Genomic DNA, 57,671 nt, shown 5'->3' with positions numbered 1-57,671 from the left:
AACTGCGGTTGCTTCTCACCCGCACCAGTAAATTCAATATTTTGCTCATTAATTCGTACAGGTTCATTCGGCGTAACATTTACGCGAACCCGACTCGAACTTAATTTTTCAAATCGGAACTCAGCATTATAATAACCAACCGCTTGTGCTGCTTGATTACTTAATGTTCTAAGTTGAGGTAAAGCAGCATTGAAATCTTCAAATGACTCTTGAGTAAATGTTGATAACTTACCTTTAATGTTTTTAGCCAGCACATCTGAAGCACCACTTACTTCTGCACTAATACGCGGTACTTGTTCCATTGGAATTGCACGTGGCGGGCGCACTTTATTTAAAATACGCTTAAAGAAACCAGCTTGCTCAGGTGGTTCTTCGGCCTCTGGAGTTAATTCCTGTAAGGTTTTTCCAGTTTCATTGGCTTCGACTACAATCTTGCTATCAGATTGAATCTCTTGCATAAGCTGGTCAATATTTACAGGTGCCTGTTTAATTTCCTGTATTTCAGACTGCGTTGCATCACTTACCATTACTTCAGGTAGCTTCTGAGTCCCATTTTGAAAACTCTGCGCTTCATTTTTAGCTTCTTCAGCTACTCTATAAATTTCATTTGCCATGTTTTGGTCAACAGGCATATCTGGTAAATCTTCGAGATTATCCAGTGTAATTGGCTTAAATTCGTTAATTTGATTTGGAAATTGTTCTTGTTGTTGCAATATAGCCAAGCTATCTTGTTGTTGCTGAGCTTGAGTCACAAGTGTAGCAATATCTGTAATTGGAGCAGTATTTTGCTGATCCACTGACGCTAATTGTTCTGCTGAAGTATCAGACACAGTTGGGCTTGCAGTTGATGAACTAGCTGCAACAGAAGTTTGAGCAAAACTTGGCGTTACACAAACACTTAACAACAAGCTGCTACAAATAAGTTTAGGAATTCCCTGCATTTTTAAAATTAAATGCATAGAATGAGTGAGAGTTGACTGTTTAAACTTAATTTTAGAAGGCATAGAAAACTCTAGACTTATTTTTAATAAAACGCACCAAGGTGAGTGTAAAACTCACTCAAAACCATTGATTTTTCATTTAATCAAGCGTTAAAAATATCATACATGGTTTTCGATGCAAATTAACAATCGGTCACATTTTTTTATAAAACACAATGAAGTTTGCACATGATGAAACAAGATGAGCACCTGATGACATCACGTCGGTTTGTACCGATGTTTTTTACCCAGTTTTTTGGCGCATTAAATGATAATGTTTTTAAGCAATCTTTATTATTAGTGATTACTTATGGTTTGATTCAGCAACAATCTGCCCCAGTAAGTACCCTTAATAACTTAGCGGCTCTCTTGTTTATTTTGCCCTATTTCTTTTTTTCGGCCACTGCTGGACAAATTGCAGATAAATATGAGCGTTCACAACTCGTCCGTGGCATTAAAATTTTAGAAATCATCATTATGCTCATCGGTACTGCGGGTTTCATGCTGGGTCACTTATGGCTACTTCTCGTTGCTCTATTCTTGATGGGCACACATTCAACATTCTTTGGCCCCATCAAGTACGCAATTTTGCCTGAAATTTTAAAACCACATGAATTAATGTCTGGTAATGCTCTGTTTCAGTCAGGCACTTCAATGGCAATTTTATTTGGGATGATTTTAGGTGGTGCTGTAATTGCATCATCACATGGAAACTTATTGTGGATTAGTCTTACTGTTGTAATTATTGCTTGCATTGGCTATTTATGTAGTCGCTTCATTTTACCTCAAAAGGTTGCTGCTCCCAATTTAAAGATTGACTGGAATTTTCTTCGTACGAGTTTTCAAACGATTAAATATGCCAAAAGCTTACCTTTAGTGTTCACTATTTTGCTAGGTAACTCATGGTACTGGTTTTATGGAGCTACTTATTTAACGCAAATTCCACAGCTCACCCAACAAAACCTCCATGCTTCAGAAAATGTCGTCAGCCTTTTGCTTACTTTCTTTTCAGTCGGTATTGGTGTCGGGTCTCTTCTTTGCCGTAAAATTGGTGGTTCAGAAATTAATATTAAAATGGTACCAATTGGTGCGATTGGCCTTACCGTTTTTGCACTCTACCTTGCCGCGAGTTTAGCTTTTGTACCCGAAAGAACTGGCGCATTACTCACGTTAAAAGATATTTTTACCCAAGGTTGGGTTTACTATCATGTCATGTTAGCGGTGACTTTACTTGGGATTAGCGGTGGTTTTTATATTGTTCCTTTATATGCCATGATGCAGGCTTATTCACCACGTTCACATCGTGCTCGTGTTGTAGCAGCAAACAATATTTTAAATGCCGTTTTTATGGTTTCATCTGCAATTTTTTCAATCTTAATCTTAAGTGTTTTAAAAATTGATATTAAAATACTATTTATTATTACAGCTGTACTTAGTGCAATCTTTAGTATTTGGCTTCTAGCGCGTCTAAAACCAATGCTTGCCACAGCACATCTTTCTTTGGAGGACTAATTTATGCGCCACTATACTGGAATTGATCAGCTCATTAACTCTTTTGATCAAGCATTACGTAGTCTTGTTCCGGGTGCAACCGCAGCACAGCGCCAAAATCCGGCCGAATCGGTTGAAGCAAAACTAGGTGTAGAAGATGCTCGTCATGTTGCAGGCCTAATGCGTGTTAACCATAGTGGTGAAGTGTGCGCCCAAGCCCTTTATCATGGACAAGCATTAACGGCGAAATTGCCAAATGTACGCAAAGAAATGCAACAAGCAGCAATTGAAGAACAAGATCATTTAGCGTGGTGTGAAGTTCGTTTAAAAGAGCTAAATAGTCATACCAGTTTATTAAACCCAATTTGGTATGGGCTTTCGTATGGCATGGGCGCACTTGCTGGTATTGCGGGTGACAAATATAGCTTAGGTTTTGTGGCCGAAACCGAACGTCAAGTCAGCCTTCATTTACAAGATCATTTAAACCAGTTACCTGCTCAAGATGATCGTTCTCGTAAAATTTTAGAGCAAATGAATGAAGATGAATTACATCATCGTCATACTGCACTTGAAGCAGGTGGTGTTGAATTACCGTATGCGGTAAAAATCACCATGACAGCCATTTCAAAGCTCATGACAAAAACCAGTTATTACCTTTAAAAAAACAAAGGATTGATCTAATTCGGATCAATCCTTTTTAAAATATTATTTTAATCCATGATCATATTTGAAACGTTCAATATCTCGAATTGAGTTCCAATAGTTTCGATTAATACGGTCACGATCAATTTGTAACTCTTTTAAAAGCTTACGATAACGTTCACGCTCTTCTGGCTTTAATTTTTCGTTGTAAGCATTGTCAGAATATTGCTTAAACTTTTCGTCATAACGGTCATATTCATTTTTTGCATTGTAGTAATCGGAAGCTGCCTGATAATAAGGTCTTAAACGATTACGCTGCTCAACTGGGCATACATTGATATTGCCACTACCCTCTAAAGCGTTATAAAAAATATTTGTTGGCTGGCAATAATACCCTAGACCTTCTTTATACCCACGTTCATATGACTTTTGATCTGGAACAATATTGGCTTTTCCACATGCTTTGTAATATTGATCTAAACGTGGCGACGAACCTTTTGAACCATCTTTCTCACCCACTAATGACCAATTTGCAGTCTTACATTCTTCTACGCTCATTGCAGCACAACCTGAAAGGCTGATTGCTAGAATGGCTAAACCGATATTTTTCATATTAAGAGAACTCAAAAAATAAATTTAAAAAAACGCAAAAATAAAATTCCAGTAAATACCCTAAAAGGTCTTGCTCTATTCAAGACTTCAAAAATAAGTGACTCACTGGATAAGCCTTTAAGTTTAAATCAGTTTGACCATCTCACCAAATTGAAAGGTCATAATTACTAATATTGTTTAATTTAAAAATAAAATTCTAAGAAATTTGCTAACTCTTAGACTACCCTTATACGCTAATTTTACTTAAATTTTTAATTATAAAAAATAGACTCAAACAATTGATTATTCATACAAAAAATCCAAATATTCCAAAAATGATTCTTTAATCATTTTACTCTTTTTTTATGCTATTAACCTCACAGCTTGCTGTAGGATTTTAGCTAAATAACCACCAAGGTTTTTATAATGAGTACGCATATTTATCCAAACTTAAACTTACAAGACTCTCACCTTAAGGCTTTTAAAATATCAAACGATATTACTCCACCAACACAAGCCGGTACTTTCCAACCCGATTTATTTTTGAAAGAAGTCGATGAATATTTAAACTCATATCCTCATACTCAGCATATTGATATTTGCCTACATGATTTAAACGGACATATTCGTGGCAAACGAATTGATGTTAAAAGTTTGAGAAATCTCTCCAACGGATGTTATTTTCCACTTTCTGTTTATGCAATGAGTCTTGATGGAAAAGTTATTGAAGAGACAGGCCTAGGAAAATATATTGGTGAACCAGACAGACTTTGCCTACCCATTTTAGGCAGCTTGCAACCAAGTGCCTTATTCCCTGAATTGAATGCTCAGCTTTTCCTCACAATGCAAGAAGAAGGTGGCTCAGATTGTCGATATGAACCACGCAATATATTAAAAAAATTATTAGATCAGTTACACGCTAACAATTATTTTCCTGTCATGGCTGCTGAACTGGAGTTTTATCTTTTCTCCCCAAACCATCACACTGAAACATGTTTGGAAAACCAATGTTTTGACATAGATGCACCAAATAACTATCAACAAGTCTTAGAAGAAGTTGAAAAAGCAGCCCTACTACAATCTATTGAAATTACCGCTATTGTTGCAGAGTCATCACCTGGACAATACGAACTAAACCTTCAACACACTCATGATATTTTAAAGCTGTGCGATCAAATTAATGCTTTAAAAAGAATTGTAAAACAAGTCGCAAGAAAGCATGACTTAACTGCCTGTTTCATGGCAAAGCCGAACTTGGCAAAGGCTGGTAGTGGCATGCATTTTCATATGAGCTTGCTCAATCAGTACCATGAAAATGTATTTAGTTCAGCAGTAGAAAAAGATGAACCTTCGGCCAAATTACTCAGCGCGATTAGTGGCCTAATTGAATTAATGCCTGCATCTATGGCTATTTTAGCGCCCAATATTAATTCTTATAGACGCTTTAAAATTGGGCACCATGTACCGTTAGAAGCAAATTGGGGTACCAATAATCGCAATGTCGCAATTCGAATTCCATGCTCAGATTTGAGAAATCAACGTCTAGAATATCGTGTTGCAGGAGCGGACTGTAATCCTTATCTGGTTACAGCTACGATTTTAGCCGGTGTGTCTTATGGCTTATCTCATAAATTACCACTACCAAAACCTGCACATCTTTTAAAATTTCCTGATGAGCACATTCTATTAGCCAACAATCAGCCAGAAGCCTTAAAAATATTTAAAGGGAGTCTTATTTTAAAAGGATATTTAGGGGCAGACTTTGTAGAGCATTGGTACACAGTTAAACAGGCTGAATATCAAAATATTTACAGTCAAATGACTGAAGCAGAACAACATTGGGATATATAAATAAAAAAAGCAAAAAAACTATAAACCACTTTGCAAACCCTTAGGGAGAAATTCCCTAAGGTTTTTTTATCTTTAATTAATATAAACCTAATGATTATTTTGTTTAGCTAAAAAACGCAATCCAACACCAGGTTCAGTTGCAATATAACGTGGCTGAATTGCATTATCTCCAAGTTTACTGCGCAACTTGCCCACTAAAATACGTAAATAATGAGTATCTTCCTGATGGGTTGGCCCCCAAAGTTCTTTTAAAAGTTGTGGCTGTGTTAAAAGCTGACCTTGATAGCGCATTAATAGCGTCAGCAATTGAAATTCTTTTCGAGTTAAAGTAATTGGCTGTTGCTCGATCCACACTAAACGCTGCATGACATCAACTTTAAGGTAGCCATCATCATAAACATGAGCTTCTTGCTGAATGGGTTGGTTTCTTAAAATGACTCGTATACGCGCTAATAACTCTTGTACGCTAAAAGGCTTGGTCATGTAGTCATTTGCACCAGCATCTAGTAATGCAACTTTTTCATATTCATCTGCGCGTACAGATAAAACAATCACAGGAACATTCGACCAACTACGTAACTCTTGAAGCACCTCTTTACCGTCTAAATCTGGCAAACCCAAATCTAAAATAACTAAATCGGCACCTTGTGTGGCCAAAACCTCCAAACCCTTGTAACCAGTCTCACAAAGAGTAGTTTTGTATTTTTGTGTTCTTAAAGCAATGTCTAAAAATTTACGAATTTGAGGCTCATCATCAATAATCACAATACGTGTTTCTACAGGTGATGTTTCTGAACTTATCATGACTTTACAACTTATTCTTTTACTGGATGAATGGGTAGTTTGATTTGAATTAAAGTACCTTTATTTTGGCGTCCTGAAAATGCTTCTATTGTACCCATATGGGCACCAATAATTGCTTTCACAATTGTCAGCCCTAAACCTGTACCGAATTTTCCGCGGTCTCCACGTTCCATAGTATAAAACATATCGAAAATGCGGTTTCTTTCATCTTCAGGAATTCCCGCTCCTCTATCTTCAATTTCTATTTTCACTTCATCCTCAAACAAAAGAGAAGCCCGAATCATGACTGGTTCATCTGGAGGTGAAAAGTTTGCAGCATTTTCTAAAACATTAAAAATAGCTTGTTCTACGAGTGCTGGATGAACATATAAACTAATGGTTTGTTCAGGTAATTCGACCAACACTTGAGTATCTGGTTTATAACGCTTCAAACGGCGGGTTGCCGAACCAATTAACTCATCTACACCAATCCAGTCTCTTTTTAGAGATAGACCTTCATGGCCCAAACGTGTCATATCAAGCAAATTTTGAATATAACGATCTAAGCGCTCACCCTCTAAATGAATGGTTTCGAGTAAATCTTGCTGATCTTGCTCTGACATATCTGCTTTAAAATGAGCAAGCGTATCAGCAGCTCCAATAATAGAAGCAAGTGGTGAGCGTAAATCATGTGATACCGACGATAATAAAGCAGAACGTAAGCGTTCTGTTTCACTGGTTACTTTTGCTTGTTCAAGCTCATTAACCAGTTGGGTCCGGAGTGCTGCCTGCGCAATATATTCAATTACACTTTCAGTCAGCTTCTTTTGCTCAAAATTTAAAGAAATAACTTCGTCTTTAAAGTAAATTCCCACAATACCTAGGCTATTTTTTTGTTCTAAAAGAGGTAAAAACCACCAGTTTGACTGACTAAGCGTATCGGTAAAACGCCCACATGGTTGTTGATGCTTCAAACACCAATCTGCTGCCACTTTTTCTTTGTCGTTTAGCTCTATGTCAGATGAAATTACTCTATCTTGAATAGAAATCCATACTTTAGTTTGAAGTTGTGTTTCTAAGGTCATACGTCCTGTTTGCATGACTTCTTCAAGGTTTACTGCACTAGAGAGCTTACGTGCCAAATCTTGCATCACCGTAGTGTAGGCATTCGCAGCTTTTAAAGACAAAACTTGCTGACGTAATTGAGAAGCCAAACGCCCAGCGATTAAAGCGGCCGCAAAAAAAGCAACAACGGTAACCACACCTTGATGTGCTGAAATCTGAAAAGTAAAACGCGGTGCAATAAAGAAAAAATTATAAGCCAAGAAACAAATAAGAGCTGCCACTACCGCAGCGAGCATTCTGGTTTTAGTGGCGACAATTAAAACTGAAATAATGAAAATGACAGAAAAGTCTTCAATCCCTAATAAAACTTCAGCAAAGTGAGCTATAAAAATACTGGCGCAGGTAACAGCTAAAACAAAAATACTTTCTTTTAGTGATAAAAATGATGGCTTTTCAAACTGAGTTGTCTTTTTGGTGCCCTGTTCTGGATGCAAAATGGTTAAAGCAATTGAGTTTTCTTGATTCAATAATTGTTGAGCTAAATTTTTCTTAAATAACTTTAACCACCACGGCGAAATACTTTTGCCAATGACCAGATTTGAGATTCCTCTATCCACAGCAGCATCCATTAAAACAGATGCAACCTGATGGCCATATATTACTTCTGTGCGACCACCGAGTTGCCGAGCCAGTTCAAATGCACGATCAATCTCAATATATTCTTTTTTATATGAATTTCCTGAACTCTGCCCCAAGTCCAAGCTTTTAGCAACATTCACTACAGTCCACACAGCCCCATAACGTTCTGCTAAACGACAACCTGCCCGTACTAAATATTCAGAAGAACCTTGCCCATCTATCGCAATCATTAATTCGTTTTGCAACGATATAGATTTCAAACCTTTAGAGGCATAACTCTCTTTTAAATCTGAATCGACATGTTCTGCAACGCATTGCATTGCTAGTTCACGTAGTGCAGTTAAATTTGAAATGCTAAAAAAGCCTTGTAATGCCAGATTTGCTTGATCGGGTACATAGACTTTTCCTTGATGGAGTCTTTCAATGAGCTCACTGACTGGCAAATCAATTAAGCGAATGTCTCGAATACGATCAAACACTCTATCTGGTACAGTTTCACTTACCCTAATGCCAGTGATCTGGTACACCACATCATTTAGGCTTTCTAAATGCTGAATATTCATGGTAGTGAATACGTCAATACCTGCATCTAGTAGTTCATTGATATCTTGCCAACGCCGTTCATGACGACTATTTGGTATATTTCGATGAGCCAACTCATCAACTAAAACGATTTCGGGATGCCTAAGTAAAATAGCATCCAAGTCCATTTCTTCTAAACTATGCCCCTGATACTGCATTTCCTTTCTAGCAATCTGAGGCAACCCTTCCAAAATTTTTAGAGTTTCTGTTCTCCCATGGGTTTCGACAATACCTACAACAACGTCTGTACCTTGTCGAAACAACTCTTTGGCACGAGCAAGCATGGCATAGGTTTTTCCAACACCAGGCGCCGCCCCTAAAAAGACCGTTAGTCGACCGGCTTGATATCTGTTGACATGATTTAATAAGGCCTCAGCCTGATTTTCGCGATTGCTTTGCACTTGATATCATCCGGTAAACTAACAACTTTATTTTTAAGTTAATGTGTAGATTGTAATTGATCTAAAGCAATATTGAGCTCTAATACATTAACACGAGCTTGTCCTAATACACCAAACTGCATCGGTTCAATATGCTTTTGCAATAGCTCTTCTACAACTTTAAGATCTAAATGGCGCGCTTGAGCCACTCGAGCCACCTGTAACTGAGCGGCTTCGGGACTGATATGTGGATCGATACCGCTGCCAGATTTAGTCACCAAATCACTTGGAATAGGTGTATTGTCTGTGTGATTTTGCTTTTTCACTGTGAGTATCTGAGCATCGATTTGCTTTTGTAACTCAGGATTAGTACGAGCCAAGTTTGTACCCGCCATTGCCATAGGCTCATAATTTGCTGCCGAAGGGCGTGGATGAAAATATTCATTCCCGACAAATGGCTGAGCCACTAAAGTTGACCCAACAACTTTCTGATCTATTTCAATCAAACTACCATTGGCCTGATTGTTGAATAAAATCTGTCCGACACCAGTAGCGATAGCACTGTAAACAGCACCGCACCCTACTAGAGTAAAAATTAATAATCCTAAAGATGCTCTTAAGGTCTGACCCAAATTTGCTTCTGAATTTTGTACATAAGTTTTCATTTCAAACTCCAGATTACAAACCAAATAATTGAACAATCACCACATCGATCGCTTTAATGGCAATAAATGGTAGAACCACACCACCCACACCATAAATCAACATATTTCGACGTAATAATTGAGTTGCCGTTGAAGGTTTAAATTTCACGCCTCGAAGAGCAATTGGAATTAATAACGGGATAATAATCGCGTTAAAGATTAATGCCGATAAAATCGCACTGCTTGGACTCGCCAGATGCATCACATTTAAAACCTGCATTTGCGGAATTGCTGCAGCGAATAATGCAGGCAAAATTGCAAAGTATTTAGACACATCATTTGCTAAAGAAAACGTTGTTAAAGCACCACGAGTAATCAACTGCTGTTTACCAATTTCAACCACAGCCAGTAGTTTGGTCGGGTCTGAGTCTAAATCAACCATGTTGCCGGCTTCTTTCGCAGCTTGCGTACCAGAATTCATGGCTAAGCCAATATCTGCCTGAGCTAATGCAGGTGCATCGTTGGTTCCATCACCAACCATCGCAACTAAACGACCTTGTTGTTGTTCAGCACGAATACAAGCCAGTTTGTCTTCAGGTTTTGCTTCGGCAATATAGTCATCTACGCCTGCTTCAGCAGCAATCGCAGCAGCAGTTAACGGGTTATCACCCGTCACCATTACGGTTTTGATACCCATTTCTCTTAAACGAGCAAAACGTTCTTTAATGCCGTGTTTAATCACATCTGAGAGTTCAATCACGCCCAATACATGATGTTGATTTGCCACAACCAATGGGGTTGCACCTTTTTTGGCAACTTGTTCAACACGCGCTTTTAACTCTAAATCTTGAGAATAATCTTCATCGACAAATTTCAAAATGGCATCTAACGCACCTTTACGAATTTGATCACCATTAGAGAAATTCACACCAGAAATTCGGGTTGATGCACTAAAAGAGATAAATTCAGCCTGCTCAGGTTCTTGCTGTTTTAGCCCTTGTTCTTTTGCTAATTTAACAATCGATTTTCCTTCTGGTGTTGGGTCTGCAAGCGAACTTACCCAAGCAGCCACTCGTAACTCAGACTCAGTTACCGAAGTTAAAGGATAAAAAGAGGTCGCTTGACGGTCACCATAAGTAATGGTTCCGGTTTTATCGAGCAGAAGCACATCAATGTCACCCGCAACTTCTACAGCTTTACCCGATTTTGCCAAGACATTGGCTTTGAGTGCACGATTCATACCCGCAATCCCAATTGCAGGCAATAAGCCCCCAATAGTTGTTGGAATTAAGCAGACCAATAGCGCCACAAGAACCACTGGATCAAGTTCAACATGCAAATAATTGGCAATAAACGGCAAGCTAATCACAACTATTAAAAACGTGAGTGTCATCACCATTAACAAGAAGCCAAGTGCAATCTCATTCGGTGTTTTTTGACGATTTGAACCTTCAACCAAAGCAATCATACGGTCCAAGAAACTTTGGCCAGACTCAGCAGTAACCTGAACAATAATACGATCTGTAAGTACTTTGGTCCCGCCAATAACACCTGAACGGTCAGTTCCAGCTTCACGTAAAACAGGCGCAGACTCACCTGTAACAGCTGATTCATTAATAGTGGCAAAACCTTCTACAATTTCACCATCGGCTGGAACAAGTTCACCTGCATGAACTTCAATAAAATCATTTAAGTGAAGCTCAGTTGCTGCAACTTGAGTCGCTTGACGGTCGGTCAAAGAATTGAGTCTTCGAGCGGTTAAGTTTTCTCTTGCTGCACGTAATGAAGATGCCTGACCACGACCTCTAGCCTCTGCAACAGCTTCAGCATAATTAGCAAATAAAATGGTAATGAACAGGATAGCTGTAACCGCTAAACCAAATAAAAGTGTGGTGTAACCCAAAATGGTACTGATTCCAGTAACCACTGTCCCAAGCCATACAATTGCCATCACAGGGTTTTTAATTGCATGTTGTGGTAGCAATTTCACAAATGCATTTTTCCAAACTTCAAAATTTGGTACTGCCATGGTTTTTTTATGGCTATTTACATGAGTTTGTGTATTCATTTTCACTCGCCTCCTTAGCCTTTAACCAACAAAAGTTGATCGGCAATTGGCCCAAGGACAAGAACTGGCATAAATTGTAATAAGGTAAGCAACACCACAATCGTGATCAGCGTTAAGGCAAAAGTTGGAGTTTCAACTTGGAGGCTTCCTGCTGTTTCAGGTGCTTTCCTTTTTGCAGCTAATCGCGTAGCAATCATTAATGGTAAAATTAATGTCGGGAAACGTCCTAAAAGAAGAGCGATACTACAAGTGACGTTCCACCATACAGTGTTATCTCCAAGGCCTTCAAAACCTGAACCATTGTTGGCAAATGCAGAGACATATTCATAAAACACTTGGCTAATACCATGAGGTCCTGAATTGCTGATGCCTGATAGACCAGGAATGCTGAGGGTTAAGGCAGTAAAGGCAAGAATAACGAGAGGTTGAATCAAGATAATAATCGCGAGTAACTTAATTTCTGCGGCTTCAATCTTGCGCCCAAACAACTCAGGGGTACGGCCCGTCATTAAGCCTGCAATAAATACTGCGAGTAACAGATAAATCATGAACTGCTGCAGACCACAGCCTACACCGCCCCAAATGGCATTAATCAACATGTTGATGAGTTCAACCAGACCGGTAAGCGGCGCAGAAGAATCATGCATCATATTGACAGAACCATTATTTACTTGAGTTGTGACAGCTGCCCAAACCGCTGATGCTGCTGGCCCAAATCGTTGCTCTTTACCTTCCATTACGGCGAGTTGAGATGCTGTAGATGACATACTCTCAGACCAGACAGCAGCTGCGCCAGAAATAACTGACATAAAAAGCATGCTACCAAAGACAAAGTAAGCAAACTTTTTACGCTGAGTAAAATGCCCGACCATAAAAATTACTGTGATTGGAATGAGTAAAATCGCAATCATTTCTAGCAAATTAGAAAGTGGTGTTGGATTTTCTAAAGGCACAGAACTATTTGGACCGTACCATCCACCACCGTTACTACCCAATTGCTTAATAGCCACCATCGGTGCAACTGGTCCCAAAGGAATTTTTTGAGTTTCTACAGTGTTGGCTTTATCAATAAGTTGTACTTCTGGCCCGCCTTGGAAAGTCGCTGGTACACCTTGGCTATTGAGCAATAATGACCAGACAAAACAGAGTGGAAGCAAAAAGCGTACTGTAGGACGAATTACATCTGCCCAGTAGTTACCAATTAAAATTTGATCTGGTTGCTCGGCAAGATCGGCTGCAATATGGCTTGGGCGCTGATAAAAGAACGCTCTTAAAGTTGCGACAACCAAAGCCAGCCCCATCATTGGAGTAATGACTTGCAGGCCCACAATACCTGTCATTTGCGACAAATAAGATAACTGAGCCTGACCAGAATAATGCTGTTGGTTGGTGTTTGTTAAAAATGAAATAACAGTGTGTAACGCTAAATCCCAACTCATATTTGGTGCATGGTTAGGATTTAATGGTAGCCATGCTTGCGTCATAAAAATAGCAAGAATAGCAATTGCAAGAAAAATACAACTAACAACAAATGCTAGAGAATATTGTTTCCAGTTCATTTGTTGTTGTGGAGATACACCTAACAAGCGATAAACAGGATTTTCAATCCAACGAAATAATCCATCACCAACCATCGGCTGATTTGCCATCACTTTGGATAAATATTTACTGAGACACCATGCTAGAAAAATAGCAATAAATAAAACAAGTATAAGTTCTAGCATGGCTATTCTCCTCTAAATCCAATGGCCTGACTTGCCAAACTGGAAATAAGGAGAAATAAAGAAATATCATTTTTTTTAAGTCCGCATAAGACAATGCCAGACTGATGCAAGATGCGCATTTGAGAATTTATAAGCATCTTTATTGTCCTGAAATAACACTAATTTAGTGAATTTCAGTATGGATAAAATGCTCGTAAATTCTCTATTGAGGAACTCAAAGCCCGCGTAAAATTTGCGTAAAATATAGAGTAAAAGACGTTAAAGTTTAAAATTGACGACTGGATAAAGCGTTCTATCAGTCTTCAAATTTTCACAATTCCATAATTCATATAAAGGAATTTTTACGTCTAGTGCCAAAGGTAATTTTTTAGAATTAAATTGCATATGGTCGAGATCAGTTCCCCATGCAATCAAATCTACATCCAAAGAAATATGATGTGATGGACGAATACGGCCTGTGTCTGATTCAAGTTTTTTTAAGAAAACTTCTATTTGTGAAGGATTTAAAGAACTTTTTAATAGACATGCTGAATTCCAGTAATCATCTCCAATGCCATCACGGCATGGAATTTGATAAACCGATGAAAACTGCACTTTCCCCAATGTTGCCAATTGCGTATAAGCAAAAGTAAAGTGTTGTTCTGCGTCTAAATTACTCGCTAGAGCGAGCGCAAAAATTATTTCTGGTGCGTTCAAGACGAATTCCTACAGCATTAGCTTCTGCAATGATGGCGGGCTTACGGATGGTAATGGTAATTTTTTCAATCGTTGGGAAAGTTTCGAACAAACATTCCAAAACGAGATGTGCTGCATGTTCGATTAATTCAGGCTTGGCTTGTTGAATAGTTTGAGCCGATAACTCACAAATCTGGGCGTAGTTGAGTGTATCCTCAAGTTTGTCAGACTGTGCAGCTCGGCTCAAATCATTATGGATGGTTAAATCCAACATTAAAGGTTGAATGATTTGTCTTTCCCAGTTGAAACAACCAATGACTGTTTCAACCTTTAACCCTTCAATAATAATGGCATCCATAAATTTAAACTGACCTTAGTGCTTTAACAACGAAGCAGGTTCCATATTTTGAACCATTTTCAAACGCTGGTCTGCATAAATATCGGTATATGGTGCGAGTACGCGCATAAAACGATCGAAATAAAGCATTTGCTTAAATAATAAAGCAAAATCTCGAGGGAATTTAATACCGTGGCGCTCACCAACACCCACCATATCCATCATAATGTCGTTTAAATCGGCAGGATTGGTAGACAGAATTTGCTGTGGATCAGCCATTAATACGCCATTAAATAAACGTTCCAAATCTTGTGCCAATACATCCACATCAACTTTGTTATGTGTCATGCCCATTTTCAGCATGTTTTCGGCCATCGCTTTATAATCAGTCTTTTGCAATGCATCCATAAAGGCCATACACGCTGTCCAGACTTCTGGCTTTAACTGTCCCACAATACCAAAATCAATAAAACCAATTCGGCCATCTTCGAGCAGCATTAGATTTCCAGCATGTAAGTCTGCATGGAAACTCTTACATAGCATAAGGCTACCGAACCATGTATTCATTGCAGTAATTAGCACTTGTGATGGATCTTTGGCGTATTGTTTCACCACACTAAAATCTGTCAAAGACACACCATATAGACGTTGCATGGTCAAAACACGGCGTGTAGAAAATTGGTGATAAACCTTAGGTGCAGTAGCAGCATGGTTCTGAGAAACATTCAAATATTCAATAAAGTCATCTAGATTTTGTGCTTCTTCAATAAAATCAACTTCACGCACCATACGACTTTTGATTTCATCGACAATTTCAGAAAGAGCAGCGAATTTGATTTTTGGTACAGCACGCTCAAGCAATTTAGCAGCCCAATGCACCACACTTAAGTCAGTATATAAAATTGTTTCTACACCCGGCTTTTGTACTTTAATAACGACATCTTCGCCTGTAGTCAGTTTAGCTGCATGAACCTGAGCAATTGAAGCAGAAGCTAATGGTTTTTCATCAATATAGCTAAAAATTTGGCTTAAATCGCGCCCTTCAAACTCAGAGTCAAGTACACCTTGAATATAGCTAAACGGCAAAGTAGGTGTCTGGTCTAAGCAACCTTGAAATTCTTCTACATATTCACGAGGGAAAAGCGATGGAGTACTCGCAATAAACTGACCAAGTTTGATGTAAGTCGAGCCAAGAGATTCAAAGGTTTCCCGCATGAGTTTGGCATTACTTGGTTTTTCAGTTGCGTATTTAATCCCGGCTTTGGCGGCAACCACTGCTGTTTCACCAATACGGGCGACAGAACGTAGCCCATCAAACAAAATATTTTTTTTCATATTTCTTCGTAACCAAATCATTCAGGTTGAGTGTAGCAAATTTTATTTCATTTACTGATTAACTTGCCTGACAAACTGGGCAATTTACATCTTTATCAAAATTAACAATGCGTTGTGTCATGTTTAAGCCATCCCAAAGCAACAGTTTCTGTTTTAAAGGGGTCAGATTGAGTCCTAGATAGAGCAAAGTGTGATGTGCTTGTAATGACGCTATCATTACAGGAGTAGTCGCAAGTACCCCAGATTCCGCACAACGTAGGCCTTCATTGCTATGCTGTTCTTTAGGGAATAAACATTCATAACAAGCTGAATCACCTTCAACCATAAACATTTGTGCCTGAAAACCAATTGCAGAAGCACTAATTAATGCAACTTGATGCTTCTTACAAGCGGCATTTACCAAATAGCGTGTTGTAAAGTTATCACATCCATCCAACACCACATCTTGGTGTTCAACAAGTCTATCAATGTTATGTTCATCTAAACGTTCGTTGTAGTATTCAACACAGATATAAGGGTTAATTTTCTGTAACCGCTTTGCAAGAACTTCAGCTTTATAACGACCAATATCTTCATGACCAAATGCAATTTGACGTTGTAAGTTACTTATCTCAATAGTATCGGCATCAATGAGTGTAATCTTTCCAACCCCTGCTCGCGCTAGTAGCTCTGCACTGCTACATCCTATTCCACCAGCCCCAACAATAAGAACATTGGCAAGTTTGAGTTTTTCCTGAGCTTCTATATCCCATCCATCAAGTAAAATCTGACGGCTATAGAGATGCATTTCTTCATCACTTAACTCTACAAAATCGATATCTTGAAGCTCGGTCACGCGTTAATCCTTTCACTTAGAAGCGAAATGATTTTATGACTAAGTCAGGCATTAGGAAAGGTATAAAATAAAAACAGCATTTTATTCTTTAAACTTTTATCCACCGCATTACTTCTCTCAAGCTTTCTGCAACAATAGAAATATCTATTTTCTGTATTACTTAGGCTAAATATGTCCCAATCATATATTGCACCTGTAGAGTTAGAAAAAGCTTATCGTTTGTTAAATCATGGCCCAACTGTACTTGTCTCTGCTCAGCATGGAGATGACCGAAATGTAATGGCAGCCGCTTGGGCATGCGCACTAGAACTCACACCAGCCAAAGTAAGCGTTGTTCTCGACAAAAGTACTAAAACTCGTCAGCTTGTTGAACAAAGTGGTTATTTCACCCTACAAGTTCCCTGCTATACGCAGCTCGATATGACCCATCAACTTGGTACAATTAGCAAATTAGACGACCCGCAAAAACTAGAACATTGTGGTGTTGAGCTCTTTTATCAAGAAGGTCTTACCAGCCCATTAGTATCTGGTTGCATCGCATGGCTCGTATGTAAACTTATTCCTGAACCACATAATCAGTCAGCGCATGATTTATTTATTGGTTCTGTTGTCGGTGCTTGGGCAGATAGTCGTGTTTTCCGAGATGGGCATTGGCACTTTCAAGATGCACCCAAAGAGCTTCGAAGCTTGCACTATATTGCTGGCGGAACGTTTTATTTAATTGGTGAGCAAGTTAAAGCTAATCTTTAAACATAAAAATATAGTTTTTAACTTTTCGAAATGTATTGAATCGAATTAAAACGAGAAAATTTCGATTGCAAAAAACCGCATAACAATTGTGGTTTTTTGCAATAAATTTCATTATTTAAAAATCTAATGCTTAAACTTGGGTGACTTCACGAGCAATCACTAAACGTTGAATATCCGAAGCGCCCTCATAAATCTGGCTCACTCGAACATCACGATAAATTCGCTCAACAGGAAAATCACTCACATAGCCATAGCCACCATGAATCTGGATTGCATCAGAACAAACTCGCTCAGCCATTGTAGAAGCAAACAGCTTTGCCATTGAGGCTTCTTTTAAACAAGGTAATCCCTCATCTTTCAAAGTTGCGGCATGTAGAACCAACTGATGTGCCGCTTCAATCTGGGTTGCCATATCTGCTAAACGGAAACTTACCGCCTGATGCTGGACTAACTCTACGCCAAAGGCTTTACGCTCATTTGCGTATTGCACAGCAGCATCAAAAGCAGCTCGTGCCATACCAACCGATTGAGCAGCAATCCCAATACGACCAGCAGCTAAGTTTGATAAAGCAATTTTATAACCTTCACCTTCTTGGCCAACCAAATTCTTTAAAGGAATTCGGCAGTCCTCAAGGGTAATGGTTGCTGTGTCTGAAGCGTGCTGCCCCATTTTGTCTTCAATACGAGTAACTAAGTAACCTTCTGTATTAGTCGGAACAAGGAAACATGAGATCCCTTTTTTGCCCGCTTGTTTATCAGTTACTGCAAACACCAGAGCTACTTGAGCATTTTTACCGCTGGTAATAAATTGCTTTACGCCATTAAGTACCCACTGGTCCCCATCTTGCTCAGCTTTACATAAAATTGCGCTCGCGTCAGAACCAACATGTGGCTCAGTTAAACAAAAGCATCCTAACCACTCACCCGATGCAAATTTTGGCAAATAGGTTTGTTTTTGCTGCTCTGAACCGTATGCCAGTGTAATACCGCAAATCAATGAATTTTGAACACTTACGATTGTCGAAATGGCACCATCACCTGCTGCAATTTCCTCAATTGCGAGCACCAAAGATACATAATCCATTCCTGCACCACCCCATTCATCTGGAACGGTCATACCCATTGCCCCCAAAGCACCTAAATCTTTTAATTCCTGAGCAGGAAACTCATGAGTTTTATCCCGATGAGCAGCTGTAGGTTTTAACTGATTTTGCGCATAATCACGCATCATCTCCTGAACCATACTTTGTTCAGCACTTAAAATCATTTCAACATCCTTATTTTTATTATTTTGCTGCCATACGAATTGCACCATCCAAACGGATGACTTCACCATTTAAATATGAATTTTCAGCAATATGCCCAACTAAACGAGCAAACTCTTCTGGCTTTCCTAAACGAGACGGATACGGCACCATTTGTCCCAAAGCGTCCTGAACATTTTGTGGCATACCTTTAAGCATCGGAGTTTCCATAATTCCCGGTGCAATCGTCATAATTCGAATGCCATGTCGCGCAAGCTCACGAGCAATTGGCAATGTCATGGCAACAATAGCGCCTTTAGATGCTGAATAAGCTGCCTGACCAATTTGACCATCAAATGCTGCAACTGAGGCTGTGTTTACAATTACACCTCGGTCCTCGTCCCCTGCTTCAACTGTATTTTTACTCATCGCATCTGCCGCAAAGCGCAGCATGTTAAATGTACCTGTCACATTAATTTGCAGAGTCTTTGAAAATAACGCCAAATCATGTACACCTTCACGGCCAACCACTTTAGCCGAAGGGCCAATACCCGCACAGTTAACCAAACCATGCAAACTGTCATGTTTGACCAAAACATCCTTAAAGAACTGTTCAGCAGCAGCTTCATCGGTTACATCAAGTTTTACAAAGTCAGCTTTTGATCCTAATTGTTTTGCTTGCTGTTCACCTGCTTCTACATTCATGTCTACCAATGTGACAGAGGCACCTTGCTTTACCAAATACTCAGCTGTAGCAGCACCCAAACCAGAGCCACCACCTGTAATCACGAAATGTTTCCCTTGAATTTTCATTATGTAACGTCCTATAGAAATGTTCTTTAAACTTAGTAGTGAGAGTAAAAGTTGTTGTTTTCCGATACAATTTCAAAAAGCCTCAAAATGTTTGCAGCTTTTGATCAATCCAAATTTTAAATATGAAATATTTCACTTGAAATATATGAAGAAAATATGAGTCTTTGACATGGTTGTCCAATCTTCTTTAAGTAAAGGAACAATTTCAATTGCACTGGTACATGAAGCACTGGGTGCTGCTTATGCCAAAGGGCTAAATACTCAAATAATTCTAAATAAAGTTGGAATTCCAGCCGAATTACTGATGTCTCCCAAGGCACGTGTGCCTGTTGCGACATATGCGCAATTATGGATAGAACTTGCCAATGCCATGAACGATGAATTTTTTGGTATGGATAGCCACCCTATGCGTCGAGGTAGCTATAAATTACTTACTAAACTTGTCAGTACGGCGGAAACTTTAGAAAAGGCGCTTTACGATATTTTGAAGTTTTTTAACTTTATTTTGGATGATCTACAGGGTGAATTAATTCGGGACCAGCAAAAAGCCTATTTGGTTATTCATGATCGTGAACAACCCAAACGCATGTTTACCTACGCAACCTTTTTAATGTTAGTGCATGGACTCATGTGCTGGTTGGTAGATCAGCGAATTGGCTTGAATAATATATCGCTACGTTGTCCTAAGCCCCAAGATATTCAGGACTATTTCGTACGTTTTGGTGAAGACATAAAATTTAATGCTGAGATAAATCGAGTTGAATTCGATGCTCACTATTTAGATATTAAAATTAAAAAAGATAAAAAGGCACTTTATGATTTCTTAGAGCAAACTCCGCAAAATCTTTTAGTTCGCTTTAAAAATGAAAATGCATTAAGTGTTCTTATTCGTCGCCATCTATTAAAACTCCACCCCGCACAATGGCCCGAACTTAAAGATGTTGCACAACAGCTCAATATTTCTGAAGCTACAGTTCAACGCCGACTGAAACATGAAGGTGTCAGCTACCAGCAAATTAAGAATGAAATTCGCTGTGATATTGCTGTTGAACGTTTAAGTAAAACCAACGATTCAATTCAAGATATTAGTGAAGACTTAAGCTTCCAAGATCCAAGCGCGTTTCACCGTGCCTTTAAAAAATGGACTGGCGTCAGCCCAGGCGCTTATCGAAACAATTTAACTTCACACAAGCAATAATATAAATATCACAAGCTTAAAAAATAATGCTTAAGCTTATGATATTTATATCTTTTAAATTCAATATTTCAGATAAGTACATTCCTTTAAACTCAATAATTACTATAAAAACAGTGAGTTATAATTTTATCTAAACTTTTATCTTTCAATCTGATTTATAAATCAAAATAACTAAGTTTGTAAGCCATCAAACCCATGGAAGGATGATCTATTATTTATTCCGGTTCTATTTTTATTATGTCTTTAAAACCAAAATTTTCTCTAACAAAGACTTTGTTGGCATCAACATTGGGGTTTGTATTTGCTTCATCTGCCTTTGCAGCAGTTCCGACCACACTTAAACTTGATTATGCCTACTATGCACCAACTAGCTTAGTCGTAAAAGATCAAAAACTTCTTGAGAAAGCACTACCAAATACTCAAATTAAATGGGTTTTTAGCCAAGGCAGTAACCGTTCGCTAGAATATCTCAACAGCAATAGCATCGATTTTGCGTCTACCGCTGGGTTAGCAGCTGTATTAAGTCGAGCGAATGGCAGCCCAATTAAAACTGTTTATGTACAAAGCCAGCCAGAGTGGACCGCTCTTGTGGTAGCAAAAGACTCACCAATCAAAAATCTAAAAGACTTAAAAGGTAAGAAAATTGCAGCAACCAAAGGCACAGATCCGTTCTTATTTACCTTACAGGCACTAGACACAGTAGGCCTAAGTAAACGCGATGTACAACTGGTTCATTTACAACACCCAGATGGAAAAACCGCATTAGAACGTGGTCAAGTAGATGCTTGGGCTGGGCTTGATCCGTTAATGGCTGCGGCTCAAATACAATCAGGTGCCAAATTACTTTATCGTAATGTTGGATTTAACAGCTATAGCGTACTGAGTGTTAAAGAAGATTTTGCAAAGCAAAGTCCTGAAGCGGTTGAAGCAGTGATTAAAGCCTATGAACAAGCCCGAAAATGGGCAAAAGCTAATCCTGATAAAGTGGCAGTACTTTTAGCTCAAGAATCAAAACTCCCCCTACCTGTGGCTAAACTACAATTGAGCCGAACCAACTTTGATCAAAGCATTCCATCGGCAACCCAAGCACAAGCACTGAAACGTTCGGGGAAAATTTTGACAGAAGAAGACTTGGTCAGAAAAGGCACCAACGTCAATCAAGTGGTTGACCAGTTGTTAGACCCACGTTTTGCTCAAAAAGTCGTGAAATAATATATGAGTGATTCATTTAACAAAGCTGAGCTAAATCATTTCTTAGCTCAGCAAGCTTTAAAATCTCAGAAAAAGCATTTAAACAATAAATTTACACGTTGGTTTAAAGCACTACTCATTCCCGTAATCTTTTTAGTGGGTTGTGAGTTTTTAGTCAGAAATGGCTACGTCGATGCTTATTTACTACCCGCGCCAAGTAGTTTGTGGCAATCTTTTTTGGATTTAGCTCACAGTGATCTTTTTATCCATATCTATATTAGTACATGGCGTGTTTTAGTAGGTTTCATTGTAGGAAGTGGTTTAGGGTTAATTTTTGCAATTTGGGTTGGATTAAGTAAAGAGGCAGAAGCTTATTTGGAACCAACTTTTTCAGCAATTAAATCAATTCCAAGTCTTGCATGGATTCCATTGTTATTACTTTGGTTAGGAATTGATGAAGGTTCTAAAATTACGCTAATTGCAATCGGCGCTTTTTTTCCAACCTATACCAATACAGTTGCAGCAATTCATAACGTAGATAGAAAACTAATTGAAGTTGGAAAAGTTTATCGGCTCAATGCTTTTCAACGTATTGTATCTATTATTTTGCCGGCAGCATCTCCGGGAATTTTAACCGGTTTACGTAACAGCTTAAGCTTATCGTGGATGTTTATGATTGCAGCTGAACTGATTGCAGCCACTCAAGGAATCGGTTATTTACTCAGTGATGGTCGAGAAACATCCCGCCCTGATATTGTCATTATTGCAATTATTTTATTGGCCCTATTGGGTAAAGTAACCGATAGCTTAATGAAACTTATAGAAAACTGGTTATTACGTTGGCGCGATACGCTACAAAAATAACTTTAAATCCAGCACGCCAAAGTGACTCGATCATTTTGGCCGTAGTCTTGAATGGTTTTAATTTCACTAAAACCATGCTCAGCAAATATATTTCGAACGGCCTGTCCCTGATCATAACCATGTTCAAGTGCAATCCAACCTTGTGGTTTTAACCAGTTTTTTCCTTGAGTAATAATAATTTCAATATCAGCTAGACCCTGCTGATCTGCGACCAATGCACGGCGTGGTTCTGTTGCCAATGCCTGCATGTGTTCATCTTCAGGGTCAATGTATGGCGGATTAGAAACAATTAAATCAAAATTCTGTGGTTCCAGTGCATCAAACCAAGCACCGCAAGCAAATTTTACTTGTTGTAATCCATGGGTTTGCGCATTCTCTTTTGCAACTTCTAAAGTAGGTGCATAAATATCAGTTGCCGTTACTTGCCAATCTGGGCGTTCACTCGCTAATGCAAGTGCAATCGCACCTGTGCCTGTTCCCAAATCAACAATATTCGCATTCTTTGGCAAATTTAGATTTAAAACGGTTTCAACCAAAACTTCGGTATCAGGTCGTGGCACTAAAGTATCGGAAGTCACTTTTAAGTCGAGTGTCCAAAATGGCTGTGAACCTGTTACATAAGCTAAAGGTTCACCATTTTGAATACGCTCAAGCCCAGCCAAGTAGTCTTGCTCTTGTTGGGCAGTTAACTCTTGCTCAAGTTTAAACTTTAATTCAAGCGAATTGATTTTTAGAAAATGCTCAAGTAACCAAGCATTTTCCTGCCGTTCATAACTGTCAGGCTCACCCCGAATTGCAAGCGCTTGAGCAATGTTCATTAGCCGCCATTTTCCTGAGCAAGCATTGCAAGCTGATCTGCTTGATATTCACGATGCAAGCTATCAAGTAATTCAGTTAAATCACCTTCCATAATGGCATCTAACTTATATAAAGTGAGGTTAATACGGTGGTCAGTCATACGACCTTGTGGGTAGTTATAAGTACGAATACGTTCAGAACGGTCACCAGACCCTACTAAGTCACGGCGCATTTCAGAAGTCGCTGCATCCGCCGCCGCACGTTTTGCATTTTCTAAACGCGATACCAAAAGAGCCATCGCTTTGGCTTTGTTTTTATGCTGTGAACGTTCTTCTTGGCACTCAACTACTGTACCTGTTGGAATGTGGGTAATACGCACTGCCGAATCAGTTTTGTTAATGTGCTGACCACCTGCGCCAGATGCACGGTAAGTATCAATACGCAAATCTGCTGGGTTAATCTCGACGTTGGTATCAACATCAATTTCAGGCAAGATTGCAACTGTACAAGCAGAAGTATGAACACGACCTTGTGACTCAGTCGCTGGAACACGTTGCACACGATGCGCACCACTTTCAAACTTCAAGCGGCCATACACACCATCGCCATCTACACGGCAAATGACTTCCTTAAAGCCGCCATGCTCACCTTCATTTTCAGAAAGTACTTCTATACGCCAATTTTGTGTCTCGGCATATTTACTGTACATGCGGAATAAATCGCCAGAGAAAATTGCAGCCTCATCACCACCCGTTCCGGCGCGAATTTCTAAATAAGCTGCATTAGAATCATTTGGATCTTTTGGAATCATCAAAATATTGAGCTGGCTTTCTAACTCTCCAAGCAACTCTTTATTCGCTTGAATTTCTTCTTCTGCCATATCTTTAAAGTCAGGGTCAGACTTCATCATTTCAGCAGTTTCAATATCTTCTTCTGCTTGACGGTATTTGCCCCAAACTTCGGTAATTTCAGATAAATCACTATGTTCACGAGACAATTTACGGAAACGTTTGTTATCGGAGATGACTTCCACATCTGCAAGCAACGCGGTAAGTTCTTCATGTCGATCACAGAGTTGATCAAGTCGTAAACGGAGTGACGCTTTCATAAGAGGAAATATCTCAAAAGTCCAAAAAGCTTATCGAACGCTATGTAAATAAGATAAGCAAAATCGTAAAAATAGCGCATAGTTTACAGATTATGCCGCTCAAATGACATATATAATCAGCCAATTCATCAACTTTCACAGTAAGTGGCAACTTATAAATATAATGATTTCAGATGAGATTTATTTACTCGCCTATAATTTAGCTTTTTTATAGAAATTAATACGTCACCTTTTTCATCCAATCCGGCAATAGAGGCTTTATTCATAAAACCTCTTTACCATTTCTATTTATTTTAATTTTTCTAATAATGTTTTACCCACCAGAACAGCCGAGGCTGGATTTTTTCCCGTAATAAGTTCACGATCCACCACTACATTTGGAGTCCAAGCATTCGTATTACTTTGATATTTACCACCAATTGACTGTAATGCCGTTTGTGGATAGAACTTCATTTCACCACCTTTTAACAAAGCCTTTGCTTGTTCTTCTTCTTGGTTACTAATCACAGTCATCCGATAGTTCTTATAAATCCACTCTCCAGTTTTTACGGTTTTGCCTTGTTCAAGTTGCTGAACGACTTCAGAAGCATCCGGTAAAGTAGACATCAATGCAATAGGGCCATGGCAAACCAGCGCTGTAGGTTTTCTAGCTTTATGAAAAGCTGTCAGAACTTTCCCAAGTTGTTTATCTTTTAATAGATCTTGCATAGGTGCATGTCCACCTGGAATATAAATAGCATCAAACTGATCAATACCAATTTGCTCAATACGCGACAGACTCAAAACTGGAGAATCTTGAGGCGACGTTAACTTAAGGTCATGCAATAAGCCTGCGTACTGCTTTAATGCCTTTTCGTCTTGATTAAAGTACATCACACTATTTGATGACTCATCTAAGGTTGGGGCTTTCCCTTTTGGTGTAGCAAAAGTTACTGTGTGCCCAGCATCTAAAAGCATTTTTGTAGGCTGCATCAACTCATTTAAATAAAAGCCTGTTTTAAAAATATGACCATTTTTCAGCTCTAACTGCCCTTCATCAGACAATACAACTAATACATGAGCAGCATTTGCACTTAATGCTGCTGAAGCGGTCACTACTGCAAGCATTATTTTATTTAGAGATTTCATCATTCAACCTTCATTCCAGCCTTGTGCTGGATTTATAACTAGGATGGATATATTCTATTTTTGCCAGCAAGGTAGAAAAACAACCACATTTACAAATCTTTTTTGCGTTTGAGGACAAAATGTCTCGTCAATTTGACCATCTAGCCGATGTTGAAGTGTTTTTAATTGTGGCTGAAAAGCTTTCTATTAGTGCAACTGCAATTCATTTGTCTACCACACCTTCAGTCATTAGTAGAACAATTACACGGCTAGAGAAAAAGTTGGGTATCCAGTTTTTTAGAAGGACCACTCGTCATTTAAGCTTGACTGAAGCAGGTCAACTTTATTATGAGAAAATGCAGCACGCCTTTCAGCTAATCGACCATGCAGAACGTGTGGTTCAAGGTGAACAACTGCAAATTTCAGGAAAAATCAAATTAAGCGTTCCTACAACTTATGGACACTATCGCTTACCACCTTTATTAGAAAAATTTCTTTTGCAATATCCAGACATTCAAATTGAAATCAGCATCTCTAATCGCAATGTTGATTTAATTGCTGAAGGTTTTGATTTAGCTATTCGCCAAGGCCATCTTCCTAATAGCTCTCTTGTAGCCAGACCGCTCGAACTGGCTCCGCTTCAACTTGTTGCTTCACCTAATTATTTAAAACGTATGGGTATTCCTCAAAGCTTAGAAGAATTAAATCATCACCAATGTATTGCCTTTGAATTACCTAGCAGTGGTAAGGTCATTCCATGGTTCTTTAAAGATATAGATCAAGAAATTCAGTGGACACCAACAAATCGGATTCTAGTAAAAGAAGATATTTTAGGCGTAGTTTCTCTTGCTGAAAGTGGATTAGGGATATGTCAGAGTTACAGCTTTATTGTTAATGAAAAAATTCGACAAGGAAAATTACAACCTTTACTTGAGGCTTATGCAGGTCACACACGTCCCTTCTCTTTACTGTATGCACAACATAAACATATGTCTTCTGCTACAAGAGCTTTGATCAATTTTCTCTGTTCAGATGGCGAATAATGAACTCATTAAAACTAAATGAGACTCATATTTATCTATATGAGTATTAAACATTCTATTTTAATAGAAAACATACAAACCTGACACTAAACTACAATAATGAATTGATGGTTCTCCATATTTTAAGAAACGTGTTTTGTTACATTTGCCGTAACAAAAGATATAGGGTCCTGCTGCTAAGGACACGGAGTAAAAATGAAATTAAATGCTTGGTTATGTAGCGCTGTTTTAGCAACTTCTATGGTTACTGTAGCTCATGCTGACAATACAACACATGTAGCAGCCGCTTCTGCTTTAGGCAGTGTCGCTGGTACTGCAATTGGTAAAAGTATGGGTGGTACATCTGGCGCAACAATTGGTGCTGCTTTAGGTGGTGCTGGTGGTGCAGCAGTTGCAAGTGACCGTCGTCACCGTACAGAATCTGCAATTGGCGGTGGTTTAGGTGGTGGTGCTGGTTATACCGTTGGTAGAAGCATGGGCGGTACAAATGGTGGTTACGTTGGCGCTGCGTTAGGTGCTGCGGGTGGTTCTGCTCTAGGTAATAAGATTTCTAAAGACCGCGATGCTGACAGATCTTCTAAACATTGGAAGAAAAAACACCGTCGTCATCACTAATCAAATTTGATGAAACGTCACTAAGCACCTTCGGGTGCTTTTTTATTAGGATCAATAAATATTCACCAAATCTCTTTTGCTCAGGATTTATCCACAAATTAATAGAAACAATACAAACAGACACAAAACTAGCGTATCGCCTTTGGGGTTCTCCATAATTATCACGAAATTTTTGATTACATTTATCTCAAGATAAAAATACTGTCCTTCTCAGTAAAAAGGACATGGAGCTGCAAGATGAAAATGAATATTTGGTTAGCTAGTGCATTAATTGCAACATCGTCTATGGTGACGGTTGCACATGCGGATAATGGTACGCGTGTTGCTGCAACCTCTGCGTTAGGTAGTGTTGTTGGTACAGCAATTGGTAAAAGCATGGGTGGTACAACAGGCGCTACGATTGGTGCTGCTTTAGGTGGTGCTGGTGGTGCAGCCGCAGCGAGTGATCGTCGTAATCGTACAGAAGCTGCAATTGGCGGTGCTTTAGGTGGTGGTGCTGGTTATACAGTCGGTAAAAATATGGGTGGTACCAACGGTGGTTACATCGGTGCTGCGGTAGGTGCTGCGGGTGGTTCAGCGCTAGGTCGTAAAGTTTCTGAAGATCGTGACTACAATGATCGCTATGATCGTGGTAGTCGTTATGATCGAGATGATCGTAGATATGACGATGGCGACCGTCGTTACTATAAAGGTGGTCATCGCCGTCATGACAATGGTTTACATCGCGGCTGGTACAAAAACCGCTAATTCATATATGAATCAAAAGAGCACCTTCGGGTGCTTTTTTATTGAGAGATAAAACCTAATATCGAAAAAAAACGATATACATTAATCCCTATATATCGTAGTATTTCGATATACCCTTATTCGAGAATATCGCATGCGATCACTTCAAGATACCAAGTTTTCAATTTTGGAACTTGCTCCTATTCGTAATGATAAAACCATCGAATTTTCGTTACGTCACGCATTAGAATTAGCACAACATGCAGAGAAACTAGGTTATGAACGTTTCTGGCTTGCAGAACATCACAACATGGATGGAATCGCGAGCTCTGCTACGGCTGTCTTACTCGGTTTTATTGCAGCACATACACAGCATATTCGTTTAGGTTCAGGCGGAATTATGCTTCCTAACCATGCTCCTTTAGTTGTCGCAGAACAATTTGGAACACTTGCTACTTTATATCCAAATCGTATTGAACTGGGTTTAGGGCGTGCTCCTGGTACAGATCAACTCACCATGCGAGCTTTACGTCGTGGGCATCAAGAAACAGAAGATCAATTTCCAAGAGATGTTGTCGAAATCCTAAAATATTTTGATGTACCGCAAGCTGGACAAAAAATTATTGCAACGCCAGGGCAAAATACACATGTGCCTGTTTGGTTACTTGGGTCTAGCCTTTTTAGTGCGCAATTGGCTGCAAAACTTGGTCTACCCTACTCATTTGCGTCGCATTTTGCACCACGTATGTTAGGTCAAGCGATTCAGCTCTATCGAGAGAACTTTGAGCCTTCTGCTTATTTAGATAAACCTTACGTTTCTATGGGTGTACCTGTTGTTGTAGCAGAGACTGATGAAGAAGCACAGTTTTTAGCAACCAGTGCATACCAACGTGTATTAGGCTTAATTCGTGGTGAAAGCTTAAAGCTGAAACCACCAGTTGAATCAATGCAGGGACTCTGGAATACAGCAGAAGAGCTTTCCGTTGAAAACTTCTATGCAATGGCACAGATTGGCTCGGTTGAGACTGTTCGCACTGGTTTACAAAAACTTTTAACGACATACGATGTTGATGAGTTTATTTTTACATGTGATATATACGACACAGCGAAGCGTCTAGACAGTTTTACGCAACTCATGAATGTAAAAACAGAACATTAAAACTAGACTTGATTTTCCCATACTTGAATTGATTTCGAGTATGGGATGACCATCTATCTGAAAAGACTTTACCCCAACTTCCTGCTTGGTTATTTATATTAAAACGATAAAAACATCATGATTGAAAAACCAAAAGGACTTTTGGAAAATGAGTATTAATATTAAAAATAACGCTTCAAAATCAGTAATTTTTCAAAATATGGCTCAAGATTTTGAAGACTTTGCTGGTCAAGTTATTCCGTCAACCTCAATTAAAGAGTTTGATTTTTCACATTCATCTGTCGCGATTATTGGTACAAATCAAGATACTGTGACCCATCTTGAAAAAATCTGCCAACAAGCAAAATTTGTGACTGTATTTCAAATTACACCTCACTTTATTTTGCCCCATAGTCAAATGGGCACACACAAGTTAATTACGCATCCACTCATTATTAAAAACCGGAGATTATTTAACAATCGTGTAAAAAGTCTTTTGGCCTTACGTTTTCTTGAGACTCAAGTAAATGAAACATGGCTTAAGCGCCTTTTAACACCCAATACGGCAACGACTAAAAAAGTATTTTTTAAATCTGATAGTTATTATGCTGCACTCCAAAAATCTAACTGTAAATTACAAACTTGGCCTATTGTTAAAGTTACCAATACATCAATTCAAAGCATGGATGGTGTAGAGCAACCCGTCGACATCATTATCAGAATAACTACATAAAAATAAAAAGCATGGCTTTAGGCCATGCTTTTTCTCATTTACTCATATTTTTGCAAATTGCCATGATCATCGTAATGCAAAATAATGCGTTGTTTCTTTTGCAATTCACTCAAGATCTCGGGACTAACCGAAAATTGGGCAGCTAGCAGTTCAACAGAACTATTCGGTGCTTTCGTCCGACGGTCTTCACCACTGAACCTAATCCAGTTATAACTCGCCCACAAAATTAAAATAAGCGCGCTAATCCCGATTAATAATGCTAAATGAAGTAAGGTCTTAACTTCTGATAAATGGTCGACCCAGACATAATCATAAATTAGGTGCCCTTCAAAAACCCATAAGAACACTGAAACCAATGGGAAAAGCAACCACATCAAACAAATCCACCCAATAGTTTGCAATGTATAGTTTGCTGTCTTATTTTTGACGTATTCTGGCTGGTCAATATATTCAGGGATATCTAAAATCTCTATATCCTTGTTTTCCTCATGTTTCATGGGTTATCTCCACGGAAGCCTCTATCTGGGCTTACCCAGCGAGCACGTTTCTTAGTGTTAAATAAAGTTTTTGGTACCGCAACAACACTTGTGAACAAAGTCAGTAGCCAGAAAAATAACGGATACCAAATGACCCAAAAATAATTTCTAAAAAAGCGGCTGCGGTCATAGCGTTGATCAATCCACAAACTCACCAAAAACTGTATCAGACATGTGCCGCCTAATATTACGCCGTACCACTGCGGCATCAGTGTTTTGATCTGCCATTGCAGAGGTAAGTCAACAAACAATCCCACAAAAAACAGAGTGAAGATCATAATCATCACATAAGACCAGATAATACTAACAAGAGCTTCAAGCATCACTGGCCACATACGACGTACGCGCAATTTGAACATTTGTGGAATATATTCTAAAAGAACCTCTACCCCACCTTGTGCCCAGCGAAGGCGCTGTTTCCATAAACCTTTAAATGTCTCGGGCATATAGATATAGCAAAGCGCTTGTGGAATATACTGAATATCCCAATGATCTAGCTGTAGCTTCCATGAAATATCAATATCTTCGGTAATTTTATCGTCTGACCAAAACCCGACTCGAACGAGCGCTGTTTTACGGAATGCGGCAATCACACCAGACACTGTAAAAATACGACCATATGTACGCTGGGCACGTTTAATTAAACCAATAATCGAAGAAAATTCGCCAACCTGTAATTTTCCTAAAATACTAGATCGGTTTAAAATTCGTGGATTACCCGTTACAGCACCAATTCGCGGGAAGTTAATAAATGGCTGCATTAACCAAAGTACAGCATGCGGATGCAATAGTGCATCGCCATCAATACAAACAAGATATTCGTATTTACTGACCAGTACTCCCGATCTTAAAGCTACAGCTTTACCCTGATTTTCAGCTAAGTGTACAACCCGAAGTCGTGAATCTTGCGCTGACAATTCATCGAGAATTTCAGCTGTTCTATCACTACTTCCGTCATTGACTGCAATCACTTCAAAATTAGGATATTTAGTTTGCAGTGCATAACGAATGGTTTGTCGTACCTGAGCTTCTTCGTTAAAACACGGAATAATGATACTGCACCCTTCGCTGGTTGGTTCGGGCAGCGTTTGTTCGCGGTATTCCCTTTTAAAAAAGAACCAAAGTCCTCCTACCATCCATGTCCAAGCCATGAGTAAAGGATATAAAAAGGCAAAAGCAAATAGAATATCGAGTAATACTCTCATTACTTTTTCCCCTCTACTAATCCAGCAAAAGGCTGATACATGACAGGGCTAGCATTCAGACTGACCGGATTATATAAATACTGATGTACATCTTTTGATTTTTCAAAACTATAGCCATCAATCCCGAACTTCTGAATCCCTGTTCGCTGAATCGAAAAGAGCCCTTGCTGTACTTCTTCCCAATTGGTCTTTGAAGCATTTTCTGGCAACACTAAAGTCAGCATAATTCTTTGCTTATCTTTTTCATCAAGCATGTTTAAAAGTGCTAATAACTGATTAAATTGCTTTTTCTTGCCAATCATGTCGAACTTCAAATTGACCAAATCATGTTGCGATAAAAGTGTTTTTAAAAGTGCTGGTAGATTTTCTACATGGTCTAGATCAGGAGTAAGCAATAAAATAAACTGCCCTTGGTTACTCATATTTAAATAAGGCTTTACAGCTTTTTTAGTAAGTTGGCTAAGTTGAGCAAGATGTTTTGATTGTTCAATACAGCTATTCTCTTGAGCGGTTACTGTTTGCATTTCGCAATTTAAAGATGTGCCCGCATTAAGCTGAATACCACTTAAATTACTATTTAAGCGTGCAATATCTTTTGCCAAATCTACTGCTAAAAATGGCTTATCTTTTTGAGGATAAGCAGGTAACTCTAATATTACCGCTTGGCCCGCACGAGTTTGAGCCTGCCATAAACTACGGTTTAAAATATCTTGTTGAACAGGCATTTTATCTGTAGGGAAATAAGCAACATCATATTGCCCATCTCCATCTTTATCTTCCAAAGGTTTTAAGATTAAGGCATTGTTTTTTAAGCTGTATAGTTTTGATAACAGCTGCCCTAATTTTTCATCTGTTTGGGTGTTTTGTAGCGCTGCTAACTGCTTTAAATCCATACTCACAAAGTGACGAGGCTGTTTAAATAAATCAGACTCTTCAAAATTTAAAATATTTAACATGCCTTCAGTGAGCTGTTCAGCGGTAGGATTGTTTATAACTAAGCTTCGTTTAAATGTTGAATCACTCACTCGATTCATACCATCACGACCCAAACTGAAAGAAAAATCAAAACCTGCCTGCTGTGCCAGTTTTTCCAGTTGCTCATTCACGGCGCCATAAGGCCAGATAATTGCTTTGGGATTAACACCGACTTCTTTTTTCAAAACTGCGTAAGATTTTTTCAAATCTTGCAAAATACGTTGTTGATATTCTGCATCCGTTTCATAACGTGATTGCGATTTTAAATATGCATACGAAGTCGCAGCAGGTTGCTCATTGCCTTGAGGATTGGCCAATATGCCATGATGTAAATCGTCACTATGGCTTGCAAACTCAGCTAAACCAGATGCTTGCATTTCACGAACTTGAGCCCAGTTCACCAAGTTACCTTGACCATAGGCTTCATAACCTGCCTGCGTATTGCCATTTATCCAACTGGTCGGAAGAGCAAAAACTGCCGGAATCTGATATTGCTTAAGTAATGGAAATACTCGGCTATAACTACTTAAAGCCCCATCATCAAAAGTAAGTAGAATAGAATTATGAGGCAATTCTTTACCTTGCTTACGAGCTTCCTCAATGTCTTTTAAACGAATCGGCTTCCAGTCAGATTGACTCAGCCAATCTAAAAACTGTGCCAGATTTTTTGTCTGAATCGCATAAACATCTCTGTCACCTTCCTTTAACACATCATCTCGCACATCATGAAAAGTTAAAGAAACCGTATGATTTTTTGGTAGTTCAGTTTCAATGCGGGCATGAGAAAATTGTACGGGTAATAATGTTGAAGCAAACACACAGCTCAACATTTTTGACATCATATTATTCATTAAAAACGCCCTTCAAATCCGAAAATACCGTAGGTATGCTGTTCATCATGACCATCGTATGGATGGTATTGCCAACCTATTCCATAATTAAGTTGCCAAGTCCGTGAGAGCTGCCATTGATGCTGATATTGCAGAGAGTATGTTGGTCTAGCCGAGTAATCTGCTTGTTTATAGAGTCCCACTCCAGCTTCAAAATGCTGCTTAAATGAGCGCTCATATTCTCGCCAAGTTACCCAGTCATGACTTAAATTTAACTCAGCACTGTAATGGTTGCTGGGGCTAAAGTAGGCAGTCTGATCTTGGCTATTGCTGCCATAAAATCCACGAACGGTCCCGTAGGTAATATGGTGCGGCGTATCAAATAATCGTTCGCGCCAAAAAGTCGAAAATTCTTGTTGTTTATTACCATCACTAATATCAGTTAGACCATAACTCGCCCCAATCTGACGTGACTCATCTTTTTGCCATGTCAAAGCAGCACGGTAAGCTTGTCCATCTTCACCAGCATCAATTGCCTGTAATGGAATATTAGCCTGACTGTCATATTGCAATTGATACTGCCAGTGGTCATTTAACCATTGCGACCAATCGAGACGAACACCTGCTTGTCCACCATCTGTACTTTGCGACAAAATTGCCGACAATGCCTTACGGTTTGCTTGCCACTCAGCCCCGACACCATAGCGTTGGTCATGCACATCACCAAAACGGTATTCTCCGTAACGATCTTGATGCCAAGCAAATAAACGATAATTATCTTTGATCCATGGACTATTAACACGGGTTTCCATTTCGCGGTCTTTTAAACCATTCTGACCACTCACAGAATCGCTACTACTATCTGCCTTACTTTGCCCCCAAGTTGTTGAGTGAGAAATTGTCGGTCTATTGCGGTCATCTAACTCTTTTCGACTTTTAATTACTCCACCATCTTCAGGGTAATACTCCAAAAGACTTTCAGTATTTTTACGCCATTCTGGAATATCTCCTAAAGCCTGAGCATTTTGCATCTGGTTAATTCGAGTATCTTTGGCAACAGGTGTTAAACCATTTAAACGAGAAATAGTTTGCTTGGACTGTAGAGGTTTATCTCTCCAACGCTCAACACGAGCCAGATTATTAATTAAACCTTCATTGGCAGGCGCAAGATCTACTTGTTTTTGAAAATGCTTTTCTGCTTGATCAAGATGATTTGCATAAGCTAAGTGCATGCCCTGTAAATTAATATAATCATCACGGTCGGAATGACTTGTTTTGTCTACACCTTTTGCCTGACTATATTTATACATCGGAACAAGTCGATCAACCTCACTCAAAAATTGTTCAGCTTGTTTATATTTTTCTTGCTCAATATATGAATAGTACAGTCCAGTATATACCGTCATATCTGGATAGTTTTTTTCCGTAAGCAAGGTTTTAAAGGCAAGTTCAGCTTGCTGTGGCTGTCTTTCAGCTAAATAACTATCAGCTATTGCATGACGAATATAGGCAGGTAGTTTTTCTAAAGGTATATTTAATTTAGTAAATTGATCCAAGACTGTACGAGTACGCCCACGGAAATCTAACGCATATATATAGTCATAATGAAATCTTAAATAATTAGGGTCTGACGGTTGAATCAAAGGCTGCATTTGCTCGCCTTGCTTCAATACAGCATCAAGTTCAGCAAAGCCTTCACTATCGGACATGCCTTCTCGATTCAAATATTTATAGCGAGCAATTGCATTATTTACACGTTGAGAAAACTCACTGACTTGTAGCCAGTGTTGTAACGATTCTATTTCTGCATTTTTATCGCTAGCAAACAATAACTGCTGTGCCTTGTTATAAGCCCCCACAGCCGCTAAGTCATAACTGTATTCTTGTAAAACTGCAAAAGACTTAGGCTGTTGCTTATATGCTTGTTCAATTGCAGATAAAGCATCTACAGGTAAATTGATAACACGATAGGCATAAGCTATTTGCACGAGTTGATCAGTCTTCAAATTTTTACTATTAACTTGTGCTAACTGTGCTTTGGCTTTTACAACATCCTGAGCTTCAGCATATAAAACTGCTAACAAAATCTGCCCATCAAGTGTTTTTTGAATATTAAATTTATTCGACCAATCAATCGCATTTTTAAAGTGTTTAAAATCACGAAAATTACGTATTAAAGGTAACTGTCCATATTGTGGAAAAGTAACCGGATTAATATTTGCTAAATGCTGAGAAAAAGTTACTAGATCATTTTTTTCATTTGACATTACAACTAAATAATCAGCTAGCAATTTTTGGTCATGCGGGTATTTATTTAGCAATTGATCCAGTTGAAATATTGCTTGGTGAGTTTGTCCAGTTTTATAAGTGTGAATAGCCTGCTCTCTCAATTCATCCACTTGAGCAGCATATAAATTGAGAGGCAAGATGTATACCAATGAAAAAACACATTTTTTTAGCATTTTGATAATCGGATAGTCCCATATCGAGGTGGGAAAGTATAATTAAAAACAAATAAATAATCACACAACATCAAAATAGTGTGATCTAGTTAACATTTTTGAAATATGGATTTTTTTTGATTGTTTTTTTAAAATATTTAGTAAAATTAAACAATTACCATTTTTCAGCACAATAAAATACATACACTTCTTTTCAATAGTATTATTTAAATTTACAAATGAGTTGCAAAAGAAGTACAGGTTTATAACCAATAAAAAACATTTAATAATGTTTGGTTTTATATTTAAAACTTTTATTTTTATTGTATTTATATTTTTAAAAACCACTCAATTTATTTATAAATTAATATACATAAATCGAATGGTTAAAATAAGCAGTTGATTAAATTAACCAATACGACGTTTTAATCCGGTCATCTGCAAAACACGCGTTGAAATTTCTTCAATCGACATTTCAGTCACGTTTAAATATTTAATCCCTTCTGAAATATAGATTCCTTCAATTGCTCTAAGTTCCATTTGGCATTGACTAAAACTTGCATAACGACTATTAGCTTTACGCTCACTACGAATCGCAACTAATCGCTCAGCATCAATCATTAAACCAAACAATTTATTACGATGTGGTCTTAGTACTGCTGGTAAACGGTTATCATCCAAATCTTCTTCTGTTAATGGATAGTTTGCAACACGAATACCGAATTGAAGCGATAAGTAAATAGAGGTCGGCGTTTTCCCCGAACGAGAAACTCCAATTAAGATTAAATCAGCTTTATCATAATGGCGAGTACGCGCTCCATCATCATTATCAAGCGCAAAATGAACAGCATCAATACGGGCCTTATAAGACTCAGAATCAGTCACGGCATGTGTCTGTCCAACCAATGTGGTGGGTGGCGTACCTAGTTCTTGTTCTAATTTACTGATTAAACCTTCAAATACATCAAGATTAACTGCTTTAGCAGTATTAATGATTTCTCGCACATGTGGATCAACTAAAGTATCAAATACTAAAGGCAGACAACCATCTTTGGTTTGACATCGATTAATCTCGACTACAATCTCCATTGCAGCCTCTTCGGTTGCAATATAAGGCATGATATGAATATCAAAATCTACATTGGGAAATTGTGCTAATAACGAATGTCCAAGAGTCTCTGCAGTAATTGCAGTTCCATCAGAAATAAAAAAAACGCTTCGCTTAAATTGTTTACTTTCTGACATTAAAATTCTCCTTAAACATTTGTCTTAGTACTATATAATCTTTATAGTAAACTGATCTTACATGACTGTCGCTTAGTATAATTCTCAACTAAGCACTTTATTTTTATAATTTCATGCCAAGATAGACATTAATACTGCAAAAGTGGAGTGAAAACTTTGGAAGCGCGCGTAATCGGTCTAGAAAAATTAGGGAAACACGATGTCGAACTCGTAGGTGGGAAAAACTCATCTTTGGGTGAAATGATCAGTCATTTATCAAATGCTGGTGTATCGGTACCAGGCGGTTTTGCAACTACTGCTGATGCCTATCGTGAGTTCTTAGATCAAAGCGGTCTTAACGCTCGAATTCAAGCAGAACTTGCTCAACTCAATGTTGATGATGTAAATGCTCTTGCAGAAACAGGTGCTAAAATTCGTCAATGGATTGTAGAGACTCCACTCACTGCAAGCCTAGAACAAGAAATTCGCGCCGCTTTTACAACACTTTCTAACGGCAACCCAGAAATCGCGGTTGCCGTTCGTTCATCTGCAACTGCTGAAGATTTACCAGATGCTTCATTCGCAGGTCAGCAAGAAACTTTCTTGAATATTCGCGGTATTGATAACGTTCTTATTGCGATTAAAGAAGTATTTGCTTCTTTATATAATGACCGTGCAATTTCTTACCGTGTACATCAAGGTTTTGACCATGACGTCGTTGCACTTTCTGCAGGCGTTCAGCGTATGGTTCGCTCTGAAACTGGCGCTGCGGGTGTAATGTTTACACTTGATACCGAGTCTGGTTTCCGCGAAGTTGTGTTTATTACCGCATCTTATGGTTTAGGTGAAATGGTTGTACAGGGTGCAGTTAACCCAGATGAATTTTACTTATCTAAACCACTATTAAATGCTGGTAGACATTCAGTTTTACGCCGCAACCTTGGTTCAAAACACCAGAAAATGATTTATGGTGAAGAAGGTTCTGCTGGTAAATCTGTTGTCGTTGTTGATGTTGAGAAACAAGAGCGCCAACAATTTGCTTTAAATGATCATGAGTTACAAGAACTAGCTAAACAAGCGCTTATTATTGAGCAGCACTACGGTGCGCCAATGGATATCGAATGGGCGAAAGATGGCGATGATGGTCAAATTTATATTGTTCAAGCTCGTCCTGAAACGGTAAAAAGCCGTCAAAATGTAGGCACAATGGAGCGCTATCTTCTTAAACAAAGAGGTACTGTTCTTTGTGAAGGTCGTTCAATTGGTCAACGTATTGGTTCTGGTAAAGTCCGCATCATTAGCTCAATTAAAGAAATGGACAAAGTTCAAGAAGGCGACGTTCTTGTATCAGATATGACCGACCCTGATTGGGAACCGGTAATGAAACGTGCCGCGGCAATTATTACTAACCGTGGTGGTCGTACATGTCACGCGGCAATTATTGCACGTGAACTTGGTGTACCTGCTATTGTCGGCTGTGGTAACGCAACAGAAGTATTGACTGACGGTCAAGAAGTAACAGTTTCTTGTGCTGAAGGTGATACTGGCTTCATTTACGAAGGTGCTTTAGATTTCGAAGTTCAACGCAACTCAATTGAATCTATGCCTAAGCTATCGTTCAAAATTATGATGAACGTAGGTAACCCTGACCGCGCGTTTGACTTTGCTCAAATTCCAAATGAAGGTATTGGTCTTGCTCGTCTTGAGTTCATTATTAACCGTATGATCGGCGTGCATCCTAAAGCCCTACTCAACATTGATAGCCTACCTCGTGAAACTCGTGCTGCGGTTCTAACTCGTACTGCGGGCTATGCTTCACCTGTAGATTTCTATGTTGAAAAATTGGTTGAAGGTATTGCAACTCTTGCTGCTGCATTCGGTGACAAGCCAGTTATCGTTCGTATGTCTGACTTCAAATCAAATGAATATGCAAACTTGATTGGCGGTAAGTTATACGAGCCTGAAGAAGAAAACCCAATGCTCGGTTTCCGTGGTGCAAGCCGTTATGTATCTGATAACTTCCGTGACTGTTTCGAATTAGAATGCCGTGCACTTAAGAAAGCTCGTGATGAAATGGGTCTAACCAATATTCAAATCATGATTCCTTTTGTACGTACTGTATCTGAAGCAAAACGCGTTATTGAGTTACTAGCACAAAATGGTTTGAGACGTGGTGAGAACGGCTTAAAAGTAATCATGATGTGTGAATTACCAACTAACGCCCTATTAGCTGAACAATTCCTAGAGCATTTCGATGGTTTCTCTATCGGTTCGAATGATTTAACTCAGTTAACGCTCGGTCTTGACCGTGACTCAGGTATTGTTTCGCATCTATTCGATGAACGTGATGCAGCAGTTAAAGCACTTCTTTCAATGGCAATCCATGCCTGCCGTAAAGCGGGTAAATATGTAGGTATCTGTGGTCAAGGTCCTTCAGATCATCCTGATCTTGCAAAGTGGTTAATGGAACAAGGTATTGAGTCTGTTTCTCTTAACCCAGACTCAGTTTTAGATACATGGTTCTTCCTTGCTGAAGAAAAAATCAAACAAATCTAATATGTTATAAAAAAAGGCCCATCCGTGGGTCTTTTTTCATCTTTAGAACAGAGAATTTTTATTTATGCAAATTTACTTGGCACGTAATAATCAACAAGCTGGGCCTTACACCTTAGAGCAAGTAAATCAAATGTTGGCTAGCCAACAAATTTTGTTAACTGATTTAGCTTGGCATGAAGGCATGACAGAATGGAAAGCTTTAGGAGAATTAACCCAAGGTAAACTTGTATATCAACCTATCGGTTATTCTGCACCTGTCATAAACACAAACAGCTCATCTAATGAAACGATTCGTCAAGTTCGTGTAGAGCCTAAAATTCACGAACTTGCCTCTATTCCATCTCGAGCTTTGGCAAAAATTATTGATTTATTGCTTTGGTTACCAATAGCTGCAATTCCTTCTTTTTTCTTTAATGAATCTCAGTATAAGCAATTATTTGAATTGCAAAAACAAATGCAATCAACTGAAGTTGCTTCAACTAAAGCAGCAGAACTACAACACCAGCTTTTCACTTTAATCCCTATAGAAGCTTGGCATTCTATGCTTGTTTACGTCGTAATCATGCTTGCAATTCAAGCCTTTCTTTTAACAAAGTTTGGACAAAGTATAGGTAAGAAAATTGTTGGAATTAAAATTGTAGATGCCGAAAGCAATGGTAAAGTTAATTTAACTCGCATCTTCTTATTAAGAAGTATTGTTTTCATCATACTCAACTTGTTGTTTATGCCTATTAGTACAATTATTGACTACGCTTTTGCATTAGGGCAAAAGAGACAGGCGCTACATGACAAAATTGCAAGAACAAAAGTGATCAAATGATAGTGAATGACTCATTCATTTAAGGTCTAAAAAAAAAGGAGGCACCCTGCCTCCTTTTTTCTATAGAGAGTTGATATTTAAATAAAAGCTCCATATAGATTCGATACCCTACAAAAAAAATCGGGTTTTAAAACAATTATTTCAGGCTACTTTATGTATAGCTTAGTTTGTCGATATGAGGCATAATGCCCTACAACGTAGCGGTGTCATATAATTGAGAAGTCTAAATTTAAGGATTAGCGTTCTCAATCATGCGACACTTTAATCGCTATCCCATATTTAATTAGGGAATGGGACTCTTCACCGAGGTTGTAAAATGAGACAAACGATTTTAGCTGTATTGTCTTTATCAACGCTTGCCGCACTTTTGACTGGGTGTGGTGGTGATATGGTACTTCTAAACTCTAAAGGTCCAGTTGGTCAAGGTCAAAGTGACCTTATGATGACTGCGATCTATTTAATGTTACTTGTGGTGATTCCTTCAATCATCATGGCATTATGGTTTGGTTGGAAATATCGCGCGTCAAATAAAGATGCAGACTATAAACCTACATGGGCACACTCAACTACAATTGAAGTTGTAGTATGGGGTATCCCTGTCATTATTATTGGTATTTTAGCTTGGTTAACTTGGTGGGGTTCCCACAAGTATGACCCATACCGTCCTTTAGAATCAGATAAAGCTCCTTTAACTATTCAAGTTGTTGCTGAACAGTTTAAGTGGATCTTCATTTATCCTGAACAAAACATTGCAACAGTTAACGAAGTACGTTTCCCTGAAAAAACTCCGTTAAGCTTTAAAATCACCTCTAACTTTACAATGAACTCATTCTTCATTCCACAGTTAGGCGGCCAGATTTATGCAATGGCAGGTATGCAAACTCACCTTCATTTGTTAGCAAATGAACCTGGTGTATATCGTGGTTTCTCTTCTAACTACTCAGGTTACGGTTTCTCTCAAATGCGTTTCAAGGCGCACAGTGTTACAGAGCAACAATTCAACGAATGGGTAGCAGCTGTTAAAGCAGGTAATGGTTCTACCATTAACCCAGAAGCAGTTCAAAAAACTACGCTTGACCAAGCTGAATTGGCAACCTTACGTGATGGTGACCGTTCTAAGCACCAAATCGAGCATTTAGTAAATCGTGCTAAAGCTGCTGGTGACGAAGAAGCGCTTGCTAAAGCTGAAGCTATGAAACCGTTCCCGACTAAGCCACACCCTGTGACTTATTACTCTTCAGTTGAACCAAAATTGTTTGAAACAATTATCAACCATTATATGAGTAACTATCATGGTGTTGACCACTCTGCTGCACATGCAACAGCTGACACTCATGCTGCAGCTGAACACGCTGCTCAAGGGGAATAAGACATGGATATGATTTTTGGTAAACTGGGTTGGGACTCTATCCCGACAGAGCCAATCGTGCTTGTCACCATGGTCCTTATGGCACTTGGTGCAATTGCTGTGCTTGGCGGTATCACCTATTTCAAAAAATGGGGATATTTGTGGAATGAGTGGTTTATTACGGTAGACCATAAAAAAATTGGTATCATGTACATTCTTGTATCTGTGGTCATGCTTTTGCGTGGTTTCGCCGATGCAATTATGATGCGTCTACAACTTTTCCTCGCTAAAGGCGGCGGCGAAGGTTATCTACATCCAGACCATTACGACCAGATCTTCACCGCACACGGTGTAATCATGATCTTCTTCGTAGCAATGGGTCTCGTTGTTGGTATGATGAACATCTCTGTACCTTTACAGATTGGTGCTCGTGACGTTGCATTCCCATTATTGAACTCGTTAAGCTTCTGGTTATTCGCTGGTGCTGCTGGTTTGATGATGCTTTCACTTGTATTAGGTGAATTTGCTGCGACTGGTTGGATGGCTTACCCTCCTCTGTCTGGCATTCAATATTCTCCTGGTGTAGGTGTTGACTACTATATCTGGGCACTTCAGGTTTCTGGTCTAGGTACGCTTTTATCTGGTGTTAACTTCTTCGTTACCATCATCAAAATGCGTGCACCTGGCATGAAATTGATGGATATGCCTATTTTTACGTGGACTTCACTTTGTACGGCTGTATTAATCATTGCATCGTTCCCTGTATTAACAGGTACACTTGCAATGTTAACTCTAGACCGTTACTTCGGTTTCCATTTCTTCACAAATGAGCTTGGCGGTAGCCCAATGCTTTATGTGAACTTGATCTGGACATGGGGTCACCCTGAAGTATATATCTTGGTATTACCAGCATTTGGTCTATACTCAGAAATCGTTGCAACCTTCTCTCGTAAAGCGTTGTTCGGTTATAAGTCTATGGTGTATGCAACTATCGCGATTACTGTTCTTGCGTTCGTTGTATGGCTTCACCACTTCTTTACCATGGGTGCTGGTGCGAACGTTAATGCGTTCTTCGGTATCATGACCATGGTTATTGCGATTCCTACTGGTGTGAAAATCTTCTCTTGGTTATTCACTATGTATAAAGGTCGCATCACCTTTACTACTCCAATGTTATGGACGCTTGGCTTCCTTATAACATTTGGTATTGGTGGTTTAACTGGTGTACTTATGGCTGTTCCACCTGCGGACTTCCTTGTACACAACTCATTATTCTTGATCGCTCACTTCCATAACGTAATTATCGGTGGTGTGGTGTTTGGTATGTTTGCCGGCATCATTTACTACTGGCCAAAAATGTTTGGTTGGAAGCTCAATGAAGCATGGGGTAAAGCTGCGTTCTGGTTCTGGTTCTTCGGTTTCTATTTTGCATTCATGCCACTTTATATCCTTGGTTTCATGGGTATGACTCGTCGTTTGAATACATATGACAACCCAGAATGGGATCCTTACCTTGCAATTGCATTATTTGGTGCTGTTCTCGTTGCGATTGGTATTGCATGTTTCTTAATGCAAATCATTGTTGGTTTCTTACAACGCAAAGACAACATGGACCTTACAGGCGATCCATGGGATGCACGTACGCTTGAATGGGCAACTTCTTCCCCTGCTCCGTTCTATAACTTTGCGCATGAACCAGATGCAAGCGGTATTGACCGTTTCTGGACTGACAAAGAAAATGGTGTAGCATACGCACGCAACACTAAATATGAAGACATCCACATGCCGACTGATCGTGCTGCTGGTTTTGTCATTGCAATGTTCATTACGATCCTTGGCTTTGCACTCATTTGGCATATTTGGTGGCTTGTTGTTGTTTCATTCGTTTCAGCTGTTGTTAGCTTGATCGTAAGCTCATTCACTAAGAATGTTGATTACTACGTTCCAGCTGCTGAAGTTGAGCGTATTGAAAACGAACGCTATGCTTTACTTGAAAAACACTTGAAGAAGGACTAAGGAAATGGCTGAAGTACTTCATCACGACAACCACGGCCACGATGGTCATCATGAACATGATGATACCGATTTAACGGTCTTTGGTTTCTGGACATACTTGATGAGTGACTTGATTCTTTTCGGATCACTCTTCATTGCGTTCGCTGTATTAAGCAGTCATATTCCACCAGGAACTCCAAGTGCATATGACCTGTTCCATGACTCATTAGGCTACGTGTTAACTGAAACATTTGCCTTATTGATTTCATCGGTAACTTTCGGTTTTGCTGTACTTGCATCTTATAAAAAGAATGTAAATCAAGTAATCACTTGGTTATTCATTACTTTCTTATTTGGTGCAACGTTCATCGGAATGGAAATCTATGAGTTCCATCACCTTGTACATGCTGGTCATGGTCCAACTCACAGTGCATTCTTATCATCGTTCTTTACTTTGGTTGGTACACACGGTATCCACGTAACTTCTGGTTTAGTGTGGATGTTAGTTTTGATGTATCAAATCAAAAAGAATGGTTTGACTTTACCGAATACACGTCGTCTTGCTTGCTTAAGCTTGTTCTGGCACTTCCTTGACATCGTTTGGATCTGTGTATTCAGCGTAGTTTACTTAATGGGAGTTCTCTAATGAGTAGTCATGATCATAATGCTGCAGGTGCGTCACACGGTAACTTTAAACAATACACTGTTGGATTTATCCTTTCTGTTATCCTCACCATCATCCCGTTCGGGATGGTGATGGCGGGTGGTTTCAGTCGTGGCATCTTAGTTACAGTAATTGCAATCACTGCTGTTGCTCAGGTTCTTGTACAACTTGTGTACTTCCTACACATGAATACATCATCTGAACAACGTTGGAATATGATTGCATTTATCTACACAATCTTATGTATCGCGGTACTTTTAATCGGTTCTGTGTGGATTATGAATTACCTTCACTACAATATGATGATCTAAACTGATTGTCATGTTGAAAAAATATCTATTCCTGACTAAACCAGGAATTCTCTTCGGTAATTTCATTACCACCTTGGGCGGCTTTTTCTTAGCCGCCCAAGGCTCTATAGACATCTTATTATTACTACTCACCTTACTTGGAACAACTTTAGTTGTAGCTTCTGGTTGTGTTGTAAATAATGTGATAGACCAAGATATCGATATCAAAATGCAGCGCACGCAAAACCGCGCATTGGTCAAAAAAACCATCTCTCCTGCTGTTGCACTTATATATGCATTTGTTCTGGGATTTATCGGTTTTAGTATTTTGTGGTTCGGTGTAAATGCTTACGCTTTTTTGTTTGCAATAATTGGTTTTATTGTCTATGTCGGTTTTTATAGTTTGTGGACAAAACGTACCTCAATCCATCAAACCGTAATTGGTAGTATTTCCGGAGCGAGTCCTCCTGTTATTGGTTATACAGCAGTAACTCATCATTTTGATGTAGCCGCCTTACTTTTGTTTTTGGCTTATGCGCTATGGCAAATGCCACATTCATGGGCAATTGCTATTTATCGTTTTGACGATTACAAAAATGCGGGAATCCCCATTCTGCCAGTTGCACGTTCTATTTATCGCACGAAAGTAGAGTGTGTCATTTATATTCTGTTGTTTGCAGCCGTATTGAATGGTTTATATTGTTTTGGCTATACCAATATATTTTTCCTAGTAACCTTTAATGCATTAACAGCATATTGGTTATATTTATCAATTATTGGATTTAAAGCTGAAAATGACCAACTTTGGGCTAAACGTTTTTTCCTTTACTCGGTCATATTAATTACCTTGTTAAGTTTAAGCTTTAGCTTTACCTATCAATCCCCTGCTCCAAATCTTCCTCTCTTTTAAATAAGGGAGGATTTCCTCCTTATAGTAAAGAAATTTTACTTTTCTCATCAAAAAATTTGTTTTTAGTCGAATTTTTACCTATAATTCAGCCTTCGCAAATTTTGCGACATAACTTATTAAGTTATGACTCCTTGCTTCTAATTTTTTATTTATTAGGGGCTGTTTAAACCGTAAGGAGCTGACAATGCGTCATTACGAAATCGTACTTTTAGTACACCCAGATCAAAGCGATCAAGTTGTAGGTATGGTTGAACGCTATATCTCTCAGATCAAAGAAGCTGAAGGTCAAATTCACCGTTTAGAAGATTGGGGCCGTCGTCAATTGGCTTACCCAATTAACAAAATTCACAAAGCACACTACATTCTTATGAATGTTGAATGTGGTCAAACTACGCTTGATGAGCTAGAAGAATTATTCCGTTATAATGACGCGATCATTCGTAACCTTATCATCCGTCGTGAACACGCAATCACTGAAGAGTCATTGCTTGCTAAAAGTGCTGAAGAAAAGCGTGCGCGTAAAGCTCAACGCGAAGAAGCACAGCAAGTTACTCACGAAGCTGAATAAGGAGAACATCAATGGCACGTTTTTACCGTCGTCGCAAGTTCTGCCGCTTTACAGCTGAGAATGTTGTGTACATCGACTACAAAGATATCGACACTTTAAAACAGTACATCACTGAAAACGGCAAGATTGTTCCTAGCCGTATCACTGGTACTAAAGCTCGTTATCAACGTCAATTAGCACTTGCTATCAAACAAGCTCGCTATTTGTCTTTGATTCCGTACACTGACAACCATAAGTGAGGTGATCTGTGGACGTTATCTTATTACAACGCATTAAAAACCTTGGTAAATTAGGCGATAAAGTATCAGTTAAAGCTGGTTACGGCCGTAACTTCCTTATCCCTCAAGGTAAAGCAGTTGCAGCTACTGAAGCTAACACTGCTGCTTTCGAAGCTCGTCGCGCTGAACTTGAAAAGCAAGAAGCTGAAATTTTAGCTGCTGCTCAAGCACGTGCTGAACAATTGAATGAAGTTAACATCGTTATCACTGCTAAAGCTGGTGACGAAGGTAAACTCTTCGGTTCTATCGGTACTCGTGACATCGCTGACGCTTTAACGAATGCTGGTCTTACAGTTGACCGTGCAGAAGTTCGTTTACCGAATGGCGCGCTTCGTCACACTGGTGAATTCAACATCGCAATCCAATTGCATCATGATGTTGTTGCAGAAGTTCTCGTTACTATCGTATCTGAGTAATTTCTCATCAAAAAAAGAGCATGCTTTTGCATGCTCTTTTTTTATGTGCCCTATTTTTAAAATAAGATATATTAATTCCTGATCAGTTCTTTAGTTTAATTGGTTTTTTAATTAGGTAGTTTATTTAATTTTGTTTTAAGATAGTTCTCGGCCTCACAGGCTATTTGCGTACACCTTTCTTTATCATCAGGTCTAATTATGTCTCAGGCGAATGCCAGTTCTTTAACCCGTTCATCTCCAACAGAAAATAAGACGAGTGAATCAGGTCAACTTAAAGAGTTTCGCACTCCCCCACACAATTTAGCCATTGAGCAAGCTGTACTTGCTGCACTAATGACAGTTGCCGAATCTTTCGAGCAAGTTAGTGATATGTTAAAAGAAAATGATTTCTATGCGACTCGCCATAAATATATTTACCGTGCAATCGAAAAACTCGCACAAGAAAATTCACCTTATGATGCGGTGTTAGTTAGCGATTGGCTTTTAAAACAAAATTTACTTGATGCCATTGGCGGCGAAGAATATTTAATGCAGCTTATGGCTGATTCACCATCAAGTTTCTACAACTTGGAAACTTATGCCACCAAAATTAAAGAGTTCTCTACGCTTCGTAGTATGATTAAAGTCAGTACTGAAATTTTACAAAATGCTTATGACACAAAAGGTCGAGGTGTTAGTGAAATTCTAGATCTAGCAGAAACCAGTATTTTCTCTTTAGCAGAACAGCACAATAACAATAAAAAAGATGCAGGTCCTAAATCTATTAGCTCTGTAACTGCCGATGTAATTAGTAAACTTGATGAGCTTTCAAAACTTGATGGCAATATTACTGGTTTAACCACCGGCTTCTTAGAACTTGATAATAAAACATCTGGTATGCAAGCTGGTGACTTAATTATTGTTGCTGCACGTCCATCTATGGGTAAAACCACTTTCGCCATGAATTTGGTTGAAAGCGTTCTACAATATAACAAGCTACCCGCTCTGGTATTCTCAATGGAGATGCCAGCAGACTCAATTGCGATGCGTCTTATTTCTGCAATGGGTAAAGTTCACCAAGGACATTTACGTTCGGGGAACTTAGATGCTGATGAATGGACCAAAGTTACTGGCACAATTTTGCAGCTTCAACAAATGCATTTGTATATTGATGACTCATCTGCCCTACCTCCAACGGAACTTCGTGCCCGTGCTCGACGCATTGCCAAAATGCATGATGGTAAAATCGGCTGTATCATGGTCGATTATTTACAGCTCATGAAAGTTCCTGGCATGGGTGATAACCGTGTGGGTGAGATTTCAGAAATTTCACGTAGCTTGAAAGCTTTAGCAAAAGAAATGCACTGCCCTGTTATCGCACTTTCCCAGCTCAACCGAAGTCTGGAAAACCGACCAAATAAACGCCCAGTAATGTCAGACTTACGTGAATCTGGTGCGATCGAGCAGGATGCCGACTTGATTATGTTTATTTACCGTGATGAGGTTTATAACAAAGAGTCGAAAGAAGCCGGTACCGCAGAGATTATTATTGGTAAACAGCGTAACGGTCCAATTGGTTCAGTTCGTCTTGCCTTTGAAGGTCAATATACTCGATTTAGTAATCTCTCTCCTGAGTATTACAGCCAATATGATGATGAAGAATAAACTCTATCTCTAGCCCAAAGGAGTAAATGAGGGTGCGCCAAGCAACAGTTTATATTGATCGCCATGCGCTTCAATATAATTTAAACCGTGTCAAACAACTCGCAGCAAATTCAAAAATTGTAAGTATGGTGAAAGCTAATGCTTACGGACATGGAATCAAAGACTGTTTAGCAGCCTTAAATGCCTCAGATGCCTTTGGTGTCGCCTGCCTACAAGAAGGTTTGGAAATTCGCGAACTTGGATTTCAGCAACCTGTTACTTTAATTGAAGGGGCATTTTCTGAAGATGAAATGCCTATTGCAATTGAGCAAAAATTTGAATGTGTGATTCACCATCAACAGCAGTTTGAGTGGTTAATTAAACATAAGCAAGAATACATCGCTCAAGGCCTAAAAGTCTGGATTAAGCTCAATAGCGGCATGAACCGTTTAGGATTTAAAGTTCCTGAAATTATTGAGGTCATTAAAACTTTAAAATCTGAAGGCTTTACCTGTGTATTAGCGATGCATTTCGCAAATGCAGATGTGGACCATCCCCTCAACGAGCAGCAAAAACAACAATTTTTACAGGTTAAGCAAGCTTGTGATCCAGTTTTAGCATCTTGCTGTAATTCTGCTGCTATTTATAAATGGTCAGAATTACATTTTGACTATGTTCGCCCAGGTATTATGCTTTACGGCGCTTCGCCTTTTGCAGATAAAACAGTACATGATCTTGACCTAAAACCAGTCATGTCCTTTACAGCAGAAGTGATTGCATTGAATAATATTCAAGCTGGAGAACATGTAGGTTATGGTTCAACCTTCTGTGCGCAACAAAAAATGGATATTGCAATAGTTTCTATTGGATATGGTGACGGATACCCGAGAGCTTATATTAAACAAAATTATGTAGCGATTGACGGGCAATTATGTCCTGTAGTCGGCAGAGTCAGCATGGATATGCTTGCAATTGACGTTACAGCTATTCAAGTTAAATTAGGTTCTCAAGTCGAACTTTGGGGAACACACCGTTTAGTTGATGATGTCGCCGATGCAAACGGAACAATAGGATATGAATTACTCTGTCGCTTAAGTAATCGCCCTATTCGTAAAAGCAGTTAAATAATAAAATATAAAAAAATCCAAGCATGCTTGGATTTTTTTATGAGCTTTTAAAAATTTTATCGCCAATAATCATCAGTCGGTTTTGGCAATTCTTGCAAACCACGGCGTAAAGTATCAGACCATTGTTTACTAATTTGTGAAAAATACGGATCATCTTCGGTAATTCGTTTCCCCATCGGAATAACAAAACTATCTTTGTTGTAAACCAATGCATCAAGCGGCAAGCCAACAGAAACATTTGAGCGCAAGGTTGAATCAAAAGAAATCAAACTACAACGTAATGCATCATCTAGCGGCATCGCATAATATAGAGCACGATCCAAAATAGGTTTTCCGTATTTGCTTTCTCCTATTTGAAAATAGGGGGTATCCGTAGTTGCACAAATAAAATTACCTTGCGGATAGATATTATAAAGCTGCATTTCACCGCCTTTAATTTGCCCACCTATTAAAATACTACACGCATAATTCATTTGTTCTTGAGTATCTGAACTAATATCCTCTAAAACACTTTTTAAGGTTTTACCAATCAGTTCAGCCGCCTCAAACATCGTATTGACACTATATAAGTTAGGTTCTTGCTGTAAAGTAAGCGCATTTTGCAAATGACCTATAACAGCTTGTGTGGTCGCCAAATTACCTGCTGTTTGTAAAGCCATGAAACGCTCTCCGGTAACGCCGAAAGTATGCAATTTTCGGAACACAGAAATATGATCAACTCCTGCATTAGTTCTCGTGTCACTAATAAACACTAAACCTTGTTCCAATCTAAGCGCACAACAATAGGTCATTTCATTCTCTTTACATTCAACATGCCAACACCTGAACCACAGACATCATGTTTTCTACCCCACCTTGCTCTCTTACACCACGAATTGGTGCCACATCAAGATAGTCACGGCCTACTGCAAGGTAGATATGATGTTTGGGTGTAAACAACTGATTGCTTACATCAAAACAATACCACTGATTTTCTAAAAATACTTCCGCCCAAGCGTGACTGGCAAGGTGCGGATAGTTTTGATCAAATAGATAACCAGAAACATAACGTGCCGGTAATTGTAGCGCACGACACATCGCAATTAAAACATGAGCATGATCTTGGCATACACCCTGACCAGCATGAAATGCTTCAGTTGCAGTTGTCTGAACCGAAGTACTTTCAGGCTGATAGAGTATTTTCTGCAAAATATGTTCACTTAATAATGCAATATGCTGTCGGTCTTTGACCACCACAATATTTTTGGCAAAGTCCAACATTGCCAAATCACATCGGGTTGCACTTGTCATCTGCAAAAACAAATTTGTCGGTGTAGATAGATTTACACAACCTAGCTCTACATTTTGAAGTTCAATGATTCCTTGAGCCATAAATGTAAGATGTTGGTATTGATAACGCTGGCTAGCTGTCATCCATACATTGTTAAATATGTCCCTTTTTATCGTTTTGTCACCCGGCACGCTAATCGCCCAATTCATAACATGTTGATGCGGTGATGTTTGAGGCATCATTTTAATATACTGAATACTGTTTTGAGCAGTTTCAGTATAGCTATAATGCGTTTGATGATTAACCATCAATTTCATAATCAGACCTCAAACATATTTTCCAGCTGCTGTGTAAAAGTATAATAAGCGTCCCACGTTAGCTGATGCTTTAGTACTTGCCAATTTTGATCTATATTCTCCCAACCTAAGCTAACAAGCCGTTGCACCACAACATCTAGCTCTGACACGAGGCCGGATAAATCTTGCCCAAAACGTAGTTCTATATCAAATTGCTCTATTTTTTGACCTAAATGCAGAAATAAACAAACATCGTCATTCTCCGCTTCTAGTATATGGGTACATTGTTCAACAGCTTTTCTCAGAGCCTCAGGTTGGGCTTGAAGCGTGTTAATAACATTATTTAATTCTGCATAAGCATTTGATGACAATATACCTCTTAGTTCCTGAATATTATCTTTAGCAATAACGAGCTGGTTCAGTAATGAAAATGTTTGCTTCTTGTCTAACATATAGTGATTTAGTAATTCAGCATTTTCTATTACCAGACCAAATGCTGCTGCAAATTTTGTTGCTTTCTCATCTTGTGTAAAGGGTAAATGAGAGGCTGCAAATTTAACTCGCATTAAATATCGACCCAACCAATATATTTGATGCGCACTCGAATTGAGTAAAACCATAAAGTTCCTCTTTAACCCACAATTAGGAATGTAATGTTTCAACCACCCATGTATCTTTTATGCCACCACCTTGGGACGAATTTACGACTAAAGAACCAGCCTGCATGGCCACTCGCGTTAAGCCACCCGGCACTATTTCTGTACGATAAGGTGAACTCAATACAAATGGACGTAAGTCAATATGACGTTCAGCCACCCCAGATGTAGTTAAAGTTGGAGCAACAGATAAGGCCAAGGTAGGTTGTGCAATGTACATATGAGGTGTGGCGATCAATTTTTTTCTAAAGTCATCAATTTCACACGAGGTTGCTTTAGGCCCAATTAACATGCCATAACCACCTGAACCCTGTGCTTCTTTAACAACTAATTGGTCCAGATTAGAAAGTACATAATCTAAGTGCTCATCTTTACGGCACTGGTAAGTAGGTACATTTTTTAGAATTGGTGTTTCACCCAAATAGTATTGAATCATTTGATCCACATAAGGATAAATAGATTTATCATCAGCCACACCTGTTCCAGGCGCATTTGCTATAACAACATTTTTTTGCAAATAAGCAGACATAAGACCCGCTACGCCTAAAGCACTGTCTGGTCGAAATGCTAAAGGATCCAGAAAATCATCATCTAAACGGCGATAAATTACGTCTACTTTTTGACGCCCACGAATCGTTTTAACAAAAACTTGATCATTTTCTACAAATAAATCCCGATTCGTAACCAGTGGCACCTCCATTTCACGTGCTAAAAAAGCATGCTCATAGTAAGCACTGTTAAAACGTCCCGGTGTTAGCACCACAATAAAAGGTCTGTCCGCAGGTGAATTTTCCTGCAATATTTCTTTTAAAAGTTTTGGATAATGCTCAATTCCCTGTAAATTATTGGTTGCACATAGCTCCGGCATCAATTCTTGGCTAATTTTTCGGCTTTCGATCATATAAGACACGCCAGAAGGTGTTCTTAAATTATCCTCAAGTACAAAAAATTCTCCGTCACCATCACGGATAATATCAATTCCACTAATTTGTGAATAAATTTTACCTTTCAGAGAATGTTTAAGCATATGTGGCTGAAAAGCATCATTTCCCATAATTTGCTCTTCGGGAACGAGCTGTTCTTTTAAAATATGTTGTCCATGATAAATATCATCTAAAAAGTAATTTAAAGCTTTAACACGCTGTGCACAGCCCGAAGCTATTTTCTCCCACTGTTTTTTTTCAATCACCCTTGGAATTAAGTCAAAAGGAATTGTTCGCTCTGCACCTTCTTTATCACCATATACGTTAAAAGTAATGCCGTGATAAAGAAAATGTTGCTTCGCTTGAGCATTCAATTCTTTTAATTCATCTAAAGTACGGATACTCAACCATTGCTCAATTTTTTTAGAAGCCGCACCATTTGATGTTACATCATCAAGCATCTCATTAAAAAACTGTGATTTTAGCTGCTCAAATAGGTTGGTTTGTACGGAAATATGTTCTAAAAAAGAGGTTGGGTTAATGATCGCCTTAGTCGTCTGCTCTTGTATAAAAAAATCATTATCTATATGTAATTCATGCTCTTGTTCTGACATAACCACCTCGTCTTATCATTTATCTATATTTCATTTTTAAATAAGCAATTTCAGTGCCATTTATATATCTTTAATATTTTTACGATGCTTTGTTATAACTTTCTTCTTCTAAATCTTAACATTGATTGTAAAAGGACCTATAAACCGAATCTGACAAACTTGCTAAATGTGTAAAGATTTTTTATTGTGTTGACACCAAAGCAGTTGGATATAGATGTATTACGCTTATGTCTGTAATAGAAAAAGAAACTTCAAATAGTTTATATCGCCAATGGCAGATTTTATCTCGCCTCCCTACCGGTAAGTGGATCGGGACGCGGGAGTTACAAGAAATGCTTGAACGTGAAGGTATTGATATCAGTTTAAGGACAATTCAGCGTGATTTAAATCAAATTGCTCAGCGCTTTCCAATAGAAAGTAATAAGGCTGTACCTCAGGGCTGGCGATGGCAATCTGATGCGCCTATTCAGAGCTTACCGCACATGACTAGCTCTCAGGCAGTAACATTTATGATGGTTGAAGAGCATCTTAAACACTTACTTCCACCAAGTCTGCTTGATGAGATGGGGCCTTGGTTTGATTTGGCTAAACGCAGTCTCTCTACACAAAATAATGTTAGGCAATGGATTAACCGAGTACGCATCGTACCAGCCAGCCAACCTCTTATCCCGCCTGTAGTCGATCGAAATGCTCAACAAGCAATTTATGAAGGTCTACTCCAAGACAAACAAATAGAATGTATTTATCGGGCACGAGTTAATCAGGGCGAGGACAAAACCTATATTTTAAATCCTTTGGCTTTGGTACAAAAAGGTGCGGTAATTTATTTAATTTGCACCCGACATGACAAAACTGAAGTTCAAACATTTGCCTTGCACCGTTTTAAATCAGCAAAAGTCTTAGATAGTCGAGCACTGCATCCTGTCAATTTTGATATTGATCATTATATCGATTCAGGCGCTTTAGGCTTTAGAGTGGACTACAAGCAACCAACTGAGTCTATTCAACTCACATTAACCATGACAGAGCAAACTGCTAGAACTTTCTATGAAAGTCAGTTAAGTAAAGACCAAACTATAATTCCACTTGAAGAAAATATCGTAGAAGTTACAGCGACCGTACCTTTTACATCTCAACTGGTGTGGTGGTTGCGTAGTTTTGGCAAGAAGTTACTGCATATCGAGCCTATACAAGTACACAATGCTGTACGAGAAATTGAATCTGAGAATAAATAGATATAAAAAAGAGAACCATAAGGTTCTCTTTAGATTTTGAATTATAATTTTCTTAATTTTATATTGGCTCTTATATTTATATTTTTTTCAGATCAATGTGTTCTCCCCCTACAAAACTGACCTGCTCTTTCTTTTGCGCTATTTTGAACATAAGCATTGGCATGCCATTTCATCTCTATTGTAGCGAATTGATTTCATTGTCATGGTTAAAACCCTCTTGTTTGAACGTGAATTTAATATAACTGGCTGCTTGAAATATGTGAAATAAGAAAAAAAGGAAGCGAAATCTATTTTCTTCCTTAGGAAGTTTTCATATATTTTTGAACAGAAAATAAAAAAGCCCAGTCTTAACTGGGCTTTTTTGCATTTAAAAGATTAAGCTGTTTTCTTAATCATATTATTTTTACGAATTGTGATCATTACAAGTTGAACAGCTGCCGGTGTAACACCAGGAATACGACTTGCTTGAGCTAATGTTTCCGGAAGAACCGTTTTTAATTTCTGGGTAATTTCACGAGATAAACCAGACACAATATCATAATTAAAATCGGTAGGAATTTTGGTTTCTTCAAGACGCTTTAACTGAGCCACATCTTCATGCTGACGGTTAATATAACCTTCATATTTCACAGCAATCTCGATTTGCTCACCAACTTGCTCAGAAACTTCAGAACCAGTAAGTTCTGCAATTTGACCAAAGCTAATATTAGGGCGCTTAAGCAAATCAATCGCACTACACTCTTTACTTAAGTCAGCACCAGTCATCTCAACGAATTTTTTACCCATAGGGTTATTTGGTGCTGCCCACAAATGTTGTAAACGAGAAGTTTCACACTCAACCGCTTCCATTTTTTCACAATAAGCAGCCCAACGCACATCATCAACCAAACCTAGTTCACGACCAACAGTCGTTAAACGTTGATCCGCATTGTCTTCACGCAACATCAAACGATATTCGGCACGTGAGGTAAACATACGGTATGGTTCTTTAGTACCTAAAGTAATGAGGTCATCAACCAATACACCCATGTAAGCTTGGTCACGCTTAGGTGTCCACTCTTCTTGCTCCCACGCACGGCGTGCAGCATTTAAACCAGCAAGTAAACCTTGAGCACCTGCTTCTTCGTAACCTGTTGTACCGTTAATTTGGCCAGCAAAATACAACCCGTTAATAGCTTTAGTTTCAAGAGTGAATTTCAAAGCTTGCGGATTGAAATAATCGTATTCAATCGCATAGCCTGGACGCAAAATATGCGCATTTTCCATACCACGAATAGAACGAACCAGCTCGAACTGAACATCAAATGGAAGCGAAGTCGAAATACCATTTGGATAAAGTTCGTGTGTATCTAAACCTTCTGGTTCCAAGAATACCTGATGAGAATCTTTATCTGCGAAACGGTGAATTTTATCTTCGATTGATGGGCAGTAACGTGGCCCCACACCTTCAATAACACCGGTATACATTGGTGAACGATCTAAACCACCACGAATAATGTCATGGGTTTTTTCATTGGTATGCGTGATATAACAATTTACTTGTTCAGGGTGCATAGAAGCATCACCCATGAACGACATAACCGGAGATGGGAAATCACCCGGCTGTGGAATCATGACTGAAAAATCAACCGAACGTGCATCAATACGTGGTGGTGTACCCGTTTTTAAACGACCCACAGGTAATTTTAATTCACGTAGACGCTGAGCAAGTGCAATTGAAGGAGGATCACCTGCACGACCACCACTTGATTTTTCTAAACCAACATGGATTACTCCACCCAAGAATGTACCCGTAGTCAACACAACAGTTTTAGCGTCAAAGCGAATACCCATTTGGGTAACAACACCTTTAACCGTATCACCTTCAACAATCAGGTCATCAGCCGCTTGCTGAAAAATATCAAGATTTGCTTGATTTTCCAAAGTATCGCGGATGGCAGCTTTATAGCGAACGCGGTCAGCTTGAGCACGAGTTGCACGTACTGCCGCACCTTTACGTGAATTTAAAATACGGAACTGGATACCACCTTTATCGGCAGCTAAAGCCATTGCACCGCCAAGTGCATCAATTTCACGTACTAAATGTGACTTACCAATACCACCGATTGCTGGGTTACAACTCATTTGACCCAAAGTCTCAATGTTATGGGTCAAAAGCAAAGTCTGTCGTCCCATACGCGCAGCAGCAAGGGCCGCTTCCGTACCTGCGTGACCGCCACCGATAACGATAACATCATAAACTTTAGGGTAGTGCATGAGTACAAAACACCAGAAAAAAAAAGACGGAACATTATAGCAAAATTATCTGTCTATTGATGTACATAATTACAAAATCGTCTTCACATAATTTACGGTACGCCACATGATTTGACATTTTGTTTCATGAACTCAATACAAAGTGAATGTTATTAAAACAAATTCATCTTAGAATAAAAAATGTACAGCACTTCTATGACTTTAAAATTAACGCAACAAGAAGGAATACAAAATGAAAACGACTATGTTAAAAATCTTAACGGCATCTCTACTTTGTTTTTCAAGCGTAACTTTTACACATGCTGCTGATATGAGCAAAGCTGAAATGCAAAAACAAATTCGAGTCTGTGTAAAAAAACAGCAAGGTGAATGGGTAGCTTACAACCATAACGGCGTAATCTTTAATGGTACTTGCCAACCAAATGAAAATGGTAAGTTACAATTTAAAGCCCCTGCTCCTTAATCTGTTTCGACATGAGGTATAGAAGAAGCAATTTATTTGCCGCTAGCCTCCTCAGTATTTTTAAAGTCGGTCCATTAAAGATGGGCCGCTTTCTTTTTTAAAACTGTCTAGTCAGCTACAATACGCCTTTAAATAAAATTTTTAGGTCCTTTTCGTGAAGTGGTTACAAATACACATTACCGTTGATCAAGCACAAGTTGAG

Annotated in this window: 52 protein-coding genes and 1 pseudogene (2 of these 53 cut by a window edge); 27 read left to right on the top strand and 26 right to left on the bottom strand. The window is 38.8% G+C overall.

The window, feature by feature from the left end:
* Nucleotides 1-1,004: pseudogene (locus MKL38_RS19270) on the bottom strand (POTRA domain-containing protein); its annotated part reaches 578 nt to the left of the window's first position; the annotation flags it as partial.
* Between the two features lie 165 nt (nucleotides 1,005-1,169).
* On the opposite strand from MKL38_RS19270, the gene MKL38_RS04580 reads away from it, so the two are divergent.
* Together MKL38_RS04580 and coq7 are read left to right on the top strand one after the other, a co-directional pair.
* Nucleotides 1,170-2,492: an MFS transporter gene (locus MKL38_RS04580; RefSeq protein ID WP_209831069.1), complete on the top strand. Its 1,323-nt coding sequence runs from the start codon at nucleotides 1,170-1,172 to the stop codon at nucleotides 2,490-2,492.
* A 3-nt stretch (nucleotides 2,493-2,495) separates the two neighbouring features.
* Nucleotides 2,496-3,131 carry a 2-polyprenyl-3-methyl-6-methoxy-1,4-benzoquinone monooxygenase gene (gene coq7, locus MKL38_RS04575; RefSeq protein ID WP_004791519.1) on the top strand — a complete coding sequence of 212 codons (636 nt, stop codon included), beginning with the start codon at nucleotides 2,496-2,498 and terminating at the stop codon, nucleotides 3,129-3,131.
* A gap of 45 nt (nucleotides 3,132-3,176) precedes the next feature.
* Here coq7 and MKL38_RS04570 read toward each other — a convergent pair whose 3' ends face one another.
* The gene (locus tag MKL38_RS04570; RefSeq protein ID WP_080027388.1) at nucleotides 3,177-3,725 is read right to left on the bottom strand and encodes a DUF2799 domain-containing protein; all 549 of its coding nucleotides are present in this window, start codon (nucleotides 3,723-3,725) and stop codon (nucleotides 3,177-3,179) included.
* A 405-nt stretch (nucleotides 3,726-4,130) separates the two neighbouring features.
* Here MKL38_RS04570 and MKL38_RS04565 point away from each other — a divergent pair, with 405 nt between their 5' ends.
* Nucleotides 4,131-5,555: a glutamine synthetase family protein gene (locus MKL38_RS04565; RefSeq protein ID WP_270902654.1), complete on the top strand. Its 1,425-nt coding sequence runs from the start codon at nucleotides 4,131-4,133 to the stop codon at nucleotides 5,553-5,555.
* Nucleotides 5,556-5,642: 87 nt separating this feature from the next.
* Here the strand turns inward: MKL38_RS04565 and MKL38_RS04560 are convergent, their stop codons facing one another.
* The 9 genes from MKL38_RS04560 to MKL38_RS04520 form a co-directional block, all read right to left on the bottom strand.
* Nucleotides 5,643-6,359 carry a response regulator gene (locus MKL38_RS04560; RefSeq protein ID WP_202741692.1) on the bottom strand — a complete coding sequence of 239 codons (717 nt, stop codon included), beginning with the start codon at nucleotides 6,357-6,359 and terminating at the stop codon, nucleotides 5,643-5,645.
* A gap of 11 nt (nucleotides 6,360-6,370) precedes the next feature.
* Nucleotides 6,371-9,025: a sensor histidine kinase gene (locus MKL38_RS04555; protein ID WP_270902653.1), complete on the bottom strand. Its 2,655-nt coding sequence runs from the start codon at nucleotides 9,023-9,025 to the stop codon at nucleotides 6,371-6,373.
* A 38-nt stretch (nucleotides 9,026-9,063) separates the two neighbouring features.
* Nucleotides 9,064-9,669 (bottom strand): potassium-transporting ATPase subunit KdpC, encoded by a 606-nt coding sequence (gene kdpC, locus MKL38_RS04550; protein ID WP_270902652.1) that lies wholly within the window; start codon nucleotides 9,667-9,669, stop codon nucleotides 9,064-9,066.
* A gap of 13 nt (nucleotides 9,670-9,682) precedes the next feature.
* On the bottom strand, nucleotides 9,683-11,722 hold the full coding sequence (kdpB, locus tag MKL38_RS04545) for a potassium-transporting ATPase subunit KdpB (protein ID WP_270902651.1): 2,040 nt from the start codon (nucleotides 11,720-11,722) through the stop codon (nucleotides 9,683-9,685).
* Nucleotides 11,723-11,730: 8 nt separating this feature from the next.
* Complete coding sequence (gene kdpA / locus MKL38_RS04540; protein ID WP_270902650.1) at nucleotides 11,731-13,440, bottom strand: potassium-transporting ATPase subunit KdpA; 1,710 nt, start codon at nucleotides 13,438-13,440, stop codon at nucleotides 11,731-11,733.
* Between the two features lie 258 nt (nucleotides 13,441-13,698).
* Nucleotides 13,699-14,136, bottom strand: a complete 438-nt coding sequence (locus MKL38_RS04535; protein WP_017388092.1) for a 2-amino-4-hydroxy-6-hydroxymethyldihydropteridine diphosphokinase — start codon at nucleotides 14,134-14,136, stop codon at nucleotides 13,699-13,701.
* The gene (gene folB / locus MKL38_RS04530; RefSeq protein ID WP_004643300.1) at nucleotides 14,093-14,473 is read right to left on the bottom strand and encodes a dihydroneopterin aldolase; all 381 of its coding nucleotides are present in this window, start codon (nucleotides 14,471-14,473) and stop codon (nucleotides 14,093-14,095) included. The genes MKL38_RS04535 and folB overlap by 44 nt, the downstream gene beginning before the upstream one ends.
* 15 nt (nucleotides 14,474-14,488) lie before the next feature.
* On the bottom strand, nucleotides 14,489-15,787 hold the full coding sequence (locus MKL38_RS04525) for an ABC1 kinase family protein (RefSeq protein ID WP_017388091.1): 1,299 nt from the start codon (nucleotides 15,785-15,787) through the stop codon (nucleotides 14,489-14,491).
* Nucleotides 15,788-15,845: 58 nt separating this feature from the next.
* The gene (locus MKL38_RS04520) at nucleotides 15,846-16,622 is read right to left on the bottom strand and encodes a HesA/MoeB/ThiF family protein (protein WP_056480978.1); all 777 of its coding nucleotides are present in this window, start codon (nucleotides 16,620-16,622) and stop codon (nucleotides 15,846-15,848) included.
* Nucleotides 16,623-16,793: 171 nt separating this feature from the next.
* On the opposite strand from MKL38_RS04520, the gene MKL38_RS04515 reads away from it, so the two are divergent.
* Nucleotides 16,794-17,372: a flavin reductase family protein gene (locus tag MKL38_RS04515; protein WP_270902649.1), complete on the top strand. Its 579-nt coding sequence runs from the start codon at nucleotides 16,794-16,796 to the stop codon at nucleotides 17,370-17,372.
* 130 nt (nucleotides 17,373-17,502) lie between these two features.
* Here the strand turns inward: MKL38_RS04515 and MKL38_RS04510 are convergent, their stop codons facing one another.
* Both MKL38_RS04510 and MKL38_RS04505 read right to left on the bottom strand, forming a co-directional pair.
* Complete coding sequence (locus tag MKL38_RS04510) at nucleotides 17,503-18,639, bottom strand: acyl-CoA dehydrogenase family protein (protein ID WP_270902648.1); 1,137 nt, start codon at nucleotides 18,637-18,639, stop codon at nucleotides 17,503-17,505.
* A gap of 19 nt (nucleotides 18,640-18,658) precedes the next feature.
* Nucleotides 18,659-19,429, bottom strand: coding sequence for a 3-hydroxyacyl-CoA dehydrogenase (locus MKL38_RS04505; RefSeq protein WP_270902647.1), 771 nt, complete (start codon nucleotides 19,427-19,429; stop codon nucleotides 18,659-18,661).
* 169 nt (nucleotides 19,430-19,598) lie between these two features.
* On the opposite strand from MKL38_RS04505, the gene MKL38_RS04500 reads away from it, so the two are divergent.
* The 3 genes from MKL38_RS04500 (at nucleotide 19,599) to MKL38_RS04490 (ending at nucleotide 22,682) form a co-directional block, all read left to right on the top strand.
* Nucleotides 19,599-20,627: an AraC family transcriptional regulator gene (locus MKL38_RS04500; RefSeq protein ID WP_270902646.1), complete on the top strand. Its 1,029-nt coding sequence runs from the start codon at nucleotides 19,599-19,601 to the stop codon at nucleotides 20,625-20,627.
* A gap of 237 nt (nucleotides 20,628-20,864) precedes the next feature.
* Nucleotides 20,865-21,839, top strand: a complete 975-nt coding sequence (locus MKL38_RS04495; protein WP_270902645.1) for an aliphatic sulfonate ABC transporter substrate-binding protein — start codon at nucleotides 20,865-20,867, stop codon at nucleotides 21,837-21,839.
* Nucleotides 21,840-21,842: 3 nt separating this feature from the next.
* Nucleotides 21,843-22,682 (top strand): ABC transporter permease, encoded by an 840-nt coding sequence (locus MKL38_RS04490; protein WP_270902644.1) that lies wholly within the window; start codon nucleotides 21,843-21,845, stop codon nucleotides 22,680-22,682.
* A 2-nt stretch (nucleotides 22,683-22,684) separates the two neighbouring features.
* On the opposite strand, the gene prmC is transcribed toward MKL38_RS04490, so the two are convergent.
* From prmC to MKL38_RS04475, 3 genes are all read right to left on the bottom strand, one after another.
* Nucleotides 22,685-23,500, bottom strand: coding sequence for a peptide chain release factor N(5)-glutamine methyltransferase (gene prmC / locus MKL38_RS04485; protein WP_270902643.1), 816 nt, complete (start codon nucleotides 23,498-23,500; stop codon nucleotides 22,685-22,687).
* Nucleotides 23,500-24,588, bottom strand: coding sequence for a peptide chain release factor 1 (gene prfA / locus MKL38_RS04480; RefSeq protein ID WP_005039633.1), 1,089 nt, complete (start codon nucleotides 24,586-24,588; stop codon nucleotides 23,500-23,502). Before prfA ends, prmC begins: the two co-directional genes overlap by 1 nt.
* A gap of 288 nt (nucleotides 24,589-24,876) precedes the next feature.
* Nucleotides 24,877-25,716, bottom strand: coding sequence for a type 1 glutamine amidotransferase domain-containing protein (locus tag MKL38_RS04475; RefSeq protein WP_270902720.1), 840 nt, complete (start codon nucleotides 25,714-25,716; stop codon nucleotides 24,877-24,879).
* A gap of 119 nt (nucleotides 25,717-25,835) precedes the next feature.
* Between MKL38_RS04475 and MKL38_RS04470 the strand changes: the two genes are divergently transcribed.
* The 5 genes from MKL38_RS04470 to MKL38_RS04450 all read left to right on the top strand — a co-directional run bounded on the left by MKL38_RS04470 (nucleotide 25,836) and on the right by MKL38_RS04450 (nucleotide 29,950).
* Complete coding sequence (locus MKL38_RS04470; protein WP_270902642.1) at nucleotides 25,836-26,738, top strand: LysR family transcriptional regulator; 903 nt, start codon at nucleotides 25,836-25,838, stop codon at nucleotides 26,736-26,738.
* A 195-nt stretch (nucleotides 26,739-26,933) separates the two neighbouring features.
* Nucleotides 26,934-27,353, top strand: a complete 420-nt coding sequence (locus tag MKL38_RS04465; protein WP_005039626.1) for a glycine zipper domain-containing protein — start codon at nucleotides 26,934-26,936, stop codon at nucleotides 27,351-27,353.
* Between the two features lie 237 nt (nucleotides 27,354-27,590).
* A complete protein-coding gene (locus tag MKL38_RS04460) occupies nucleotides 27,591-28,100 on the top strand; it encodes a hypothetical protein (RefSeq protein WP_005039624.1) in 510 nt (169 codons plus the stop codon).
* A gap of 133 nt (nucleotides 28,101-28,233) precedes the next feature.
* Nucleotides 28,234-29,238 (top strand): LLM class flavin-dependent oxidoreductase, encoded by a 1,005-nt coding sequence (locus MKL38_RS04455; protein ID WP_080027404.1) that lies wholly within the window; start codon nucleotides 28,234-28,236, stop codon nucleotides 29,236-29,238.
* A 148-nt stretch (nucleotides 29,239-29,386) separates the two neighbouring features.
* A complete protein-coding gene (locus MKL38_RS04450) occupies nucleotides 29,387-29,950 on the top strand; it encodes a flavoprotein (protein ID WP_270902641.1) in 564 nt (187 codons plus the stop codon).
* A 38-nt stretch (nucleotides 29,951-29,988) separates the two neighbouring features.
* Here MKL38_RS04450 and pgaD read toward each other — a convergent pair whose 3' ends face one another.
* The 5 genes from pgaD to ppsR all read right to left on the bottom strand — a co-directional run bounded on the left by pgaD (nucleotide 29,989) and on the right by ppsR (nucleotide 37,182).
* On the bottom strand, nucleotides 29,989-30,447 hold the full coding sequence (pgaD, locus tag MKL38_RS04445) for a poly-beta-1,6-N-acetyl-D-glucosamine biosynthesis protein PgaD (RefSeq protein ID WP_270902640.1): 459 nt from the start codon (nucleotides 30,445-30,447) through the stop codon (nucleotides 29,989-29,991).
* The gene (gene pgaC / locus MKL38_RS04440; RefSeq protein WP_270902639.1) at nucleotides 30,444-31,691 is read right to left on the bottom strand and encodes a poly-beta-1,6-N-acetyl-D-glucosamine synthase; all 1,248 of its coding nucleotides are present in this window, start codon (nucleotides 31,689-31,691) and stop codon (nucleotides 30,444-30,446) included. Before pgaC ends, pgaD begins: the two co-directional genes overlap by 4 nt.
* Complete coding sequence (pgaB, locus tag MKL38_RS04435) at nucleotides 31,691-33,517, bottom strand: poly-beta-1,6-N-acetyl-D-glucosamine N-deacetylase PgaB (protein WP_270902638.1); 1,827 nt, start codon at nucleotides 33,515-33,517, stop codon at nucleotides 31,691-31,693. The genes pgaC and pgaB overlap by 1 nt, the downstream gene beginning before the upstream one ends.
* The gene (pgaA, locus tag MKL38_RS04430) at nucleotides 33,517-35,958 is read right to left on the bottom strand and encodes a poly-beta-1,6 N-acetyl-D-glucosamine export porin PgaA (RefSeq protein ID WP_270902637.1); all 2,442 of its coding nucleotides are present in this window, start codon (nucleotides 35,956-35,958) and stop codon (nucleotides 33,517-33,519) included. The genes pgaB and pgaA overlap by 1 nt, the downstream gene beginning before the upstream one ends.
* Nucleotides 35,959-36,345: 387 nt before the next feature.
* Nucleotides 36,346-37,182, bottom strand: a complete 837-nt coding sequence (gene ppsR, locus MKL38_RS04425; RefSeq protein ID WP_003652470.1) for a posphoenolpyruvate synthetase regulatory kinase/phosphorylase PpsR — start codon at nucleotides 37,180-37,182, stop codon at nucleotides 36,346-36,348.
* A 147-nt stretch (nucleotides 37,183-37,329) separates the two neighbouring features.
* Between ppsR and ppsA the strand changes: the two genes are divergently transcribed.
* The 12 genes from ppsA to alr all read left to right on the top strand — a co-directional run bounded on the left by ppsA (nucleotide 37,330) and on the right by alr (nucleotide 49,753).
* Nucleotides 37,330-39,717 (top strand): phosphoenolpyruvate synthase, encoded by a 2,388-nt coding sequence (gene ppsA / locus MKL38_RS04420; protein WP_171066174.1) that lies wholly within the window; start codon nucleotides 37,330-37,332, stop codon nucleotides 39,715-39,717.
* 64 nt (nucleotides 39,718-39,781) lie between these two features.
* Nucleotides 39,782-40,537: an RDD family protein gene (locus MKL38_RS04415; protein ID WP_270902636.1), complete on the top strand. Its 756-nt coding sequence runs from the start codon at nucleotides 39,782-39,784 to the stop codon at nucleotides 40,535-40,537.
* A 316-nt stretch (nucleotides 40,538-40,853) separates the two neighbouring features.
* Nucleotides 40,854-41,906, top strand: a complete 1,053-nt coding sequence (gene cyoA / locus MKL38_RS04410) for a ubiquinol oxidase subunit II (protein ID WP_270902635.1) — start codon at nucleotides 40,854-40,856, stop codon at nucleotides 41,904-41,906.
* 3 nt (nucleotides 41,907-41,909) lie between these two features.
* A complete protein-coding gene (cyoB, locus tag MKL38_RS04405; RefSeq protein ID WP_005039596.1) occupies nucleotides 41,910-43,901 on the top strand; it encodes a cytochrome o ubiquinol oxidase subunit I in 1,992 nt (663 codons plus the stop codon).
* 4 nt (nucleotides 43,902-43,905) lie between these two features.
* On the top strand, nucleotides 43,906-44,526 hold the full coding sequence (cyoC, locus tag MKL38_RS04400) for a cytochrome o ubiquinol oxidase subunit III (protein WP_017388075.1): 621 nt from the start codon (nucleotides 43,906-43,908) through the stop codon (nucleotides 44,524-44,526).
* A complete protein-coding gene (locus MKL38_RS04395; RefSeq protein ID WP_005039594.1) occupies nucleotides 44,526-44,855 on the top strand; it encodes a cytochrome o ubiquinol oxidase subunit IV in 330 nt (109 codons plus the stop codon). The genes cyoC and MKL38_RS04395 overlap by 1 nt, the downstream gene beginning before the upstream one ends.
* A gap of 10 nt (nucleotides 44,856-44,865) precedes the next feature.
* Nucleotides 44,866-45,744 (top strand): heme o synthase, encoded by an 879-nt coding sequence (cyoE, locus tag MKL38_RS04390; RefSeq protein WP_270902634.1) that lies wholly within the window; start codon nucleotides 44,866-44,868, stop codon nucleotides 45,742-45,744.
* Between the two features lie 184 nt (nucleotides 45,745-45,928).
* Complete coding sequence (gene rpsF, locus MKL38_RS04385) at nucleotides 45,929-46,312, top strand: 30S ribosomal protein S6 (RefSeq protein ID WP_003652481.1); 384 nt, start codon at nucleotides 45,929-45,931, stop codon at nucleotides 46,310-46,312.
* 11 nt (nucleotides 46,313-46,323) lie between these two features.
* A complete protein-coding gene (rpsR, locus tag MKL38_RS04380; protein ID WP_004791454.1) occupies nucleotides 46,324-46,551 on the top strand; it encodes a 30S ribosomal protein S18 in 228 nt (75 codons plus the stop codon).
* A gap of 8 nt (nucleotides 46,552-46,559) precedes the next feature.
* Nucleotides 46,560-47,006, top strand: coding sequence for a 50S ribosomal protein L9 (rplI, locus tag MKL38_RS04375; RefSeq protein WP_004700828.1), 447 nt, complete (start codon nucleotides 46,560-46,562; stop codon nucleotides 47,004-47,006).
* Between the two features lie 198 nt (nucleotides 47,007-47,204).
* Complete coding sequence (gene dnaB, locus MKL38_RS04370) at nucleotides 47,205-48,650, top strand: replicative DNA helicase (RefSeq protein WP_005039587.1); 1,446 nt, start codon at nucleotides 47,205-47,207, stop codon at nucleotides 48,648-48,650.
* A gap of 32 nt (nucleotides 48,651-48,682) precedes the next feature.
* Nucleotides 48,683-49,753 (top strand): alanine racemase, encoded by a 1,071-nt coding sequence (gene alr / locus MKL38_RS04365; protein WP_270902633.1) that lies wholly within the window; start codon nucleotides 48,683-48,685, stop codon nucleotides 49,751-49,753.
* Nucleotides 49,754-49,812: 59 nt separating this feature from the next.
* Here alr and MKL38_RS04360 read toward each other — a convergent pair whose 3' ends face one another.
* Genes MKL38_RS04360 through MKL38_RS04345 form a run of 4 tightly spaced genes read right to left on the bottom strand, consistent with a single transcriptional unit; the run spans nucleotide 49,813 to nucleotide 53,515 of the window.
* Nucleotides 49,813-50,547: a proteasome-type protease gene (locus MKL38_RS04360; RefSeq protein ID WP_209831098.1), complete on the bottom strand. Its 735-nt coding sequence runs from the start codon at nucleotides 50,545-50,547 to the stop codon at nucleotides 49,813-49,815.
* 16 nt (nucleotides 50,548-50,563) lie between these two features.
* On the bottom strand, nucleotides 50,564-51,343 hold the full coding sequence (locus MKL38_RS04355) for a transglutaminase family protein (RefSeq protein ID WP_004643331.1): 780 nt from the start codon (nucleotides 51,341-51,343) through the stop codon (nucleotides 50,564-50,566).
* A 2-nt stretch (nucleotides 51,344-51,345) separates the two neighbouring features.
* On the bottom strand, nucleotides 51,346-51,942 hold the full coding sequence (locus MKL38_RS04350) for an alpha-E domain-containing protein (RefSeq protein ID WP_270902632.1): 597 nt from the start codon (nucleotides 51,940-51,942) through the stop codon (nucleotides 51,346-51,348).
* Between the two features lie 22 nt (nucleotides 51,943-51,964).
* Nucleotides 51,965-53,515: a circularly permuted type 2 ATP-grasp protein gene (locus MKL38_RS04345; RefSeq protein WP_209831100.1), complete on the bottom strand. Its 1,551-nt coding sequence runs from the start codon at nucleotides 53,513-53,515 to the stop codon at nucleotides 51,965-51,967.
* 227 nt (nucleotides 53,516-53,742) lie between these two features.
* On the opposite strand from MKL38_RS04345, the gene MKL38_RS04340 reads away from it, so the two are divergent.
* Nucleotides 53,743-54,750, top strand: a complete 1,008-nt coding sequence (locus MKL38_RS04340; protein ID WP_003652496.1) for a helix-turn-helix transcriptional regulator — start codon at nucleotides 53,743-53,745, stop codon at nucleotides 54,748-54,750.
* Between the two features lie 375 nt (nucleotides 54,751-55,125).
* Here MKL38_RS04340 and mnmG read toward each other — a convergent pair whose 3' ends face one another.
* The gene (gene mnmG / locus MKL38_RS04335; RefSeq protein WP_270902631.1) at nucleotides 55,126-57,006 is read right to left on the bottom strand and encodes a tRNA uridine-5-carboxymethylaminomethyl(34) synthesis enzyme MnmG; all 1,881 of its coding nucleotides are present in this window, start codon (nucleotides 57,004-57,006) and stop codon (nucleotides 55,126-55,128) included.
* Between the two features lie 232 nt (nucleotides 57,007-57,238).
* On the opposite strand from mnmG, the gene MKL38_RS04330 reads away from it, so the two are divergent.
* Both MKL38_RS04330 and prmA read left to right on the top strand, forming a co-directional pair.
* Nucleotides 57,239-57,469 carry a hypothetical protein gene (locus MKL38_RS04330; protein WP_270902630.1) on the top strand — a complete coding sequence of 77 codons (231 nt, stop codon included), beginning with the start codon at nucleotides 57,239-57,241 and terminating at the stop codon, nucleotides 57,467-57,469.
* Nucleotides 57,470-57,623: 154 nt separating this feature from the next.
* Nucleotides 57,624-57,671: the 5' end (the start) of a 50S ribosomal protein L11 methyltransferase gene (gene prmA, locus MKL38_RS04325; RefSeq protein ID WP_005039579.1), read on the top strand. The gene runs 858 nt beyond the window's last position; the window shows 48 of its 906 coding nt (coding positions 1-48); its start codon is at nucleotides 57,624-57,626; its stop codon lies beyond the right edge, outside the window.

Source organism: Acinetobacter sp. AOR14_HL (genome assembly GCF_027855175.1).
Lineage (GTDB): Bacteria > Pseudomonadota > Gammaproteobacteria > Pseudomonadales > Moraxellaceae > Acinetobacter > Acinetobacter calcoaceticus.
Note: the sequence above shows the minus strand (reverse complement) of the source record. Positions and strands in the feature narration are given on the sequence as shown.

What these genes read in the sequence shown, in the direction of transcription:
- MKL38_RS04580 (WP_209831069.1), top strand. Translation starts at nt 1,170, where the DNA reads ATGATGAAACAAGATGAGCACCTGATGACATCACGTCGGTTTGTACCG.
- coq7 (WP_004791519.1), top strand. Translation starts at nt 2,496, where the DNA reads ATGCGCCACTATACTGGAATTGATCAGCTCATTAACTCTTTTGATCAA.
- MKL38_RS04570 (WP_080027388.1), bottom strand. Translation starts at nt 3,725, where the DNA reads ATGAAAAATATCGGTTTAGCCATTCTAGCAATCAGCCTTTCAGGTTGT.
- MKL38_RS04565 (WP_270902654.1), top strand. Translation starts at nt 4,131, where the DNA reads ATGAGTACGCATATTTATCCAAACTTAAACTTACAAGACTCTCACCTT.
- MKL38_RS04560 (WP_202741692.1), bottom strand. Translation starts at nt 6,359, where the DNA reads ATGATAAGTTCAGAAACATCACCTGTAGAAACACGTATTGTGATTATT.
- kdpC (WP_270902652.1), bottom strand. Translation starts at nt 9,669, where the DNA reads ATGAAAACTTATGTACAAAATTCAGAAGCAAATTTGGGTCAGACCTTA.
- kdpA (WP_270902650.1), bottom strand. Translation starts at nt 13,440, where the DNA reads ATGCTAGAACTTATACTTGTTTTATTTATTGCTATTTTTCTAGCATGG.
- folB (WP_004643300.1), bottom strand. Translation starts at nt 14,473, where the DNA reads ATGGATGCCATTATTATTGAAGGGTTAAAGGTTGAAACAGTCATTGGT.
- MKL38_RS04525 (WP_017388091.1), bottom strand. Translation starts at nt 15,787, where the DNA reads ATGAAAAAAAATATTTTGTTTGATGGGCTACGTTCTGTCGCCCGTATT.
- MKL38_RS04515 (WP_270902649.1), top strand. Translation starts at nt 16,794, where the DNA reads ATGTCCCAATCATATATTGCACCTGTAGAGTTAGAAAAAGCTTATCGT.
- MKL38_RS04510 (WP_270902648.1), bottom strand. Translation starts at nt 18,639, where the DNA reads ATGATTTTAAGTGCTGAACAAAGTATGGTTCAGGAGATGATGCGTGAT.
- MKL38_RS04505 (WP_270902647.1), bottom strand. Translation starts at nt 19,429, where the DNA reads ATGAAAATTCAAGGGAAACATTTCGTGATTACAGGTGGTGGCTCTGGT.
- MKL38_RS04500 (WP_270902646.1), top strand. Translation starts at nt 19,599, where the DNA reads ATGGTTGTCCAATCTTCTTTAAGTAAAGGAACAATTTCAATTGCACTG.
- MKL38_RS04495 (WP_270902645.1), top strand. Translation starts at nt 20,865, where the DNA reads ATGTCTTTAAAACCAAAATTTTCTCTAACAAAGACTTTGTTGGCATCA.
- MKL38_RS04490 (WP_270902644.1), top strand. Translation starts at nt 21,843, where the DNA reads ATGAGTGATTCATTTAACAAAGCTGAGCTAAATCATTTCTTAGCTCAG.
- prmC (WP_270902643.1), bottom strand. Translation starts at nt 23,500, where the DNA reads ATGAACATTGCTCAAGCGCTTGCAATTCGGGGTGAGCCTGACAGTTAT.
- prfA (WP_005039633.1), bottom strand. Translation starts at nt 24,588, where the DNA reads ATGAAAGCGTCACTCCGTTTACGACTTGATCAACTCTGTGATCGACAT.
- MKL38_RS04475 (WP_270902720.1), bottom strand. Translation starts at nt 25,716, where the DNA reads ATGAAATCTCTAAATAAAATAATGCTTGCAGTAGTGACCGCTTCAGCA.
- MKL38_RS04470 (WP_270902642.1), top strand. Translation starts at nt 25,836, where the DNA reads ATGTCTCGTCAATTTGACCATCTAGCCGATGTTGAAGTGTTTTTAATT.
- MKL38_RS04465 (WP_005039626.1), top strand. Translation starts at nt 26,934, where the DNA reads ATGAAATTAAATGCTTGGTTATGTAGCGCTGTTTTAGCAACTTCTATG.
- MKL38_RS04460 (WP_005039624.1), top strand. Translation starts at nt 27,591, where the DNA reads ATGAAAATGAATATTTGGTTAGCTAGTGCATTAATTGCAACATCGTCT.
- MKL38_RS04455 (WP_080027404.1), top strand. Translation starts at nt 28,234, where the DNA reads ATGCGATCACTTCAAGATACCAAGTTTTCAATTTTGGAACTTGCTCCT.
- MKL38_RS04450 (WP_270902641.1), top strand. Translation starts at nt 29,387, where the DNA reads ATGAGTATTAATATTAAAAATAACGCTTCAAAATCAGTAATTTTTCAA.
- pgaD (WP_270902640.1), bottom strand. Translation starts at nt 30,447, where the DNA reads ATGAAACATGAGGAAAACAAGGATATAGAGATTTTAGATATCCCTGAA.
- pgaC (WP_270902639.1), bottom strand. Translation starts at nt 31,691, where the DNA reads ATGAGAGTATTACTCGATATTCTATTTGCTTTTGCCTTTTTATATCCT.
- pgaB (WP_270902638.1), bottom strand. Translation starts at nt 33,517, where the DNA reads ATGAATAATATGATGTCAAAAATGTTGAGCTGTGTGTTTGCTTCAACA.
- pgaA (WP_270902637.1), bottom strand. Translation starts at nt 35,958, where the DNA reads ATGCTAAAAAAATGTGTTTTTTCATTGGTATACATCTTGCCTCTCAAT.
- ppsR (WP_003652470.1), bottom strand. Translation starts at nt 37,182, where the DNA reads ATGTCAGAAAGTAAACAATTTAAGCGAAGCGTTTTTTTTATTTCTGAT.
- MKL38_RS04415 (WP_270902636.1), top strand. Translation starts at nt 39,782, where the DNA reads ATGCAAATTTACTTGGCACGTAATAATCAACAAGCTGGGCCTTACACC.
- cyoA (WP_270902635.1), top strand. Translation starts at nt 40,854, where the DNA reads ATGAGACAAACGATTTTAGCTGTATTGTCTTTATCAACGCTTGCCGCA.
- cyoB (WP_005039596.1), top strand. Translation starts at nt 41,910, where the DNA reads ATGGATATGATTTTTGGTAAACTGGGTTGGGACTCTATCCCGACAGAG.
- cyoC (WP_017388075.1), top strand. Translation starts at nt 43,906, where the DNA reads ATGGCTGAAGTACTTCATCACGACAACCACGGCCACGATGGTCATCAT.
- MKL38_RS04395 (WP_005039594.1), top strand. Translation starts at nt 44,526, where the DNA reads ATGAGTAGTCATGATCATAATGCTGCAGGTGCGTCACACGGTAACTTT.
- cyoE (WP_270902634.1), top strand. Translation starts at nt 44,866, where the DNA reads ATGTTGAAAAAATATCTATTCCTGACTAAACCAGGAATTCTCTTCGGT.
- rpsF (WP_003652481.1), top strand. Translation starts at nt 45,929, where the DNA reads ATGCGTCATTACGAAATCGTACTTTTAGTACACCCAGATCAAAGCGAT.
- rpsR (WP_004791454.1), top strand. Translation starts at nt 46,324, where the DNA reads ATGGCACGTTTTTACCGTCGTCGCAAGTTCTGCCGCTTTACAGCTGAG.
- dnaB (WP_005039587.1), top strand. Translation starts at nt 47,205, where the DNA reads ATGTCTCAGGCGAATGCCAGTTCTTTAACCCGTTCATCTCCAACAGAA.
- MKL38_RS04360 (WP_209831098.1), bottom strand. Translation starts at nt 50,547, where the DNA reads ATGACCTATTGTTGTGCGCTTAGATTGGAACAAGGTTTAGTGTTTATT.
- MKL38_RS04355 (WP_004643331.1), bottom strand. Translation starts at nt 51,343, where the DNA reads ATGAAATTGATGGTTAATCATCAAACGCATTATAGCTATACTGAAACT.
- MKL38_RS04350 (WP_270902632.1), bottom strand. Translation starts at nt 51,942, where the DNA reads ATGGTTTTACTCAATTCGAGTGCGCATCAAATATATTGGTTGGGTCGA.
- MKL38_RS04345 (WP_209831100.1), bottom strand. Translation starts at nt 53,515, where the DNA reads ATGTCAGAACAAGAGCATGAATTACATATAGATAATGATTTTTTTATA.
- MKL38_RS04340 (WP_003652496.1), top strand. Translation starts at nt 53,743, where the DNA reads ATGTCTGTAATAGAAAAAGAAACTTCAAATAGTTTATATCGCCAATGG.
- mnmG (WP_270902631.1), bottom strand. Translation starts at nt 57,006, where the DNA reads ATGCACTACCCTAAAGTTTATGATGTTATCGTTATCGGTGGCGGTCAC.
- MKL38_RS04330 (WP_270902630.1), top strand. Translation starts at nt 57,239, where the DNA reads ATGAAAACGACTATGTTAAAAATCTTAACGGCATCTCTACTTTGTTTT.